At 63.9% G+C, this 54,166-nt stretch carries 59 protein-coding genes (1 of these 59 only partly in view); 33 read left to right on the top strand and 26 right to left on the bottom strand.

The window, feature by feature from the left end:
* Positions 1–687: the 5' portion of an HpcH/HpaI aldolase/citrate lyase family protein gene (locus LB519_RS05700; protein ID WP_224618976.1), read on the bottom strand. The gene continues 189 nt to the left of window position 1, outside the view; only the first 687 of its 876 coding nucleotides appear in the window; it begins with the start codon at positions 685–687; the stop codon falls past the left edge of the window.
* A gap of 339 nt (positions 688–1,026) precedes the next feature.
* Here LB519_RS05700 and LB519_RS05695 point away from each other — a divergent pair, with 339 nt between their 5' ends.
* The 4 genes from LB519_RS05695 to LB519_RS05680 are packed head-to-tail and all read left to right on the top strand — an operon-like array spanning position 1,027 to position 6,049.
* Positions 1,027–2,565, top strand: coding sequence for a DUF4173 domain-containing protein (locus LB519_RS05695; RefSeq protein WP_224618975.1), 1,539 nt, complete (start codon positions 1,027–1,029; stop codon positions 2,563–2,565).
* Positions 2,566–2,568: 3 nt separating this feature from the next.
* Positions 2,569–3,261, top strand: coding sequence for a response regulator transcription factor (locus tag LB519_RS05690; protein ID WP_024504048.1), 693 nt, complete (start codon positions 2,569–2,571; stop codon positions 3,259–3,261).
* On the top strand, positions 3,252–4,853 hold the full coding sequence (locus tag LB519_RS05685) for an ATP-binding protein (RefSeq protein WP_127365620.1): 1,602 nt from the start codon (positions 3,252–3,254) through the stop codon (positions 4,851–4,853). The genes LB519_RS05690 and LB519_RS05685 overlap by 10 nt, the downstream gene beginning before the upstream one ends.
* Before the next feature lie 29 nt (positions 4,854–4,882).
* Positions 4,883–6,049, top strand: coding sequence for an NAD(P)/FAD-dependent oxidoreductase (locus LB519_RS05680; protein WP_224618973.1), 1,167 nt, complete (start codon positions 4,883–4,885; stop codon positions 6,047–6,049).
* A gap of 76 nt (positions 6,050–6,125) precedes the next feature.
* On the opposite strand, the gene LB519_RS05675 is transcribed toward LB519_RS05680, so the two are convergent.
* On the bottom strand, positions 6,126–6,551 hold the full coding sequence (locus LB519_RS05675) for a GNAT family N-acetyltransferase (RefSeq protein WP_224618972.1): 426 nt from the start codon (positions 6,549–6,551) through the stop codon (positions 6,126–6,128).
* Positions 6,552–6,679: 128 nt separating this feature from the next.
* Between LB519_RS05675 and leuD the strand changes: the two genes are divergently transcribed.
* The 6 genes from leuD to LB519_RS05645 all read left to right on the top strand — a co-directional run bounded on the left by leuD (position 6,680) and on the right by LB519_RS05645 (position 11,022).
* On the top strand, positions 6,680–7,285 hold the full coding sequence (gene leuD, locus LB519_RS05670; protein WP_013528787.1) for a 3-isopropylmalate dehydratase small subunit: 606 nt from the start codon (positions 6,680–6,682) through the stop codon (positions 7,283–7,285).
* 69 nt (positions 7,286–7,354) lie between these two features.
* The gene (locus LB519_RS05665; RefSeq protein WP_224618970.1) at positions 7,355–8,284 is read left to right on the top strand and encodes a hypothetical protein; all 930 of its coding nucleotides are present in this window, start codon (positions 7,355–7,357) and stop codon (positions 8,282–8,284) included.
* A 220-nt stretch (positions 8,285–8,504) separates the two neighbouring features.
* The gene (locus LB519_RS05660; protein WP_224618968.1) at positions 8,505–8,888 is read left to right on the top strand and encodes a RidA family protein; all 384 of its coding nucleotides are present in this window, start codon (positions 8,505–8,507) and stop codon (positions 8,886–8,888) included.
* 13 nt (positions 8,889–8,901) lie between these two features.
* Positions 8,902–9,252 (top strand): VOC family protein, encoded by a 351-nt coding sequence (locus LB519_RS05655; RefSeq protein ID WP_224618965.1) that lies wholly within the window; start codon positions 8,902–8,904, stop codon positions 9,250–9,252.
* Between the two features lie 173 nt (positions 9,253–9,425).
* Positions 9,426–10,529: a 3-isopropylmalate dehydrogenase gene (gene leuB / locus LB519_RS05650; protein WP_013528791.1), complete on the top strand. Its 1,104-nt coding sequence runs from the start codon at positions 9,426–9,428 to the stop codon at positions 10,527–10,529.
* 4 nt (positions 10,530–10,533) lie between these two features.
* Positions 10,534–11,022, top strand: a complete 489-nt coding sequence (locus tag LB519_RS05645) for a GNAT family N-acetyltransferase (protein ID WP_224618964.1) — start codon at positions 10,534–10,536, stop codon at positions 11,020–11,022.
* Here the strand turns inward: LB519_RS05645 and LB519_RS05640 are convergent.
* Complete coding sequence (locus tag LB519_RS05640) at positions 11,012–11,722, bottom strand: DUF805 domain-containing protein (protein WP_063169563.1); 711 nt, start codon at positions 11,720–11,722, stop codon at positions 11,012–11,014. The two genes, LB519_RS05645 and LB519_RS05640, sit on opposite strands and share 11 nt — an antisense overlap.
* Positions 11,723–11,839: 117 nt before the next feature.
* A complete protein-coding gene (locus LB519_RS05635; protein ID WP_224618962.1) occupies positions 11,840–13,714 on the bottom strand; it encodes a DEAD/DEAH box helicase in 1,875 nt (624 codons plus the stop codon).
* Between the two features lie 197 nt (positions 13,715–13,911).
* On the opposite strand from LB519_RS05635, the gene LB519_RS05630 reads away from it, so the two are divergent.
* Both LB519_RS05630 and LB519_RS05625 read left to right on the top strand, forming a co-directional pair.
* Positions 13,912–14,061, top strand: a complete 150-nt coding sequence (locus LB519_RS05630) for a hypothetical protein (RefSeq protein ID WP_167355191.1) — start codon at positions 13,912–13,914, stop codon at positions 14,059–14,061.
* A 107-nt stretch (positions 14,062–14,168) separates the two neighbouring features.
* Complete coding sequence (locus LB519_RS05625) at positions 14,169–15,203, top strand: aspartate-semialdehyde dehydrogenase (RefSeq protein WP_013528795.1); 1,035 nt, start codon at positions 14,169–14,171, stop codon at positions 15,201–15,203.
* A 156-nt stretch (positions 15,204–15,359) separates the two neighbouring features.
* Here the strand turns inward: LB519_RS05625 and LB519_RS05620 are convergent, their stop codons facing one another.
* Positions 15,360–15,767, bottom strand: a complete 408-nt coding sequence (locus LB519_RS05620) for an ACT domain-containing protein (protein WP_013528796.1) — start codon at positions 15,765–15,767, stop codon at positions 15,360–15,362.
* A 188-nt stretch (positions 15,768–15,955) separates the two neighbouring features.
* Between LB519_RS05620 and LB519_RS05615 the strand changes: the two genes are divergently transcribed.
* From LB519_RS05615 to LB519_RS05605, 3 genes are all read left to right on the top strand, one after another.
* Entirely contained in the window at positions 15,956–16,861 is a 906-nt protein-coding gene (locus LB519_RS05615; protein ID WP_127367180.1) for a bestrophin family protein, read from the top strand.
* 121 nt (positions 16,862–16,982) lie between these two features.
* Positions 16,983–17,393: a DoxX family protein gene (locus LB519_RS05610; RefSeq protein ID WP_027162877.1), complete on the top strand. Its 411-nt coding sequence runs from the start codon at positions 16,983–16,985 to the stop codon at positions 17,391–17,393.
* A gap of 134 nt (positions 17,394–17,527) precedes the next feature.
* Positions 17,528–17,791, top strand: a complete 264-nt coding sequence (locus tag LB519_RS05605) for a YMGG-like glycine zipper-containing protein (protein WP_013528799.1) — start codon at positions 17,528–17,530, stop codon at positions 17,789–17,791.
* Between the two features lie 84 nt (positions 17,792–17,875).
* Here the strand turns inward: LB519_RS05605 and rpsP are convergent, their stop codons facing one another.
* The 7 genes from rpsP to LB519_RS05570 form a co-directional block, all read right to left on the bottom strand.
* Complete coding sequence (gene rpsP, locus LB519_RS05600) at positions 17,876–18,277, bottom strand: 30S ribosomal protein S16 (protein ID WP_013528800.1); 402 nt, start codon at positions 18,275–18,277, stop codon at positions 17,876–17,878.
* Positions 18,278–18,314: 37 nt separating this feature from the next.
* On the bottom strand, positions 18,315–18,641 hold the full coding sequence (locus LB519_RS05595) for a chorismate mutase (RefSeq protein WP_013528801.1): 327 nt from the start codon (positions 18,639–18,641) through the stop codon (positions 18,315–18,317).
* Positions 18,642–18,648: 7 nt separating this feature from the next.
* On the bottom strand, positions 18,649–20,259 hold the full coding sequence (ffh, locus tag LB519_RS05590) for a signal recognition particle protein (RefSeq protein ID WP_024504031.1): 1,611 nt from the start codon (positions 20,257–20,259) through the stop codon (positions 18,649–18,651).
* 290 nt (positions 20,260–20,549) lie between these two features.
* Positions 20,550–21,500 (bottom strand): CPBP family intramembrane glutamic endopeptidase, encoded by a 951-nt coding sequence (locus tag LB519_RS05585; RefSeq protein ID WP_224618961.1) that lies wholly within the window; start codon positions 21,498–21,500, stop codon positions 20,550–20,552.
* 170 nt (positions 21,501–21,670) lie between these two features.
* Positions 21,671–22,270 (bottom strand): DUF1236 domain-containing protein, encoded by a 600-nt coding sequence (locus LB519_RS05580; protein WP_027162879.1) that lies wholly within the window; start codon positions 22,268–22,270, stop codon positions 21,671–21,673.
* 63 nt (positions 22,271–22,333) lie between these two features.
* A complete protein-coding gene (locus tag LB519_RS05575; protein ID WP_024504028.1) occupies positions 22,334–23,431 on the bottom strand; it encodes a putative zinc-binding metallopeptidase in 1,098 nt (365 codons plus the stop codon).
* A gap of 91 nt (positions 23,432–23,522) precedes the next feature.
* Entirely contained in the window at positions 23,523–24,770 is a 1,248-nt protein-coding gene (locus LB519_RS05570; RefSeq protein WP_013528806.1) for a flavin monoamine oxidase family protein, read from the bottom strand.
* A 141-nt stretch (positions 24,771–24,911) separates the two neighbouring features.
* On the opposite strand from LB519_RS05570, the gene LB519_RS05565 reads away from it, so the two are divergent.
* Complete coding sequence (locus LB519_RS05565) at positions 24,912–25,709, top strand: lytic transglycosylase domain-containing protein (protein ID WP_013528807.1); 798 nt, start codon at positions 24,912–24,914, stop codon at positions 25,707–25,709.
* A 72-nt stretch (positions 25,710–25,781) separates the two neighbouring features.
* Here LB519_RS05565 and LB519_RS05560 read toward each other — a convergent pair whose 3' ends face one another.
* Both LB519_RS05560 and LB519_RS05555 read right to left on the bottom strand, forming a co-directional pair.
* On the bottom strand, positions 25,782–26,303 hold the full coding sequence (locus tag LB519_RS05560) for a hypothetical protein (protein WP_013528808.1): 522 nt from the start codon (positions 26,301–26,303) through the stop codon (positions 25,782–25,784).
* 5 nt (positions 26,304–26,308) lie between these two features.
* On the bottom strand, positions 26,309–27,532 hold the full coding sequence (locus LB519_RS05555) for an argininosuccinate synthase (protein ID WP_013528809.1): 1,224 nt from the start codon (positions 27,530–27,532) through the stop codon (positions 26,309–26,311).
* A gap of 400 nt (positions 27,533–27,932) precedes the next feature.
* Between LB519_RS05555 and LB519_RS05550 the strand changes: the two genes are divergently transcribed.
* From LB519_RS05550 to LB519_RS05535, 4 genes are all read left to right on the top strand, one after another.
* Complete coding sequence (locus tag LB519_RS05550) at positions 27,933–28,775, top strand: hypothetical protein (protein ID WP_224618960.1); 843 nt, start codon at positions 27,933–27,935, stop codon at positions 28,773–28,775.
* An 89-nt stretch (positions 28,776–28,864) separates the two neighbouring features.
* Positions 28,865–29,050 carry a hypothetical protein gene (locus LB519_RS05545; RefSeq protein WP_411909233.1) on the top strand — a complete coding sequence of 62 codons (186 nt, stop codon included), beginning with the start codon at positions 28,865–28,867 and terminating at the stop codon, positions 29,048–29,050.
* 247 nt (positions 29,051–29,297) lie between these two features.
* Positions 29,298–31,373, top strand: coding sequence for a putative bifunctional diguanylate cyclase/phosphodiesterase (locus tag LB519_RS05540; RefSeq protein ID WP_224618959.1), 2,076 nt, complete (start codon positions 29,298–29,300; stop codon positions 31,371–31,373).
* A 125-nt stretch (positions 31,374–31,498) separates the two neighbouring features.
* On the top strand, positions 31,499–32,140 hold the full coding sequence (locus LB519_RS05535; RefSeq protein ID WP_013528810.1) for a LysE family translocator: 642 nt from the start codon (positions 31,499–31,501) through the stop codon (positions 32,138–32,140).
* A 6-nt stretch (positions 32,141–32,146) separates the two neighbouring features.
* Here LB519_RS05535 and LB519_RS05530 read toward each other — a convergent pair whose 3' ends face one another.
* The 3 genes from LB519_RS05530 to rlmN are packed head-to-tail and all read right to left on the bottom strand — an operon-like array spanning position 32,147 to position 34,307.
* Positions 32,147–32,626, bottom strand: a complete 480-nt coding sequence (locus tag LB519_RS05530) for a hypothetical protein (protein WP_013528811.1) — start codon at positions 32,624–32,626, stop codon at positions 32,147–32,149.
* Entirely contained in the window at positions 32,626–33,036 is a 411-nt protein-coding gene (locus LB519_RS05525) for a hypothetical protein (protein ID WP_224618958.1), read from the bottom strand. Before LB519_RS05525 ends, LB519_RS05530 begins: the two co-directional genes overlap by 1 nt.
* Before the next feature lie 35 nt (positions 33,037–33,071).
* Entirely contained in the window at positions 33,072–34,307 is a 1,236-nt protein-coding gene (gene rlmN, locus LB519_RS05520) for a 23S rRNA (adenine(2503)-C(2))-methyltransferase RlmN (RefSeq protein ID WP_027162882.1), read from the bottom strand.
* A gap of 380 nt (positions 34,308–34,687) precedes the next feature.
* On the opposite strand from rlmN, the gene LB519_RS05515 reads away from it, so the two are divergent.
* Positions 34,688–36,037 (top strand): chloride channel protein, encoded by a 1,350-nt coding sequence (locus LB519_RS05515; protein WP_024504018.1) that lies wholly within the window; start codon positions 34,688–34,690, stop codon positions 36,035–36,037.
* A gap of 56 nt (positions 36,038–36,093) precedes the next feature.
* Here the strand turns inward: LB519_RS05515 and LB519_RS05510 are convergent, their stop codons facing one another.
* The 3 genes from LB519_RS05510 to LB519_RS05500 all read right to left on the bottom strand — a co-directional run bounded on the left by LB519_RS05510 (position 36,094) and on the right by LB519_RS05500 (position 37,650).
* Positions 36,094–36,597: an invasion associated locus B family protein gene (locus tag LB519_RS05510; RefSeq protein ID WP_013528815.1), complete on the bottom strand. Its 504-nt coding sequence runs from the start codon at positions 36,595–36,597 to the stop codon at positions 36,094–36,096.
* A 270-nt stretch (positions 36,598–36,867) separates the two neighbouring features.
* A complete protein-coding gene (locus LB519_RS05505; RefSeq protein ID WP_013528816.1) occupies positions 36,868–37,230 on the bottom strand; it encodes a YkvA family protein in 363 nt (120 codons plus the stop codon).
* 123 nt (positions 37,231–37,353) lie between these two features.
* Complete coding sequence (locus tag LB519_RS05500; RefSeq protein ID WP_013528817.1) at positions 37,354–37,650, bottom strand: 4a-hydroxytetrahydrobiopterin dehydratase; 297 nt, start codon at positions 37,648–37,650, stop codon at positions 37,354–37,356.
* Positions 37,651–37,700: 50 nt separating this feature from the next.
* Here LB519_RS05500 and LB519_RS05495 point away from each other — a divergent pair, with 50 nt between their 5' ends.
* Positions 37,701–38,219 (top strand): low molecular weight protein-tyrosine-phosphatase, encoded by a 519-nt coding sequence (locus tag LB519_RS05495; protein ID WP_013528818.1) that lies wholly within the window; start codon positions 37,701–37,703, stop codon positions 38,217–38,219.
* Here LB519_RS05495 and thpR read toward each other — a convergent pair.
* Together thpR and LB519_RS05485 are read right to left on the bottom strand one after the other, a co-directional pair.
* Positions 38,123–38,719, bottom strand: coding sequence for an RNA 2',3'-cyclic phosphodiesterase (gene thpR, locus LB519_RS05490; protein WP_013528819.1), 597 nt, complete (start codon positions 38,717–38,719; stop codon positions 38,123–38,125). The genes LB519_RS05495 and thpR overlap by 97 nt on opposite strands.
* 125 nt (positions 38,720–38,844) lie before the next feature.
* Entirely contained in the window at positions 38,845–39,489 is a 645-nt protein-coding gene (locus tag LB519_RS05485; RefSeq protein ID WP_024504016.1) for an arylesterase, read from the bottom strand.
* Between the two features lie 88 nt (positions 39,490–39,577).
* Here LB519_RS05485 and LB519_RS05480 point away from each other — a divergent pair, with 88 nt between their 5' ends.
* The 4 genes from LB519_RS05480 (at position 39,578) to LB519_RS05465 (ending at position 44,510) form a co-directional block, all read left to right on the top strand.
* A complete protein-coding gene (locus tag LB519_RS05480) occupies positions 39,578–40,273 on the top strand; it encodes an ABC transporter ATP-binding protein (RefSeq protein WP_024504015.1) in 696 nt (231 codons plus the stop codon).
* Positions 40,273–42,822, top strand: coding sequence for an ABC transporter permease (locus LB519_RS05475; protein WP_224618957.1), 2,550 nt, complete (start codon positions 40,273–40,275; stop codon positions 42,820–42,822). The genes LB519_RS05480 and LB519_RS05475 overlap by 1 nt, the downstream gene beginning before the upstream one ends.
* A 227-nt stretch (positions 42,823–43,049) precedes the next feature.
* Positions 43,050–43,829: a Bax inhibitor-1/YccA family protein gene (locus LB519_RS05470; protein WP_013528823.1), complete on the top strand. Its 780-nt coding sequence runs from the start codon at positions 43,050–43,052 to the stop codon at positions 43,827–43,829.
* A 108-nt stretch (positions 43,830–43,937) separates the two neighbouring features.
* Positions 43,938–44,510 carry a GNAT family N-acetyltransferase gene (locus LB519_RS05465; protein WP_127369191.1) on the top strand — a complete coding sequence of 191 codons (573 nt, stop codon included), beginning with the start codon at positions 43,938–43,940 and terminating at the stop codon, positions 44,508–44,510.
* Between the two features lie 132 nt (positions 44,511–44,642).
* Here LB519_RS05465 and LB519_RS05460 read toward each other — a convergent pair whose 3' ends face one another.
* Positions 44,643–45,026, bottom strand: a complete 384-nt coding sequence (locus LB519_RS05460; protein ID WP_013528825.1) for a DUF2794 domain-containing protein — start codon at positions 45,024–45,026, stop codon at positions 44,643–44,645.
* Between the two features lie 433 nt (positions 45,027–45,459).
* Positions 45,460–46,245, bottom strand: coding sequence for a DUF1223 domain-containing protein (locus LB519_RS05455; protein WP_013528826.1), 786 nt, complete (start codon positions 46,243–46,245; stop codon positions 45,460–45,462).
* A gap of 172 nt (positions 46,246–46,417) precedes the next feature.
* Between LB519_RS05455 and LB519_RS05450 the strand changes: the two genes are divergently transcribed.
* The gene (locus LB519_RS05450; protein WP_024504962.1) at positions 46,418–47,089 is read left to right on the top strand and encodes a ceramidase domain-containing protein; all 672 of its coding nucleotides are present in this window, start codon (positions 46,418–46,420) and stop codon (positions 47,087–47,089) included.
* Positions 47,090–47,168: 79 nt separating this feature from the next.
* Here the strand turns inward: LB519_RS05450 and acnA are convergent, their stop codons facing one another.
* Positions 47,169–49,859 carry an aconitate hydratase AcnA gene (gene acnA / locus LB519_RS05445; protein ID WP_224618956.1) on the bottom strand — a complete coding sequence of 897 codons (2,691 nt, stop codon included), beginning with the start codon at positions 49,857–49,859 and terminating at the stop codon, positions 47,169–47,171.
* A 280-nt stretch (positions 49,860–50,139) separates the two neighbouring features.
* Here acnA and ccmA point away from each other — a divergent pair, with 280 nt between their 5' ends.
* The 4 genes from ccmA to LB519_RS05425 all read left to right on the top strand — a co-directional run bounded on the left by ccmA (position 50,140) and on the right by LB519_RS05425 (position 52,320).
* On the top strand, positions 50,140–50,763 hold the full coding sequence (gene ccmA, locus LB519_RS05440; RefSeq protein ID WP_224618955.1) for a heme ABC exporter ATP-binding protein CcmA: 624 nt from the start codon (positions 50,140–50,142) through the stop codon (positions 50,761–50,763).
* A gap of 28 nt (positions 50,764–50,791) precedes the next feature.
* On the top strand, positions 50,792–51,457 hold the full coding sequence (ccmB, locus tag LB519_RS05435; protein WP_024504965.1) for a heme exporter protein CcmB: 666 nt from the start codon (positions 50,792–50,794) through the stop codon (positions 51,455–51,457).
* A gap of 123 nt (positions 51,458–51,580) precedes the next feature.
* Positions 51,581–51,748: a heme exporter protein CcmD gene (ccmD, locus tag LB519_RS05430; RefSeq protein ID WP_224618954.1), complete on the top strand. Its 168-nt coding sequence runs from the start codon at positions 51,581–51,583 to the stop codon at positions 51,746–51,748.
* Positions 51,745–52,320 carry a DsbE family thiol:disulfide interchange protein gene (locus LB519_RS05425; protein ID WP_063169543.1) on the top strand — a complete coding sequence of 192 codons (576 nt, stop codon included), beginning with the start codon at positions 51,745–51,747 and terminating at the stop codon, positions 52,318–52,320. The genes ccmD and LB519_RS05425 overlap by 4 nt, the downstream gene beginning before the upstream one ends.
* A gap of 158 nt (positions 52,321–52,478) precedes the next feature.
* On the opposite strand, the gene LB519_RS05420 is transcribed toward LB519_RS05425, so the two are convergent.
* Entirely contained in the window at positions 52,479–52,646 is a 168-nt protein-coding gene (locus LB519_RS05420) for a hypothetical protein (RefSeq protein ID WP_013528833.1), read from the bottom strand.
* Positions 52,647–52,905: 259 nt separating this feature from the next.
* On the opposite strand from LB519_RS05420, the gene LB519_RS05415 reads away from it, so the two are divergent.
* The gene (locus tag LB519_RS05415; RefSeq protein ID WP_013528834.1) at positions 52,906–53,826 is read left to right on the top strand and encodes an SMP-30/gluconolactonase/LRE family protein; all 921 of its coding nucleotides are present in this window, start codon (positions 52,906–52,908) and stop codon (positions 53,824–53,826) included.
* A 76-nt stretch (positions 53,827–53,902) separates the two neighbouring features.
* Positions 53,903–54,109: a tautomerase family protein gene (locus LB519_RS05410; RefSeq protein ID WP_013528835.1), complete on the top strand. Its 207-nt coding sequence runs from the start codon at positions 53,903–53,905 to the stop codon at positions 54,107–54,109.
* The last annotated feature ends 57 nt before the right edge of the window (positions 54,110–54,166 follow it).

The raw sequence follows: 54,166 nt of genomic DNA, 5'->3' as shown, positions 1-54,166 counted from the left end.
GATCTGGGCCGGGTGGATGAGGCTCTTGCCGTCGAACCCCATGGCCGCGGCTTCCGCGCATTCATGGGCGAAGGCGTCGAGGTCGCGAAAATCGTTGGAGACGCCGTCGAGCATGTCGATGCCGCCGGCGCGTGCGGCCAGCACCATCTGCATCAGCCATGGCACGAGGTAGCGCCTATCAGGCGTCGCCAGAATGCCGGTCTCCTTGACCAGATCATTCGTTCCGGCAACGAAACAATTGAGCCGCGAGGCCGGATCGCGGCCAAGTTCGGCGATGGCGCCGATGTTGAGCAGCGCCTTGGGCGTCTCGATCATCGCCCATAGTTTCACGCTGTGGGGAGCGAAATTGTCGTCAAGCACGTCGCCGGCCTCGAGCAGGTCGCGCGGCGTGTCGACCTTGGGCAGAAGGATGCCGTCGGGTTCGCAGCTTGCGGCCGCCAGCAGGTCGTCGGCGCCCCATTCGCCTGATATCGCATTGATGCGCACGATCATCTCGCAGCGTCTCTCGGAATGGCCGGCGAAAATGCCGGCCAGTTTTTCGCGGGCGGCGATCTTGTCGGCCGGAGCGACGGCGTCTTCCAGGTCGATGATGATGGCATCGCAGGCAAGCTGCGCGATCTTGGCCAAGGCCTTGTCGCTGGAGGCCGGGATGTAGAGCACGGAGCGGCGCGGACGGTAGGTTTCCATGGCTGATCTATGCCGCTTGTGGGCGGGTGAGGCAAGTCGGGGCATGAAGCTACCAATCTCCCCCACGAGGGGGGAGATCGGCAGCGTTTACCCCTGCACGAAAACTGCACGGGCCTGCGGAAAACCTCCTCGGATCCGCCCTGCCGTTTCCCCGCCCGCTTGCGAGACAAGCGGCATGCACAAGCGAGCAAAGCCCCGTTGGTCCCTGCCTCACCGACTGCGGAGCGAGGGCTGGTGGCTGGCCGATCCGCCGCGCGCGTGTCCCGTCGCAACCCTCATTCCCTTTGTCCGCAAAAGCCCGCCAACGGTTCGGCTGGAAGCCATCAGGAAAGCCAGGTCATGACAGCGTTGTTCTCCGCCGCGCCGAGCTATTGCAGCCGTTTCGGTGTCGCCATCCTGCTGGCAGCGCTCGCGGATTTTCTGTTCTATGGCCAGCCCGCCGGGATCACGGTTCTCCTGTTCGCCCTGCTGATTGCCGCGGCGGTCGTCGCTGTGCACCCGGCCGCCTTCAACGACGGCCGGGTCTGGCTCAAGCCCATCGCCTTGCTTGTCCCGCTGCTGCCGCTGGCTGAAAACGTCAGCACCCTGTCGGTCTCGATCGCGCTGGCGGCGCTGACCGTCTTCGCGCTTTCGTTGAGCGGCCGGCTGCGGCACAGCATCGCCCGCATTGCCGGGCAGATCGTGCTGTTCGGGCTGGCGGCGCCGTTCCGCTTCGTCATTGATTTCATCCGCTGGCGCAGGACGGCGCGGCGGTTCGGTGGGCGTCGCATCCGGCTGGCGGCGATCGCCGTCTGGGTGATGCCGCTGACGCTGGGCGCGGTCTTCCTGGCGCTGTTCGGTGCCGCCAATCCGGTCATCGACTATTGGCTGTCGCTGATCGATCTCGTGAGGCTGCTCGATCTTATCCAGCTGGCGCGGATTGCCTTCTGGCTGTTCGTGCTCGCCGCTGTCTGGGCTTTTCTGCGACCGCGCCTGCCGCGCCTGATTCGCCGCATCCCGCGCGCGTTGCCGGCGGTCAGCGCTCAAGCCGGCAAAACCGCCACCACCATCGAAGACATCCTGTTCGGCAAGGCCGCCATCCTGCGCGCCCTGATCGTCTTCAACATCCTGTTTGCGCTGCAGACGGCGCTCGACGCCGCCTATCTGTGGGGCGGGGCAGCGCTTCCCGATGGGCTGAGCTACGCCTCCTACGCGCATCGTGGCGCCTATCCCTTGATCGTCACGGCACTGCTTGCCGCCGGCTTCGTGCTGGCAGCGCTGCGACCCGGCAGCGAAACCTCGGCCGATCCGCTGATCCGCCGGCTGGTCTATGTCTGGGTGGCGCAGAACATCATGCTGGTCATCTCGTCGATCCTGCGGCTCGACCTCTATGTCGGCATCTATGCATTGACCTACTGGCGCGTCGCCGCCTTTGTCTGGATGGGGCTGGTGGCAGCAGGCCTTGCCCTGATCATTGCCCGCATCGCGCTTAGAAAATCCAACGAATGGCTGCTGTCCGCCAATCTTCTGACGTTATCCCTGACGCTTTATGCCGGCTGTTTCATCAATTTCGCAGCAACGATCGCCAACTACAATGTCGACCATTCCCTCGAAATGACCGGCCAGGGCATTCCCCTAGACGCCTGGTATCTTCACTCGCTCGGTCCGGGTGCGTTTCCCGCGCTCGATCGCTTCCTCGAGCACCAGGGCAAGACGACAGCCGCCGGCACTGTCCGCGAACTGGCCGGCGTGCGCGGCAGCGACGAAATCTGGTATCGAACCATCCAGCAGAACTGGCGGGCCTGGAGCTTTCGCGACTGGCGGCTGCTTCGATATCTCGACACCAAGGAGCCGTTCGTGATTCCCTCCGCTATCGAACCTTCCATGCCGGGCCGCTGATCCATGCCGCATCACATCCTCGTCGCCGACGATGACCCGCACATCCGCGAGGTGATCTGCTTTGCCTTGGAGAAGGCCGGCATGAAAACGACAGGGGTGGCCGACGGTGCCGCCGCCTTGCAGGCAATCGGCCGCCGGGCACCGGACCTCGTCGTGCTCGATATCGGCATGCCGGAAATGGACGGGCTGGAGGTCTGCCGGCGGCTGCGGCATATATCCGATGTGCCGGTGCTGTTCCTCTCTGCGCGCGACGAGGAGATCGACCGCATCCTCGGGCTCGAAATGGGCGGCGACGACTATGTGACGAAACCATTCAGCCCGCGCGAGCTGGTTGCCCGCGTCAACGTCATCCTGCGGCGCGCCCGCCCGGCGGCGCCCGAACCGGCCGACGACAGGCAGTTTTCGCATGGCAAACTGGCTCTGGCGCCGGCCAGCCATACCGCCAGCTTCGACGGCAAGCCGTTATCGTTGACAGGAATAGAGTTCTCGATCCTGAAGGGGTTCCTGGCGCGGCCGGCGCATGTGCTCGACCGCGACGCGGTGACGGCCAGCGCCTATGCCGCAAACATCCACGTCGCCGGCCGCACCGTCGACAGCCACATCCGCAACATCCGCGCCAAACTGGCAGCCGTGGGTTGCCCTAATGTCATCGAGACGGTGCATGGCGTCGGCTTCCGGCTTGGCCGATGCGGCTGACGGCCTCCAGCAAATGGATCGGCCGCAAATGGCGGCCACGGCTTGCCACGGTCGTCGTCGCCATCCTGATCATGGTGATGGCCTTGCCACTGGTCGGCCTGTTCTTCTTCCGCCTCTACGAGAACCAGCTGATCCGCCAGACCGAGGCGGAGCTGATCGCGCAAGGCGCTGCCATCGCCGCCATCTATGCGCGGGATGTACGTGACGCCGGCATCCCACCGGAAAAGCTCGGTGCGCCGATGCCGGAGCCAAGTGGGGATTCAAGCCGCAGCGTCAATCCGGACCCGCTCTACAGGCCAATCGAACCGCAGCTCGATCTTGCCTCGGATTATGTCCTGCCGACCCGGCCGGCGGCGATGCCGGCGATCGTCGATCCCGCCTTCGCGGTGATCGGCGCGCGCCTGTCCGGCATCCTCGACGCCACCCAGAAAACCACGCTGGCCGGCTTCCGGCTGCTCGACCCCCGGGGCGTCGTCATTGCCGGGCGCGGCGAGGTCGGCCAGTCGCTCAGTGCGGTCGAAGAGGTGCGCACAGCACTTGCCGGCCACTATGCCAGCGCGCTCAGGCTGCGCATTCCCGACCAGCCGACGCCACCGCTCTATTCGGTCAGCCGCGGCACCAAGGTGCGTGTCTTCGTCGCCCTGCCGGTCGCTGTCGACGGCCAGGTCGCCGGCGTCGTCTATGTGTCGCGGACGCCCAACAACATCATCAAGCATCTCTATGGCGAACGTGGCAAGGTGACGTTGGCGGCGATCGCCATTCTCGGCGGCACGCTGCTCATCGGTCTCATCTTCCTGCGCACCGTCAGCCGGCCGATCTATGCGCTGATCGACCGCACCGAGCGCATCGCCGCCGGCGACCGCACGGCCATCCGGCCGCTCGACCACCACGGCACGCGAGAGATGGCGGAGCTGTCCGCAGCCTTCCTCGACATGGCCGAGAAGCTTCAGGCGCGGTCGGACTCAATCCAGACTTTCGCCACCCATGTCTCGCATGAGCTCAAATCGCCGCTGACGGCGATCCAGGGCGCGGCCGAATTGCTGCGCGATTCCGGTGGCGCGATGGACGATGCGGAGCGGCGGCGTTTCTCCAACAATATCGTCACCGATGCGGGACGGCTCAATCTTCTGGTGCGGCGCCTGCTCGACCTGGCGCGCGCCGAAAACCTGGCGCCGAGCGGCGAAAGCACATCGCTCGGTGCGGCACTGTCGCTGCTGCCCGTCGATAGCAGGCTCACGGTTAGCATCGGGGCCGGCGGCGACATCAGATTGCGCATATCGGCCGAGAACGCGGCTATCGTGCTGGCCAATCTCATCGACAATTCGGCCAGGCATGGCGCGACGCAGGTTTCTGTCTCCGCTACGAGCGCCGGCGGCAAGGCGAGCATCCTGGTCAGCGACGACGGTGCCGGCATTTCGCCGAGCAACCGGGCGCGCATTTTCGAGCCGTTCTTCACCACGCGGCGCGAACAGGGCGGCACCGGCATGGGGCTTGGCATCGTGCTGGCCCTCCTGAAAGCGCATGATGGTATGATCGCGCTGGTTGACAGCGAGCGCGGCACGCGCTTCGAGGTCATTCTGCCGGTGGCGTGAAGGACACTATCGGCCGGATCGGAGAGAACATGCGCTACGACATCGTCATCATCGGCGGAGCCATCGTCGGCTCCTCGGTCGCCTATTACCTGCGTGAGCAAGGGTTTTCCGGCACGATCGCGCTGATCGAGCGTGATCCGCAATTCGCGCATGCGGCAACGACGCTGTCCATGGCCTCGATCCGCCAGCAATTCTCGATCCCGGAAAACATCCGCCTGTCGCAGTTCACGCTGAAACTGTTCCGGCGGCTGAAGGAAGAGTTCGGGGATGACGCCGATATCGGCTTTCGCGAGGGCGGCTACCTCATCCTTGCCGGCGAGGACGGCTTGCCGATCCTGAGGAGCAATCACCAGGCGCAGATGGCCGAGGGCGCCGACATTGTGCTGGAGGACGCGGATCAGCTGGTGCGCCGGTTCCCATGGCTGTCGACCGAGGGCATTTCAGCCGGCGCCTATGGCCGCAGCGGCGAAGGCTGGTTCGACGCGCATGCAATGCTGACGCTGTTCCGCAAGGCGCTGCGGCAGAAGAAAGTCGATTTCATCGCCGCAGATGTCACCGGCATCGCGCGCGATGGCAACCGCGTCACGGGAGTGAGCCTGGGCAATGGCGAGACGCTGGAGGCTGGCATCGTCGTCAACGCCGCCGGCCCTAACGCCGGCAAGGTGGCTGCCATGGCCGGGCTCGAGCTGCCGGTCGAGCCGCGCAAGCGCAATGTCTTCGTCTTCGAGGCGCGCGAGAAATATGCCGACATGCCGCTGCTGGTCGATCCCTCCGGCATCTATGTCCGTCCGGAAGGCTCGGTCTACCTCACCGGCGGCGCCGAACCGGAGGAAGGCGACTGCGCACCAGATCCCGGCGACTTCGAGGTAAACTGGCCACTGTTCGAAGAGGTGATCTGGCCGGTGCTGGCGACCCGTATTCCCGCCTTCGAGGCGATCAAGCCGACCCGTGCCTGGGCCGGCCACTACGACTACAACACGCTCGACCAGAACGCGGTGATCGGTCCGCATCCCGACGTCGGCAATTTCCTGTTCGCCAACGGCTTTTCCGGCCACGGCCTGCAGCAGGCGCCAGCAGTGGGCAAAGCGCTGGCCGAACTGATCGTGCATGGCGGTTATCGCACGGTGGATTGCTCGGCGTTCGGGTATGAGCGGGTGGCGGAGGGAAGGGCGTTCCGGGAATTGAATGTGATTTGAGCGGGCAAAGGGAAGGTCCTTTTTGACGCTGGCGCGAAGGATCGCTACGGTTGCGGAAGAGTATTTCGAGCGAGCCTCAGCCCTTGCGGTCGAACCAGAAGGCGTCGGCCATGCGCTTCATGCCGATACGTTCGTAGAAGCCGACGGCATCGGGCATGGAGATCAGGCTGATGGCGACCGATGCTCCAAGCTGCCGGCGCGCCTCGTCCATCAGGCCCTTGCCGATGCCGAGCCCCTGTGCCGATCGGGAAACGGCGAGTTCGGAGATGTAGCAGACCCAGGAGAAGTCGGTGATCGCCCTGATGACGCCGATCAGCGGCTTGCCCTGAATATCAAGGCGCGCGGTCAGCACCAGATTGGCGCCCGACAGCATCGCCCGCAGCCGCGCTTCATCATCGATCGGCCGTGTTTCGCCGAGGCCGGATTCGACCAGCACGCGACGGAATTCGGCGATGTCGAGCGCGGGTTCTCTGTTGTAGAGGACGTGTGCGTTTTCTGCCATGGCCGCCAGATTGCACCATCGGGCCGGCTTGTGCCACCATGCACGAACAGTTGCCTTTTATTTGCCGCCGGCTTTGTGTAAACCGGGCCTCAGCAAATTCCCCCGCAACGAAAACACGGGCAAAAGCCATGGAAAAATTCACCAAGCTCACCGGCGTCGCCGCTCCGATGCCGATCGTCAATGTCGACACCGACATGATCATCCCGAAGGATTATCTCAAGACGATCAAGCGCACCGGGCTCGGCACTGGCCTGTTCGCCGAAATGCGCTACAAGGACGACGGTTCGGAAAACCCGGATTTCGTGCTCAACAAGCCGGCCTACCGCAAGGCACAGATCCTGGTCGCCGGCGACAATTTCGGCTGCGGCTCCAGCCGAGAGCATGCGCCGTGGGCGCTGCTCGACTTCGGTATTCGCTGCGTCATCTCGACCTCGTTCGCCGACATTTTCTACAACAACTGCTTCAAGAACGGCATCCTGCCGATCACCGTCAGCCCCGAGGATCTCGAGAAGCTGATGGACGACGCCTCGCGCGGCTCCAATGCCACGGTGTCGGTCGACCTCGAAGCCAAGGAAATCCGTGGGCCGGATGGCGGCGTGGTCAAATTCGACCTCGACGACTTCAAGCGGCACTGCCTGCTCAACGGGCTCGACGACATCGGCCTGACCATGGAGAAAGCCGGCGCCATCGCTTCGTTCGAGAAGCGCAACGCCGAACAGCGCCCCTGGGCCTGAGCGGCGCGCTCCGGACGGATGAATCTGGCCTTTCGGGCCGGTTCGCGGCGACTGAGTGGAGGGACAGTCATGACACGTTCGCTTCTTGCCGGCCTTTGCGGGCTGGCCTTGTTGCTGGGGCAAATCGCCAGCGCGTCTGCGCAGACCCAGACGCCCGCCACACAGCCGGCCCCGGCGACGGAGCAGCCGTCCGCCGATCAGGGGACGAACGCCGCCGATGCTTCCGATGACGACAAGCAAGCTCCCGTCCCATTCGAAGGCGGCACGCTGACCATCACCCAGAAGGAACAGTACGGCGAGAAGGTGCTCGCCTATGACGGTCAGCAGCTGGCCAGCAATTACGATGTCTTCTTCGACAAAACAGTCGAGGTCGGCGGCGTCAAGGTGGCGCTGTTCGATGTCGGCGACGGCGGCAACCAATGCGGGCCGGCGACGGTGATCGTCTGGAAACCGGAAGGCGGCACGATCCAGAGCACCACGGTCGAGCAGGACCAGTGCGGCGCGCCGCCCTCGGCGGTGTCCGACAACGCCATCTATTTCGTGCCCTACCTGTTGCCGGGAGATCAGAAGCCGGCTTTGCAATGGTCGCCGACCGACGGGCTGACGATTTCGGGCAATCTTACCTACATGCCGGAACCCGGAACGGACTGGAAAGACATCGATCCGGAAAAGTACCAGAACATCATCGACGCCTTCCACAATGAGGCCGTCTACACGGAAGCGGAAAAGCTGCTCGGCAAGGACATGCCCGACATGGCGACCAGCCTGCTGGTCGGCGGCGGCACCGAAAAGACCGCTTCGGGCGCCTTCTACGCCAGCGGCTGCGTGCCGCATGACTGCGGCGGCAATGACGGCTTCATGGCGGTCGACCCGGCCCAGCACAAACTCTACTTCGCCCGCCGCGGCGACAATGGCCAGCCGCAGGCGTGGCCTGATGTGGCGACATGGCCCGCGGATGTGAAGGCGGCGTTGGACAAGGCGCTGGGGGCGGCAAATTAAAGCTTTAGCGTTGCGCAGCACCCCCTCGCTTTCGTCATCCTATGGTCTGCGCCGCGTCGCTACGCTCCTTGCTCCGCCATAGGATGACGACGGAAGGGATGCTTCAACCAATCTCGGAGGTTCGCGCTTCGCTTCCGGGATAACAGTTTGCCTGGCTTGGCCCACGACCCGCGCCGTTCCGCCTGCTAATGCTGGCCGAAACCCAAGCAAGGCCCCTCATATGCGCAAACTCATCTCCACCGGTTCGCCGTTCGAAAAGACCGCCGGCTATTCGCGGGCCGTGGTGCAGAGCGACTGGTGTTTCGTGTCCGGCACCACCGGCTATGACTACGCGACGATGACGATGCCGGAGACGGTGGAGGCGCAGACGCGCAATTGCCTGGCGACGATCGGCAAGGCGCTGAAGGAAGGCGGCTTCGAGATGGCTGACGTGGTGCGGGCGCATTACTACGTCACCGACCAGGCCTTCGTGGATGTAGTCTTCCCGATCCTCGGCGAGGCGTTCGGTGACATCAGGCCGGCAGCGACGATGATCGTCTGCCAACTCAACAAACCGGAAATGAAGATCGAGATCGAGGTGACGGCGCTGCGGCGCACGGCCTGAAGGGCGACCGACGATGAAAGTCCAGCGCATCGTTGCCAATATCGAGACAGCGGATGTCGCGGCGGCGAAGCGTTTCTACCAGGATGTGCTCGGCCTCGACCTGCTGATGGATCTCGGCTGGATCGCAACCTACGGCTCCGATGAAACGATGCAGGTGCAGGTCAGCTTCATGGCGCAAGGCGGTTCCGGCACGCCGGTGCCCGACCTCTCCATCGAGGTCGACGACGTGGATGCGGCGCTCGACGCCATGCAGGCGGCCGGCTTCGCCATCGAATACGGACCGGCCGACGAGCCCTGGGGCGTGCGGCGCTTCTACGTCCGCGATCCGTTCGGCCGGCTGATCAACATTCTCTCGCATCGGTAGACGGCCACAGGACGCTTCCGACGCTGGCGGGACAGAAGGATCTCGGCGCTCGTCCCCTTGCATGCAACTCGCTTGGCGTTTAGCAAGACCGCGGTCGCACAGCGACGCGCGCCTTTTGAGGCGCAAAGGACGCTGTGCAAATCGAAACACATTCTTTCCAGGACGGTTTCTCCATGGCAACGAAGCATCTTTTCCTGCTCCCCGGTGACGGCATCGGTCCTGAGGCCATGGCCGAGGTCAAGAAACTGATCGCGGTCATGAACGACAGGCTCGGCAGCGGTTTTGCCACCGATGAGGGGCTGGTCGGCGGCTGCGCCTATGACGCGCATGGCGCGGCGATCTCCGATGCCGACATGGAAAAGGCGATGGCGGCCGACGCGGTGCTGTTCGGCGCCGTCGGCGGTCCGAAATGGGATGCGGTGCCCTATGAGGTGCGCCCGGAAGCCGGCCTGCTGCGCCTGCGCAAGGACATGGAGCTATTCGCCAATCTGCGCCCGGCCATCTGCTATCCGGCGCTGGCGGCGTCCTCCTCGCTCAAGCAGGAGGTGGTCGAAGGTCTCGACATATTGATCGTGCGCGAGCTGACCGGTGGCGTCTATTTCGGCGAGCCCAAGCAGATCATCGATCTCGGCAACGGACAGAAGCGCGGCATCGACACGCAGGTCTACGACACGTTCGAGATCGAGCGCATTTCGGGCGTCGCCTTCGAACTCGCGCGCACCCGCAAGAACCACGTCACCTCGATGGAAAAGCGCAATGTGATGAAGTCGGGCGTGTTGTGGAACGAGGTCGTCACCCAGACCCACAAGGCGCGCTATTCCGACGTCAAGCTCGACCACATGCTGGCCGACGCCGGCGGCATGCAGCTGGTGCGCTGGCCAAAGCAGTTCGACGTCATCGTCACCGACAATCTGTTCGGCGATATGCTGTCCGATATCGCCGCTATGCTGACCGGCTCGATCGGCATGCTGCCGTCGGCCTCGCTCGGCGCGCCTGACGTGAAGACCAAGAAGCGCAAGGCGCTCTACGAGCCGGTGCACGGTTCGGCGCCCGACATTGCCGGCAAGGGCATTGCCAACCCGATCGCCATGATCGCCTCCTTCGCCATGTGCCTGCGCTATTCCTTCGGCATGGTCGATGAAGCCGACCGCGTCGAAGGCGCGATCGCCGCCGTGCTCGACGCGGGCCTGCGGACGAAAGACATCATGTCCGATGGCATGACCGAGGTCGGTACGGTTGAGATGGGCGACGCGATCATCGCCAAATTCCTGGGCTGATACCGTGACGGTCGGCGTCCGCTGGGCGACGATCGAGGACGCGACGACGCTCGCGACCATGTTTTGCGAGATGGCGGAACATTATCGGCAACCGCCTCTCGATGCCGACCGGGCCCTGTCTGCGGCACGAAAATGGCTTGGCGAGGAAAGCCCGGCCTATCCGCATTTCGCGCTCGCCTTCATCGAGGGCGAGGTCAGCGGCCTGGCGTCGGTGGCGATCGCGCATCCCGGTATCGATCTCGAGCGGCTGCTGTTCCTCAAGGACCTGTTCGTGCGCGACAAAGCCCGCAACGCTGGTGTCGGCCGGGCGCTGATCGGCTTTCTCGCCGATCATTGCCTGCGCGAAGGCATCGGCCGTATCGACCTGACCAGCGAGGACTGGAACGAAGGCGCGCAGCGTTTCTACGACCGGCTTGGCGCAGAACGCCACGGCCAGAAGGTCTTTCTCAGGCTTTCGGGCGAAGCGCTGAAGGCGATCATCCCTAGACCCTGACGCCCGCCGGCACCGGTCCCCACTGGTTTTCGCGGGCCTGCGTCGGGATCAGCGCGAAGACCAGGATGATCAGGCTGCCGATGGTCGGGATCAGCACCACCAGATAAAGCCAGCCCGAGAGGCCGATGTCATGGATGCGGCGAACGGTCATGCCGAGGCTGGGCAGCAGTGTCGCCAGGACGAAGGTGCCGCAAAGGCCGACGGTTACCGCCGCCGATACGCTGCTGTCGAAATTGCCCATTTCGTTGTCGGCGAAAAGACCGATACCGCCGATGACAAGCAGCGAGACCACCCAGAACAGGAAATAACCCCAATATTCCTTGCGGCGGGCACGTCCGGCGAAATTGAAATAGTTCTGCGTCACGCCACGCCAGAAATAGCCCCAGAGATCGGTGGGCTCGGCCGGCCCGGAGGAACGGCCGAAATGCTGGGCCTGTGGCGCAGAAGCGGATGGTGCGTTACCGGCTTGAGTTGGCGCGGCGCTCGTACCAGCGTCGCCGGCCGGTGCAGCCGTCTCGGCGGCGATCAAAAAGACGTCGCGCGCCTGGCCGCCGCCCGCCTGGAATTCCACGCCCGCGCCCTTCCGCATAGTGGTTTCCCGGCGCAGGTTTTCGCGGGTGAAGGTGTAGCGGTTGCCGTCGGCTCCGGTGATGAAGCCGAAGCCCTGGACTTCGTCATAGTGAAGCACTTTGCCGCGCATTTGCCACCCCCACTTGCCACGTCCCTGCCAAGGTGTGGCACATGGCCGAACCGATGGGCAAGACCGCATCGGGATGCGGCCGGCGTCATGCGGGCGGATGAGGCTCGTTGCCCGGTCTTACGAAGGCCGCTTCTTCGCCTTCTTGTGCTTGGGTGCACCAGAGGTGTCGAATTTCGGCTTGCCCGGCTTCTTCGCCCATGGCTTTGCATCATGCGGGGCGGCCGGGCGCTGATCGGCTGCTGCCGGTGCACGTTTTTCGAATTTGCGCTTCGGCGCGTTGGGGTCGAACGGCGCCTTGCCGCGATGCGGCTTCTTGTCGGGGCTTGGCGGCTGATAGCCGGCGCGCGACAGATCGGGCGTACCGTCGAGCCGCTTCACCAGGATGTTGCCTTGCAGCTTCCGGTCGGGACCGATCGCGGCCAGGAAGCGGTCTGCCCAATCCGCCGCGATCTGCACGTAGGTCTCTTCCGGCTGCATCTTGATGGCGCCGATCTCTCGCTTCGAGATGCTGCCGGTGCGGCATAGCATCGGGATGAGCCAGCGCGGCTCGGCATTCTGCCGGCGCCCGATCGACAGCGAGAACCAGACGCTGTCGCCGAAATCGTCGCGGCGGCTGGGCGCCTCGTCGCGGCGCGCGAATCCTTCGCCCGCCGGTCTTTCACGCGACGGCGTGAAGGGCGCGATCTCCATGAGGTCCTCGGGGGCCGAGCGGCTGGCGCGGCACTGGCGCACGAAGGCAGCGGCCACCTGTTCGGCGCCATGCCTGGCGAGCAGTGCGTCGATGAAGGAGCGCTCGTCCTCCTTCACCGGCTCATCGAAAGCCGGATCGGCAAGGATGCGCTCGTCGTCGCGCCGCATCACGTCGTCGGCCGAGGGCGGGCTCGCCCATGTCGCCTTGAGGCCGGCGTTCTGCAACAGCCGTTCGGTGCGCTTGCGGGCGCTGTTGGGCACGATCAGCGCGCTGACGCCCTTGCGCCCGGCGCGGCCGGTGCGGCCGCTGCGGTGCAGCAGCGTTTCCGGGTTGGTCGGCAAATCGGCGTGGATGACCAGCTCAAGATTGGGCAGGTCGATGCCGCGCGCCGCGACATCGGTGGCGATACAGACTTTTGCGCGGCCGTCCCGCATCGCTTGCAGCGCATGGCTGCGCTCATTCTGGCTGAGCTCGCCCGACAGGGCGACGACGGAGAAGTTGCGGTTGTTGAAGCGCGCGGTCAGATGATTGACGGCGGCACGCGTGTTGCAGAACACCAGCGCGTTCTTGGCTTCGTAATAGCGCAGCACATTGATGATGGCGTTCTCGCGGTCGGGCTGGGCGACGCTCAGCGCCCGATATTCGATGTCGAGATGCTGCTTCTCCTCGCCGGCGGCCGAAATGCGCACCGCATCGCGCTGATAGCCCTGGGCGAGCGTGGCGATCGAGCGCGGCACCGTGGCCGAGAACATCAGCGTCCGGCGTTCGGCCGGAGCGGCGTCGAGGATGAATTCGAGGTCTTCGCGAAAGCCGAGATCGAGCATCTCGTCGGCCTCGTCGAGCACCACCGCCTTCAGCGCCGACATGTCGAGCGAGCGTCGGGTGATGTGGTCGCGCAGCCGGCCGGGCGTGCCGACGACGATATGGGCGCCACGCTCCAGCACCCGCCGCTCCGAGCGCATGTCCATGCCGCCGACGCAGGACGCCACGGTGGCGCCGGTCAGTTCGTAGAGCCATTCCAGTTCGCGCGTCACCTGCAAGGCGAGTTCGCGCGTCGGCGCCACCGCCAGCGCCAGCGGTGCGGCGGCGTGGCCGAAGCGCTCCGCGCCCTCAAGCAGGGTCGGCGCCAGAGCGAGGCCGAAGGCAACCGTCTTGCCGGAGCCGGTCTGCGCCGAAACCAGCGCATCGGCCTCGCCGAGCTCGGGCGCCACGACCGCCTTCTGGACGGGCGTCAGCTCGGAATAGCCGCGTTTCTCCAGCGCCCTGGCAAGCGCTGGAACAAGTGCTTCGAAGTTGGACATCTCACTCTTTCGGAATTTTAGGGTCGCGCTCATCACGGAGCACATGCCGGGGCGGGCCTCGCGCCAGCCAAACAATCTTGGCCGTTCGTACTTCGCGCAGCCGCGATTGTACAGGGCGCGCGCAAAACCAGGCGCCGCTCGGCAATTGACTCTTGACGCAAACCGCGTAAAAGCCGGCACCGAACGGGACAGTTTCGATGCGCGGCCTTTTGACGGCTCTTCCTGCATTCGATGCCCCCAGCCTCAATGCACATCATTGGGCCGGGCGCGTCGGCGCGTCTCCTCGTTTCAGCAAAACCGCATTCTTGGCCGAGAAAACTGGCAAAACCACCACCAAAACGGTGTGATTCCCTTGGCCTAACCACCCTCTCCCGGGTTCGGCCCGGGGGACGGAACCCGCAGCGGCCAGCGGGTTTCTCCAAAAACCAAGCGGAGAGGGACAGGAGATTTTTCGATGAGTTTCAAGGTAGCGATCGTCGGCGCCACGGGCAATGTGGGCCGGGAAATGCTCAACATATTGGAAGAGCGCGGCTTTCCGGTAAGCGAAGTCGTGGCGCTGGCGTCGCGGCGCAGCCAGGGCACGGAAGTGTCGTTCGGCGACCGCACGCTGAAGGTGAAGACGCTCGACCAGTATGATTTTTCCGACACCGACATCTGCATCATGTCGGCCGGCGGCAGCGTCTCCAAGGAATGGTCGCCGAAGATCGGCAAGCAGGGCTGCGTCGTCATCGATAATTCGTCGGCCTTCCGCTACGACCAGGACGTGCCGCTGATCGTGCCGGAAGTGAACCCGGACGCGATCTCGCTGTTCACGCGCAAGAACATCATCGCCAATCCGAACTGCTCGACGGCGCAGCTGGTGGTGGCATTGAAGCCACTGCACGATTTCGCCACCATCAAGCGCGTCGTCGTCGCCACCTATCAATCGGTGTCGGGCGCCGGCAAGGAAGGCATGGACGAACTCTTTACCCAGACCCGCGCGGTCTTCGTCGCCGATGGCGTCGAGGTCAAGAAGTTCACCAAGCGCATCGCCTTCAATGTCATCCCGCACATCGACGTCTTCCTCGACGACGGCTCCACCAAGGAAGAGTGGAAGATGGTCGCCGAGACCAAGAAAATGCTCGACCCCAAGATCAAGCTGACGGCGACCTGCGTGCGCGTGCCGGTGTTCATCGGCCACTCGGAAGCGGTCAACATCGAGTTCGAAAAGCCGATCACCGCCGACGACGCGCGGGATATCCTGCGTGAAGCCCCAGGCTGCCAGGTGTTGGACAAGCGAGAGGACGGAGGCTACATCACGCCGCTGGAATCGGCCGGCGAGGACGCCACCTTCATCTCGCGCATCCGCGAGGATTCGACCATCGACAACGGCCTGTCGATGTGGATCGTCTCCGACAATCTGCGCAAGGGCGCCGCACTCAACGCGGTGCAGATCGCCGAGCTTTTGGTCGAGCGCGGCCTGATCCAGCCGAAGAAGAAGGCGGCCTGACGGCTGATTTAGTTTTCGCTCACGGGCCGCACCGCCGCTAGCGCGGCTGGCCCGCGGTCGCGGGCTCCGCCCTCGGCCGGGATGCTGAAGGTTTGCGGAGCATTGATGAAGGCCAATCTCCCCCACGAGGGGGAGATCGGCAGCTTCGCCGATGCGCTACACTCGGTTGTCCTCGGCCAGCCCGATCAGCAGCTTCAGTGCCTCCTCCGCCCTATCGGCGGGAACGAACAGATGGTCGTGATAAAAGGCCGAAACCGGGTTCACGCCCATGCCGGCGGCGGCCAGGCGCGTGGTGATGGCGGCGAGGAAGCCGACGGCTTCCAGCGACGAATGGATGTTCAGCGTCAGCATCCGGCAGCGGAACGAAGCGGTCAGTGCCGCGGCGTTGGCCTCCTCCTCGGTCACGATCAGCGTCACACCCTCGCGCTCGCGAAACACCATCACCGGCTCAACGCCTTCCGGCTGAGGGACGCCGGGTGCCAGCGTGACGAAGACATAGGCGCCGGCGAGCAGCTCCGGTGTCATCGACGCCAGCAGTGTCTTGAGATCGGTTTCGCCGGCCATCTGTCTTCCCTCGCCTGCAAAAAACGGGCCGCAGCCCACGTGCTCTTCAATATCCGCGACCGGCGCGTGCCGATAGTCCAGGCGCTGCAAGGACGACATGGCGATGTCGCTGGCGGCTGGGCTTGCAGAGCTGTCGCATCGCACAATAGAGAAGCTGAGGGCCAGTGCCGGTCCGTGAAAGGCCTTCGATGATCGTTCGCCCGCGCCCCACATTCCTGCAGCTGTTCTTCATCATGCGCGGTTCGGTCGTGCCACGCATTCTGCCGCAGATATTGGGCTTCGCGCTTTATTCCGCGATCATCCTGGCCGCGGCGCGCCGGTTCCAGCTTGATTTCAGCGTCTTCAACATCACGCCTTTCGGCCTGGTCGGCGTGACATTGTCGATCTATCTCTCGTTCCGCAACAACGCCGCCTACGACCGTTGGTGGGAGGCGCGCAAGCTGTGGGGCGCGCTGGTCTTCGAAATGCGCAACCTGGCACGCGCCACCACCAGCCTCATCCCGAACCAGACCGAACAGCGCGCCTTGCTGATGGAAGCGCTCGCCTTCTGTCATTTCCTGCGCGGGCAGTTGCGCAAGATCGACAGCACGAAGGATGCCCGTGCCTTCATCGACGCCGAGGCGGACAAGGCAGCAGCCTTTTCCAATCCGGCGGATGAGATGGTCAGGCGGATGGGCCGGCGTGCCAATGCGCAGCGCCTGGCGGGCGACGTCGACACGATCGGCTTTCGTATCCTCGATGAGAGGCTCGCGTCGGTCGCGGCCATCCAGGCCGGCTGCGAGCGGATCGCCGGTACGCCCTTGCCGTTCGCCTACACGCTGCTGGTGCATCGCACGGCCTATATCGTCTGCCTGCTGCTGCCGATCGGCCTGATCTCGACCACCGGTTGGGCGACGCCGCTGTTCACCGCGCTGATCGCCTATACTTTCTTCGGCCTCGACGCGCTGTCGGAAGAGCTCGAGGATCCGTTCGGCACCGAAGCCAACGACCTCGCTCTCGACAGCCTCTGCCGTGTCTGCGAAATCTCGGTGTTCGAGGCGCTGGGCGAAACGCCGCCGAAGATGATCCCGGCGGAAAAGTTCTATTTTTCGTAGGCAAAGGCGCGCGGGCTTAGCGGGATTAAAAGAATCCTCCCCGCTGTCGGATCGCCGCTCCATGCCACGTCCTTGGTTCGACCCCAGCAAGAAGGGGATAGAACCATCAGGAGGGACCATCATGAGCATTTCCGAAACCGCGCCCGTCTCGCCGGGCGCTTTGTGGACCGGCCGCGCGCTCAGCGGCGTCATCGTGCTGTTCATGATCTTCGACGGCGCCATCAAGCTGCCGCCGCTCGATATCGTCATCCAGACGATGGTGCCGCTTGGCTGGCCGGCCGATCCGAATGTCGCGCGCATGCTTGGCGTCATCGGCCTGATCTCGACCGCTCTCTATGCGCTGCCGCGCACCTCGGTGCTCGGCGCCATCCTGCTCACCGCCTATATGGGCGGCGCCATCGCCACCAATGTCCGCGTCGACAACCCGCTGTTCTCGCACATTCTGTTCGGCGTCTATCTCGGCATTATCCTGTGGGGTGGCCTGTATCTGCGCGATCCCAGGCTCCGCGCGCTGATCCCGTTCAGCCGTTAGATCCGGATCGAAGCACCGCTTTCAACTCGAAGCCTGAACCCTTTGCCGGGCAATATCTCAGGGATCGAATCGCCGAGTTGCGAGTTAGAGATTCGCCCGGCGGCGGAGGCGGCTCCTATCGGAGAGGAACGACGATGAAGAAAACGATGCTTTTGATGGCGCTGCTGGTGCCGCTCGCCGCTTGTTCGCAAACGGAAAAAGGCGCGGCCGTAGGCGGCCTCGGTGGCGCTGCCGTCGGTGCGGCGGTCGCCGGCGATCCGGTTGAAGGCGCCGTCGTCGGTGGTGCTGTCGGCGCTGTTGCCGGCGCGCTGATCGGCCGGGCGAGCGAGCGTGGCGAATGCCGCTACCGCGATAGCCGTGGCCGCGTCTATATTGACCGCTGCCCGCGCGGCTATTGACCGGGCGGCTTTTACAGACAGGGTCGAATGAAAAAACGGCGGGCACATGGCCCGCCGTTTTCCTGGATGCGATAGAGCAAATACTTATTCGGCGGTTGCGGCTTCCGCCTCGGCCGGTGCAGCCGCGGCGGCGGCAACGGCAGCAGCGGCATCTTCCTGCGCCTTCTTCAGAAGAGCAGCGCGTTCCTGCGCCTTCTTGCCCGGCTCGGCCTTCTTCGGGTTGGAACGGGCGTCGCGCTTGACAAGGCCGGCCTCGTCGAGGAAGCGCAGCACGCGGTCGGTCGGCTGGGCGCCATGCGCCAGCCAATGCTTGACGCGGTCGGCGTCGACCTTGACGCGTTCGCCGTCCTTGGGCAGCAGCGGGTTCCACGAGCCGATGGACTCGATGAACCGGCCGTCACGCGGCGAACGGGCGTCGGCAATGACGACGTGGTAGTAAGGACGCTTCTTCGAGCCCGCACGGGCCAGTCGGATCTTCAACGGCATTTCTTTTCTCCTAAAAACTAAGTTCGTTGATTGGGTTTCAGTTGGTTTTCGTCACGCCGTTGGAAGCGGCGATCTGTTCGTGGTGGCGGATCACTTCGCGGACGACGAAGTTGAGGAACTTTTCCGCGAAATCCGGGTCGAGATGGGCATCCTTCGCCAGCTGGCGAAGCCGGGCGATCTGCTGCTGCTCGCGTGCCGGGTCGGCCGGCGGCAAGCCATGAGTCGCCTTCAGCACGCCAACCGCCTTGGTGCAGCGGAAGCGCTCCGCAAGCATGTGGATGAGGGCTGCGTCGATGTTGTCGATCGACGCCCGGTAATCTGCCAGGAGGGCGCGGGCGTCGGCCATGTCCTTTTCTTCGTTCATGGCGTCCTCACTTCTTCTTGCCAAGGCCGGGCAGCCCGCCACCGCCGAGGCCGGGAAGCCCGGGAAGTTTCATGCCGCCGGGCAAACCTGGCATGCCGCTGGGCAGGCCACCGCCGCCGGGAAGGCCTTTCATGCCGCCGCCTAGGCCGGCTGCCTGCGCCTGCTTCTGCAAGGCTTCGAGCTGCTTGGGATCCATCTTCGACAGGTCCGGCATGCCGCCGCCCATCATGCCACCCATACCGCCGGGCATCATGCCGCCGAGGCCCATCTTGGAGGCGAGGCCGCCCATCATGCCGCGCATCAGGCCGCCGCCTTTGCCCTTGCCGCCCATCGCCTTCATCATGTCGGCCATGCCGCGATGCATCTTGAGCAGCTTGTTGATTTCGGCCGCGTCGGTGCCGGAACCGGCAGCGATGCGCTTCTTGCGCGAATGCTTGAGCAAATCGGGATTGGCGCGCTCTGCCTTGGTCATCGACGAGATGATGGCGAGCTGGCGGCCGAACATCTTGTCGTCGAGACCGGCGGCGGCCATCTGGTCCTTCATCTTGCCCATGCCGGGCATCATGCCCATGATGCCGCCCATGCCGCCCATCTTCGACATCTGCTGAAGCTGGCCGGCGAGATCGTTCAGGTCGAACTTGCCCGACTGCATCTTCTTGGCCATCGCCGCCGCCTGTTCGGCGTCGATGTTCTCGGCGGCCTTTTCGACGAGCGAAACAATGTCGCCCATGCCGAGGATGCGGTCAGCGATGCGCTTGGGGTGGAATTCCTCCAGCCCGTCCATCTTTTCGCCGGTGCCGATCAGCTTGATCGGCTTGCCGGTGACGGCGCGCATCGAAAGGGCAGCACCGCCACGGCCGTCGCCGTCCATGCGGGTCAGCACGAGACCGGTGATGCCGACGCGCTCGTCGAAGCTCTTGGCCAGGTTGACGGCGTCCTGGCCGGTCAGCGAATCGGCGACCAGCAGGATTTCGTGCGGGCTCGATACCTTCTTGATGTCGGCCATCTCGACCATCAGCGGCTCGTCGATATGGGTGCGGCCGGCGGTGTCGAGGATGACGACGTCGTGGCCGCCGAGCTTGGCCGCCTGCACGGCGCGGCGCGCGATGTCGACCGGCGACTGGCCGTCGATGATCGGCAGCGTGGCGACCTTGACCTGTTCGCCGAGCTGGCGAAGCTGCTCCTGCGCGGCGGGGCGCCGCGTGTCGAGCGAGGCCATCAGGACCTTCTTGTTCTGACGCTCGGAAAGACGCTTGGCGATCTTGGCCGAAGTGGTCGTCTTGCCGGAACCCTGCAGGCCGACCATCATGATGACGACCGGCGCCGGGGCATTGAGATCGATGGCGACGCCTTCAGCGCCGAGCATGTCGACCAGTTCGTCATGAACGATCTTGACGACCATCTGGCCGGGCTTGATCGACTTGACCACGGCAGCGCCGACGGCCTTCTCGCGCACCTTGTCGGTGAAGGAGCGCACCACTTCCAGCGCCACGTCGGCTTCGAGCAGCGCACGGCGCACCTCGCGCAGCGCCGCCGAGACATCAGCCTCCGACAGCGCGCCGCGGCCGGTCAGGCCGTTCAGGATCGAACCAAGACGTTCCTGTAGCGATTCAAACATTCGTTTTCCTTTTCCCTGGCACCCGGATGGTGCCCGAGAGGTAATGCGTTCGCGCCCAGTGTCCAACCAAAAGTCCAAGCAAAAGCCAAAACCAAAAAGCACCCGGGGGCGCTCAGCGCTGCCGGGTGTTGGCCTCCAGGATCGATTTACAGCACTTCACCTCAAAGAGGTTTCGGCGTCCTGGTCGGCTTGCTCGGAGGGATACTCGTCGCGGAATTCGGGGCGTGTAGACAGGAAATCTGCGCAAGAGTCAAGACAAGGGCCGGGTAGCGTCATTCCCGGAGCCGCATTCAGGCCGTGCTCGCGCGGTCCGGAAGCTCGGCGGCGACCTTGAGCGGCGAGCGCGGATGCAAAAGCAGCCCGATGGTCAGCAGGCTGCAGGCGATGCCGATGAAGGCGATGAGAACCGCATCCGACGTTGCCCAGCCCGGTCCCTCGAGCGGCCTGGCGTTGAACAGGGCGAAGGAATTGTAGCTTTCCTGATGCGAGATCAGCAGGAAGCCGGTCAGGTTGTTGCCGAGATGAGCACCCAGCGCGGCGCCGAGATTGCCTGTTGCGTAAACGACAAGCGTCAGCAGCAGCGCGAAAGCGGCGATCGACGCCAGCACACAGGCGTTGATGGCTGGCGACGAACTCGCACTCCAATGCAGCGAGGTGAACAGCAGGGCCGGCAGCAGCGCCCAGATGAACGGGCTCTTGAACCGGCTGGCCAGCCCGCGCAGCAGGTAGCCGCGAAACAGCAACTCTTCCGACGAGGTCTGCAACAGAGTGAGCGCGGCGATCGGGATCGCAAACAGCAGCCAGGACGACAGGCTGATCGGGCCGCGCGCGATCTGCGGCTGCAAGAGATAGAGCAGGATTTCGGAGATCAACGAGGTGATCAGCACCGCGATCAGCCCCTTGAGGAAGCCGGACCACGAAACACGCCGGCTGTTGCCGAGCAGCGCCGACAGCTTCTCGCCATGCACCCAGCGCATCGCGACCCACAGGCCGATCCAGAGGCCGGCGAACGAGACGAGCGCGGTGAGAATGCCGATGGGCGAGGCGAGGAAACCCTGCATGCCGGATGATGGGGCCGCCTGCCGGGCGAAGAAGGCATAGGTGCCGCCGACCAGCACGGCCACGGTGGTTGCTGCCCAAAAAAGGACGACGATCCCCGTTCCGAGCAACAGGCGCGGCAAGGTCGTCCTGGCGTTCGGCGAATGCCTGTAGCGCTCGAAGGCGGCCGGATCGATGGTCACGCGGGCTCCTTTGCCAAACTCATCGCCTATTGACTAACCGACCGCCGGAAAAATCGGAAGTTTTCCGCAAAGGACAATGCTCAGAGCAGCGTCGGCGCACAAGAGGCGACGCTGCGGTGCCGCCTGCCGGCGGCCGCTGCTGTGGCAGCGGCCGCTTATGCCAATTGTCGTCAGCGCACGACGTACATGATGCGCCGGGTCTGCGGATCGATCAGCGCCCGCTGGCCGTTCACATAGACATAGCGGTAATTGTAGTCCGGAATCTCGCGCAGCTCGACGGTGTCGGGCAGGGTCGCGCCGGTGACCACTTCGCCTTCCAGATAGATGGGATCGAGGCGGTGCGTGTCGACATAGGTGCGGACTTCAGCCGGGGGCGGCGGGAAGTCATCGACGACCGGATCGCTGGCGATGATCGCGCCGGTATAATCGGTCGAGTAGTTGCCGATGTCCTCCGGCGGCGAGACGACAGCAACGCTGGCGCGCCGTTGCGTCAGCACCACCCGGCTGCCGCCTATATCGGCCGTCACATAGTCGGAATAGACCCAGCCCTGGCCGCCGGCCTCGGCTATGGTGCACCATTTGCTGTTTTCGATGCAGCCATTGAGCGTTGCCGACTGACCGGCGGCGAGCACGCCGATGACAGGGTATTGCGGGCCGGGTCCGGCGCGAACGTTAAGGTCGGTGACGGCTGAGACGGCGGTGTCGGCAAACGCGGCGCCCGACATCACGGTCAGCATTCCGGCGACCGCCGGAAACAACAGGGATTTCATGGTTTCTCTCCGTTTTCATGGTCCCTCGCCAGCGAAAACGGGGCAGCAGCTCATGCGTTCCCGCTAAAGCGCCTGTGCCAACTCACGATTTGTTCCCTGTTCTCCAGGCAAATCGGTCAGAAGTTCGTGAACGAAGTCCAATTTCCGCGCCGTGACGTCCGAAATGACAAAGGGATAGAGGTCCGGCAGGCCCATGCAGCGGTTGATCGAATTGGAGGCTTCCGACAGCACCAGCCAGCGGGCAAGGATCTTTTCGAAAGGCTCGGGCGCGGTCGGCGGCTCCGAGGGTGCCGCCTGCAATTCGCCGCCGGTGTCGCCGCGCGGCAAGTCGTTGGCCTCCACCGTCTCCAGCCGGCCGAGCGGAAAGTTCAGTGCGTGCACCATTTCCAGCGTGTCGGTGATGTGCAGGTGGTGAGCCCAGGTCTCGGCCCAGTCCTCCCATGGATGCGAGGTCGCATAGGCCGAGATGTGGCCTTGCTGCCAGTCGGGCGGCGCACCATTGGCATAATAGGCCTTCAGCGCCTGTTCGTAATCGGCGCGGTCATCGCCGAACAGTGCGCGGAAAGCTTCGAGCCGGTGCGGATCGTCGCGGATCAGGCGGTCCCAATAATAGTGCCCAAGCTCATGACGGAAATGACCGAGCAAGGTGCGGTAGTTCTCGCCCATCTCGACGCGGCGCTTCTCGCGCTCGGCCGAATCCGCCTCGGCGACGTTGAGCGTGATCAGGCCATTGTCGTGGCCGGTCAGGATCCGCTCGCCGCCGGGGCCGCCGCCGATCGGATCGGCGAGGAAGTCGAAGGCCAGCCCGATCTCGTCGGCGGGGTTCTGCTTGGGCGCCACCGGCAGCCCGAAGGCCAGCAGCGAATAGATGGCGCGCTTCTTCGCCGCTTCGACACGGATCCAGCGGCGGCGGTTGCCGTCGACGGAGAGATCCGGGATCAACTGGTTGAGCGCACAGGCGCGGCAAAAGGCGTGTCCGGGCTCGGCCATCCAGTTGCAGGCGCATTCATCGGCGTTGGTGCACTGGAAGATGCCGTCGGCGCTCGCCAGCGCGAAACAAGCGTGCTCGGGATCGTAGAGCACGGGGTTCCCGCAGTTCAGGCACTGGGCGTTCTCGAAATAGATGCGATGGCCGCAATGGGGGCAGTCGAAGAGTTTCATGTCGGTCTCAATTCACCGGAGGTGACATAGATGTTCACGGCGGCCCGTGCCCAACGCGAACAGCCGCGCGGCGTTCCACATTTTCCTGAAGCTATTTGGCCGCAAGCTGGGCGACAACCTGTCTTGCCACCGCTTCGCCCGACAGCCGTGCGCCGCCGCAGGTCTGCATCAGCGGGCCGGCCAAGTGCTCGCCGGCGAAGAAGATCTTGTCGGCCACCGGCTGCATGAGCGCGGCGCGCGCCAGGGAACGGCCAGGGCGGGCGGCGGCGTAGGCGCCGCGCACGAAGCGCTCGCCGCCCCAATTGGTCATCATGGCGCGTCCGACATGCTTGCGCGTATCGCCACCGAAGATGCCGCACAGCCGGTCGACGACGAAGTCGATGCCGGCCGCCTCGCCGGCCGCCGACATTTCCCAGGCGAAATCGCCGCCGACGAACCCGACCATCAGGTCAAGGTCGAACGGGAAGCACAGGAAATAGATGTCGTGCCTGGCCATCCGTTCGATCAGCAGGTCGTCGAAAGGCTGCAGCCCGAGCCTTGTGCCCGATATTTCGACCGGCAATTTGGTCAGCATGCCCATCGGCAGGTCGAAGAAGGCGCCAAAATGGGTGTCGGGCAGGGCCGGCGAGAACGCGATCTCCTCGAAGGCGAGCACCGCCGGCGAAGCGGTCACGATCACCGCTTTGGCGCGGACGGTGCCGCGATCGGTGACGCAGGCGACGCCGGGCACGTCCCACAGGATCTTACGCACCGGCGTCGACAGTTCGACCGGCACGCCGGCGCCGAAACGCGCCACCAGCGCGCCAAGGCCCTCCTTGCTGAAGTAGTTCGGGTCGAGATCGGCGGCGGCCTGGAAGTCCAGGATCGAGATTTCGTCCTCGTCGGCGCCGAAATCCATCGGCCCGGCGAAGGTGGCGGCGGCGCGCGGCGCATGGCCTTTTGCCAACAGCGCCGAAAGACGATCGTCATCTCCGTCCTTCACTTCATGCCTGGCCAGCAGTTCGAACAGCTTTGCGTCGGCGGCCTTCATGTCGGCTTCTTCCGCTTCGCTCGCCTTGCGCTCGCGGTAGTAGAGATGATCGACATTCATGTCGTGATGATGCAACGTCCAGCCTGCCACTTGCGCTTCGGGAAAATAGGGATTGCGGTCGGCGGCATGCAGCCAGGCGCAGCCGATGTCGAAAGGCACGCCGAAATGCTGGTCGCTGGTCCAGGCTCGCCCGCCGATTCTGTCCATCGCTTCGAGCAGCGTGAAGGAAAGCCCCGCCGCCTGCAGGGTTTTGGCAGCGGCAAGACCCGCCGAGCCGGCGCCGATGATGACGACATCAACGTCTTGCATGCAGCCCCCTTGCCACAATAATCACTTGATCCTAGGCAAATTCCACGGCATTCGCCAGCATTGCAGCGGTGACAGTGACAAGTGCGCGTTTCGCTGGCAAGTTCGCAATTGGGACGTGATTCAGGCAACCAGGAGATCAACATGGCAATTCTTGCCAAGGGAAAGATGTTTGCAGCGGCCGTGGTGGCGGTGCTTGCGCTGGCGACGGGCGCACAGGCAGCGGCCAGCTGCGGCAAGACCGGCGCCGGCTTCGAGGCCTGGAAGCAGGACTTTGCCGCGCAGGCCAGGTCGGAAGGTGTAGGCGCCAAGGGGCTGGCCGCTCTGGCCGGGGCAAACTACGCGACAAAGACCATCTCAGTCGACCGCGGCATTCACAAGGCCTTCAGCGGCTCGGTGGACGATTTCATGCGGCGGCGCGGCGGCGCGGCGATTATCTCCAAGGGCCGGTCGCTGAAGAAGTCGAATGCGGCGCTGTTCTCCAAGATCGAAGCGAATTACGGCGTGTCGCCGGGCGTGTTGCTGGCCATCTGGGGTATGGAAACCGGCTTCGGTTCGGCCATGGGCAACCAGAACACCGTCTCTGCGATTTTGACGCTTGCCTATGATTGCCGCCGCCCGGGGTTCTTCTACCCGCATGCGATCGCCGCCCTGAAGCTGGTCGATCGCGGGGCGCTGACTGCCTCGTCGGTCGGGGCCGCGCATGGCGAGATCGGACACACGCAGTTCCTGCCAGGAAACGTCCTGAAATATGGCGTCGGCGGCGGAAACCTGCGCGACAAGGGCACGGCGCTGGCTTCCACCGCCAACTTCCTCAAGGGTCATGGCTGGCGGGCAGGTGCGAGCGCGAGTGCGAATATGGGCGCGATTGCCGGCTGGAATTCCGCGAGCGTCTATCAGCAGGCCATCGCCCGCATTGCCACGGCGATCGACGGCGATTGACGGACCATGCACCGGGCAGAAGGCCCCGGCCATTTCTGACTTGATCGAAAACCCGGCGTGAATGCCGGGTTTTTATTTGATTTCGAGCGTGTAGGAGCAGCCGGCCAGGGTCTTGCCGGGATGGGACTCGACGGTCGAGACGTTGAGCTTGACGTCCGTGGAGAAGGTCAATCCTTCCGACTCTTCGGTGCTTTGGAAAACGGCCTTTTCGCCAAGGAATTTTTGCGGCGTGGAAAACACGGCCATGACGTCGAGTTCTTTTGCAAGCTCCGGCGCGGCAACGCCGTCGAGCACGGCCATCGGCCCCGCAGCGGTAAACACGATCGATCCTGTCTCGCGGTTGAACACGCGGATTTTGGCCGGCAGTTCGTATTGGCTGAGAAACGGATTGCCGGAGGCAACCTCCTTCCAGCCAAGCGTTTCAACGGCACCCGGTGCGCTGGACAGCCACAGGGCAAAGTCGTTGTAGGTCGGAACGTCCGCCCTGCACTCGATCAGCGCGGGAAGGTCAAGAGAGGCGGGGTCGAACTCCTGGCCGGCGGCCGGCGTCGCCAGAACAACCAGCGGCGCCAGGCAGCGACCGAAACCGCGCATCCGCCCTACTTGGCGCGGTTGCGCGCTGCCAGCGTTCTCAGCCGCAGTGCATTGAGGCGGATGAAGCCGGCGGCGTCCTTCTGGTCATAGGCGCCACGGTCGTCCTCGAAAGTGACCAGCGCATCGGAGTAAAGCGTCTTCTTCGACTTGCGGCCGGTGACCATGACGTTGCCCTTGTAGAGCTTGAGCCGCACCGTGCCCTCGACGTCTTCCTGGCTCTTGTCGATCATCGCCTGCAGCATCAGCCGTTCGGGCGCGAACCAGAAGCCGTTATAGATCAGCTCGGCGTAACGCGGCATGAACTCGTCCTTGAGGTGGGCCGCACCTCGGTCGAGCGTGATCGATTCGATGGCCCGGTGGGCGGCGATCAGGATGGTGCCGCCTGGCGTTTCGTAGACGCCGCGCGACTTCATGCCGACGAAGCGGTTCTCGACCAGGTCGAGCCGGCCGATGCCATTGTCGCGGCCAAGATCGTTGAGTGTCGCCAGCATGGTTGCCGGCGACAATTTCTTGCCGTTCAGCGCGATCGGATCGCCCTTCAGGAACTCGATCTCGATCTCGGTGACCTTGTCCGGCGCGTCCATCGGCGAAACGGTGCGCTGATGAACGAATTCCGGCGGCTCCACCCACGGGTCTTCCAGCACCTTGCCCTCGGAGGACGAATGCAAGAGGTTGGCGTCGACCGAGAACGGTGCATCGCCCTTCTTGTCCTTCGGCACCGGGATCTGGTGCTGCTCGGCGAAATTCATCAGGTCGGTACGCGACTTGAACGTCCAGTCGCGCCACGGCGCGATGACCTTGATGTCGGGGTTCAGTGCGTAAGCCGAGAGCTCGAAGCGAACCTGATCGTTGCCCTTGCCGGTGGCGCCATGCGCGATCGCATCGGCGCCGGTTTCCCGGGCTATATCGACCAGATGCTTGGAGATCAGCGGCCGGGCGATCGAGGTGCCGAGCAGATAGGTGCCTTCATAGACGGTGTTGGCGCGGAACATCGGGAAGACGAAGTCGGCGACGAATTCCTCGCGCACATCGACGATACGGATGTCCTTAATGCCCATCATCTCGGCCTTGCGGCGCGCCGGTTCCAGCTCTTCACCCTGACCGAGATCGGCGGTGAAGGTGATGACCTCGGCGCCGAACTCGGTCTGCAGCCATTTCAGGATGATGGATGTGTCGAGACCGCCGGAATAGGAGAGCACGACTTTCTTGATGTCTTTGGTTTTGGACATTTGGCGGTTCCGCGACAGGAGTTCTTGGCGCGCGAGTATCACGGGGTTTCCGGCTTGTGCAAGAGATGAACGGCGCACGGCAGGGGTGACGAACGCGGATAACGAGCTTTCGCTGTTGTGGCTTGGCTGATCGCGTGGGTTCCGATTTATCTCTTTCAGTCCTCTGAGAACTTCGCCGTCAACCCGGCTCGGAACGCTGGCGTTACAGCGCCGCGCGTGCTTCAGACACGCGAAAGATGCGGCAGCACTTGATTTTAGCGGCCGAAGACAAGCTTTCGTTGCAGAAATGCTGCACCTTGGCTGCAATCGGCCAAGTCGAGCGGTCGCGTCCATTTCTTTTTACTTTTAGGACCTTCCGCGTGTTAGCTGCGTCAGTATATTCGGAATACTCGGGGGTCACATGCAACGTTTTCCTATTGTCGTCGCGTCATTGGTCGTGGCGACGTCTTCCTACGCGGCCGACATCTTGCAGCCGATCGCAGAAGAAACGGTGGTCACGCCGCATATCTCCGGCTACGGCGAACTTTACCTTGGCGGACTAAGGTTTCCCGACGGCAATGACGACACGGTCCGGGCCGGCGGTGGTGCAGGTCGCGTCAACATTCCGTTTGCCGGGCGCTGGAACCTGCAAGGCGACCTCACTTACGATCGCATCTGGCAGGACGACTTTCATTTGGATGGCACCGGCGCCGCGATCCATGGCTATTATCGCGATCCCGACAGTTTTGCGGCTGGCGTTTTCGCTGCCTACAAATCCTATGGCTCCAATTTCCTTCGCGACGTAAGTGTGTACGACTATCAGGTGGGCCCGGAAGCCCAAGTCTATCTCGGCAATTTGACCCTTTACGGCCAAGCCTATTATGGCCAGTTCACCTTCGATTCCGAACATTTCGATATCGAACGTTTCAGCCAATGGGGTGTCCGCGGCGTCGCGCGTTATTTCGTCCAGAAGAATTTTCGCCTGGATGCCGAACTCGATTTCCACAGAACAGCCGCGTTGTTCGACGAAGACATGTTTGACGCCGCAGTTCAGGCCACATACCGCTTCGACGACACGCCGTGGTCGCTGTTTGGACGCTATCAGTTCGAGCGGACCACGGTCTCCGCGTCGGGTTATTCAAGCCACGCATTCCTGATCGGCGTGCGCGCCAGCTTCGGCAGCAACTCGCTGCTTGACGAAGATCGCAACGGGGCGACGATGGACACCATGCGACCCAACGGGGTGAGAAGTTTCGGGGGCTAAGCTGGGTCCTACGTTCCGCTTCCGGCATCATCGCCTGTCTTGGTACCAACAGCCCCGGCCTCGCGCCGGGGTTTGCGCGAGATGCGCCGATGATCGATGCGCTCAAGGCCGGCGCGCTGTGCGGCACGCTGATCTGCACCACGCTGGCGGTGGTCGCGCTAATCGCCGCCTCATCGATGGCCTTCTTCGCACTGAAGATCTTTGGCGCCGGCTATCTCGCCTTCCTTGCTTGGCAGGCGATCGCAGGCACGTGCCAGACTGCCGATCCAGCGTGAGGCAGGCGGCGGGCATGATGTCTGGATAAACGAAAAAATCGTTTGTCCGAGAAGCCGGCCCGCTTTTCGGGGCCATGCTCTGGGAAACAACCTGCTACAATCATAGGATGCATTCGACTGGCGGATTTAATCAAGTTTTCATGCGGCCACGCTAAGCAAGCAGGACAGAGTTGTCCTGGTTCGCATGTCGATGCCGGAGCAGCTTTTGCTCGCACATCGCGGGCTCCTCGGGCTTGGGCGACTCTCGATGCGCGTTATATCATGCATCGCCACGGAGCATAATCTGTGGCTTGTTCTCCTGGCGGCGCTGATGTGCGTCACCGGCTGTTGGGTGACGATCGGCCTCTTCGACCGTTCGAGGAAAACCACCGGCGTGCAGATGAAGGGCTGGCTGTTCCTGACCGCGGTCGCCGCCGGCTCGTCGATCTGGTGCACCCATTTCATCGCCATGCTGGCCTACCAGCCCGGCGCGCCGATCACCTTCGATCCGGTCCTGACCATGGCGTCCCTGGTCATCGCCATCGTCGGCACCGGGCTGGGCTTCACCCTCGCATCCGGCAAGAGCCGGCGGCTGGCCCCGGAATGGGGCGGCGTCGTCGTCGGCCTGGCGATCTCGGCCATGCACTACACCGGTATGATGGCCTATCACGTTGCCGGCATCGTCGAATGGGACGGCTCCTATGTCGTGGCCTCACTGGTCATCTCGGCGGTGTTCTCCGCCCTGGCCGTCGGCCATGCCGTGCGCCGGCCATACCGCTGGTCGCATTATCTCGCCATCGGGCTGCTGGTGCTGGCGATCGTCGGCCTGCATTTCACGGCGATGGCCGCGGTGGCGGTGACGCCGCTGTCTTTCATCAGCACAGGCACCAATCCCGATATTCTGGTGGCAATGGCGGTCGCCGTCGCCGTGGTCGGCCTGATCGTCGCGGCCACCGGCTTCGCCAGTTACCTGATCGATGAGCGTGGCCGACTGGAGAGTTTCGAGCGGCTTCAGCATCTCGCTCTCAACGACGCCCTTACCGGCCTTCCCAACCGGGTCTCCTTCAACGACCGCCTCGACCATGAGATCGACCGGGCATGCGAGGGCGAGGACACGATGGCGGCGGTCATCGTCATCGATCTCGACCGCTTCAAGGAGATCAACGACCTCAGGGGACACGCGGCCGGCGACCAGGCTCTCAAGATCGTTGCCCGCAGGCTGGCGAAACTCACCGGCGAGGGCGAGTTCGTCGCACGGCTCGGCGGTGACGAGTTCGCCGCCATCAAGCGCTTCAAGGATCAGAAGGACCTGCTCGGCATGGTCTCGAGGCTGGAGAAATCCCTGTTCGAGCCGTTGCGGCTCGACGATTTCGAGATCGCCGCCGGCGCCAGCATCGGCGTCGCGGTCTATCCGCGCGACGGAGCCGATCGGGAAAGGTTGGTCAGCAACGCCGACCTTGCCATGTACCGGGCGAAGAACGACGTGACGCGAGCCGTCTGCTTCTACGAATCCGCCATGGACGAGACGGCGCGGGCGCGCCGCGCCTTGGCCACCGACCTTCGCCAGGCGATCGACCGCGGCGAGCTTTCGCTTCACTATCAGGTGCAGACCTCGGTCCCGACCGGCGCCACCTGCGGCTACGAAGCGCTGCTGCGCTGGACCCATCCCGTGCATGGCATGATCCCGCCCGCCGAATTCATCCCGATTGCCGAAGAGAACGGCTCGATCATGGCGATAGGCGAATGGGTGCTGCGGACCGCGTGCCGGCAGGCGGCCTCGTGGGGCAATGGCCACAAGATCGCGGTCAATTTGTCGCCGGTGCAGTTCGCTCATGCCGATCTCGCCAAGCTCGTCCATCAGATCCTGATCGAGACCGGGCTGTCGCCGAAACGGCTGGAGCTGGAGTTGACCGAATCGACGATCGTCGCCGACAAGGTGCGCACGCTGCATGTCCTGCGCCAGGTCAAGGCGCTTGGGGTGACGATCGCGATCGACGATTTCGGCACTGGCTATTCATCGCTCGATACGCTGCGCTCGTTTCCCTTCGACAAGATCAAGCTCGACCGCTCATTCATGGCCGATGTCGAGCGAAGCCCGCAGGCCAAGGCCATCATCCGGGCGGTGCTGACGCTGGGCCGCAGCCTCGACATTCCGGTGCTCGCCGAAGGCGTCGAGACACATGTCCAGCTCACCATCCTGCAGGTCGAAGGCTGCAATGAGGCGCAAGGCTATTTTCTCGGCCGGCCGAAGCCCATCGACCAGATCACCGGGGACACCGATGTCCGCAACGATCGACTCTTCGCGGAGGAGCCAGCGAGGATACGGCTGAGCAGGCAGGCATAGGACTGCCGCGGCCGGCGCCCAGCGAATGCCGTGCAGACGCCTGCTGGATCGAGATCGGATCGCTGCTGTGTCTGGCGTCGACATGGCGCATCCTGTATAGGCCTCCCAATTCCCCGGGGCCGCTCATGTCGTTCATTCCAGACACCACCACGCTGATCCAGTTCGCCATCGCCACGGTCATCCTGGCGATCACGCCGGGGCCGGACATGACCCTGTTCGTCTCGCGCACGCTGAGCCAGGGCCGTGCCACCGGCTTTGCCTCGATGGCCGGCGCGCTGTGCGGCACGCTGATCCACACCACGCTGGTGGTGGTCGGCGTCTCGGCGCTGATCGTCGCCTCGCCGATGGCATTCTTCGTGCTGAAGATCTTCGGCGCCGGCTATCTCGTCTTCCTGGCCTGGCAGGCAATCACCAGGGGCTCGGCCTTTTCACCGGAGAAGAAGACGGGACCCGAGATTTCGCTGTTGCGCAGCTGGGCGGCGGGCCTCGGCGTCAATCTGCTCAACCCGAAGATCATCCTGTTCTTCATGACCTTCCTGCCGCAGTTCGTCTCCGCACATGATCCGAACGCACCGGGAAAGCTGTTTTTCCTGGGCACGATGTTCATCGTGCTGTCGGTCCCGGTGACGGTGCCGATGGTGCTGGCGGCGGAAAAGTTTTCGGCGGCGATGAAGGCAAGCCCGCGCGTTACGCGGGTGGTCGACTATCTCTTCGCCGGCGTGTTCTCCGCCTTCGCCCTCAAGATCCTGACGGCGCAGGCGAAGTAGGCGCCGTCATCCTGTCCAGCCATCCTCTTTTGATCCTGGTTCGCCTTGCCACCAGCTTGCGGCCCAGCGCCCGGCGCTGAGCCAGTAAAAGATACCACCGACCATGCCGCTGCCGATCACGGCCATGATGGCGCTGGTGTCCCTGACGGCGAAGGCGGTGTCACCGCTGTGGTCGGCAAGCCCGAGGAAAACACCGGCAACCACCGCGCCCGCCAGCGCATAGAACAGCCAGTCGCGCCGGCCCAGGATTTCGGCAAGCAGGATGACGACAGAGGCCGGCATCAGGGCGAAATAGGCGACGAACAGGGCGGCGAAGGGAATTGAAAAATACAGGGAAGCCGTCGCCGTCGGATGCGCATGCTCCGGCGTGTAGCCGAGCGATGCCAGGAACAGGATGTTGAGGAAGGCGCTCGCCGCCAGCGAGGCGACGGCATAGCCGAACAGGATGACGGTGAAACGGATCAGGTAGCCGACGAGACGCGCCATCAATCCCGGCCCAGATTCCGGCCCGTGCCGGACCTGCGTCCAGCCAGAAGCCAGTAGATCCAACCGGCGGCGATGCCGGCGGTGGCGAGAAAACCCAGAAAGCCCGGATTGAAGACAAAGCTGCTGGCCGAGCGCGGCATGGATACGCCAAAGGCAATGGACGTGATCGCACCAGTGGCGGCGAAGTAGAACCATCCTCGAAGTGAGAACCGTTCGGCGACAAAGAGCGCCGGGCCGACGATCAACAGCGCGCCGATCATTACGGTCAACACGGCGAGCGGGAACGAGCCAAGCCAGTCGAAGGCGAAAATGATCGACCAGTTGCCGTCTTCGATGCCTTCCAGAAGAGCGATCAGCAGCACCGGCACCAGGATCGAGGTCAGCACGGCGGCGATATAGCCGACCGCCATGATGGCGAGGCGTCTTAGGCAGGCGAAGGGGCGGTTCACGCCTCGCCGTGCCCCGCTATCATCATCGCTTCCAGAGCCAGCCGGTCCACCTTGCGCATGCGCTCGGAGTCGGATTTGAGCTGGCCGCAGGCGGCGAGGATGTCGCGGCCGCGCGGCGTGCGGATCGGCGAGGCATAGCCGGCATTGTTGATGTAGTCGGCGAATTTCTCGATCGTCTCCCAGTCCGAGCACTGGTAATTGGTGCCCGGCCACGGGTTGAACGGGATCAGGTTGATCTTGGCCGGAATGCCCTTGAGCAGCTTGATCAGTCCCTTGGCGTCCTCGATGGAATCGTTGACGTCCTTCAGCATCACATATTCGAAGGTGATGCGCTTGGCGTTCGACAGGCCGGGATAGGCGCGGCAGGCGGCGATCAGTTCCTTCAGCGGATACTTCTTGTTGATCGGCACAAGCAAGTCGCGCAGATCGTCATTGGTGGCATGTAGCGAGATTGCCAGCATGACGCCGATTTCCTCGCCGGTGCGGAAGATTTCCGGCACGACGCCGGAGGTCGACAGCGTGATGCGCCGCTTCGACAGGGACAGGCCGTCACCATCGGAAGCGATCAGCAGCGCCTTCTTCACCGCTTCGAAATTGTAAAGCGGCTCGCCCATGCCCATCATGACGATGTTGGACACTTTGCGGCCTTCGGCCGGCACGATGGCGCCGTCGGGCGTGTCGCGGTCAGGGAAATCGCCGAGCCGGTCGCGGGCGGTGAGCAGCTGGGCGAGGATCTCCTCGGCCGTCAGATTGCGCACCAGCTTCTGCGTGCCGGTGTGGCAGAACGAGCAGGTCAGCGTGCAGCCCACCTGCGAGGAGATGCACAGCGTGCCGCGACCCTCTTCGGGAATGTAGACGGTTTCGATCTCGACAGGCCGGCCGGCGCCGCGCGGCGGAAAGCGGAACAGCCACTTTCGCGTGCCGTCGGCGGAAATCTGCTCCTCGACGATCTCGGGCCTGGCGACGGTGAAATGCTTGTCGAGCTCAGCACGCAGATCCTTGGAGATGTTGAACATGCCGGCGAAATCGGAGACGCCGCGCACATACATCCAGTGCCACAGCTGCTGGGCGCGCATTTTCGCCTGGCGCTCGGGCACAGCGCCTGATGCAACCAGAGTCTCGGCGAGTTCGATCCGCGTCAGGCCGATCAGCGACTGCTTTTCGGGCTGTGCCGAGCGGGCACGCAACGCGTCGCGGGCGCTGTCAGTGGTGAGATCGAATGAAAGGGTCATGGTCTACGCCAATATAAGCGGTTTGCGGCCGATTTCACGCATCGTGCCGGAAAGGAAGCGCGGCGCATAGCACAGGTTGAGGGCAGAGTCATGCTCAGCTAGCTTTACGATCTACGATCGCCTTGGAACGACGTCGGCACCGCCCCTCGTCATGGCGGGCATTTCTCTCCCGATAATGCCTGTCTTGCGGCGGCAGCGCGTTTGGCTGATGGCTTCCCCCACTTCGTCGAGCGTAGCTCGACGGAGTGGGGGTCGACCTTTCACCGAAGCGATGCTTCCGCCTGGCACTCAGGCGAGCGCCAACGACAGGTTTTTCCGGCGCTAGTTTAATAGACTGCCCAGCTGTGTTAGGCCGAAACATTCCCCGCTCGAGGACAGACATGGCCGGCACATCGCGAAAATATCCCATGCTGCGGCGTTCGCGCGCGATGTGGGGCTCACGGCGGGTCTGGCAGCCGCGCCTGGTGTTCTGGGCGGGCGCGCTTGGCATCGGTGTGATCAGCGTGCTGTTCGCGGTGCTGGCCGACAGGGCGCAGGAACTGTTTCAACTGATGACAGGAGATGCAGGCGGCTGGCGTTTCTATCTGCCGCTTGCCATTACGCCGTTGGGTTTCGTGCTGTGCGCCTGGCTTGCCCACACCTTCTTTCCCGGTTCGCAAGGCAGCGGCATTCCGCAGGCGATCGCCGCCCGCCATCTGCGTGACGACGAGGACCGCAGCCATATCCTGTCCCTCAAACTGGTGGCCGGCAAAATCATGCTCACCATCGTCGGCCTGTTCTGCGGCGCCTCGATCGGCCGCGAGGGTCCGACGGTGCAAGTCGGCGCGTCGCTGATGCTGCAGGCGGCACGCTGGGGCGGCATGGTGCAGGCCCGGGGTCTGATCCTGGCCGGGTCGGCCGCCGGGATTGCCGCCGCCTTCAACACGCCGCTGGCCGGCATCGTCTTCGCCATCGAGGAGATGGGCCGCACCTATGAGGCGCGAACCAACGGGCTGGTGCTGACGGCGGTGATCCTGGCCGGTCTCGCTTCGCTCGGCCTGCTCGGCAACTACACCTATTTTGGCGTCGCCAGGGACACCATCTCGTTTGCTGCCGAATGGCCGCTGGTGCTTGCCTGCGGCATCATCGGCGGCGGGTTCGGCGCGCTGTTCTCGCTGCTGGCGTTGAAGGCGACGCGGCGGATCCGGCGCTGGAACACTGGGCAGCCTTTGCGGCGCGCCCTGGTCGTGGCCGCAATCTGCGGGCTTGCGGTGGCGGTGATCGGCATCGCCTCGGGCGGGCTGACCTTCGGCACCGGTTACGTGCAGGCGCGGGGCGCCGTCGAAGGCACGCCGCTGCCGTGGTTCTTCTTCGCCGAAAAGTTCCTGGCGGGATTGCTGTCGATGATCTCGGGCATTCCGGGCGGTATCTTCGCGCCCTCGCTGGCTGTCGGCGCCGGCATCGGCAGTTCGCTCGGCCTCCTCTTTGGCGCGAGCACTGGGGTGGCGGCACTGCTCGGCATGGCCGGCTATTTCGCCGGTGTGGTGCAAGCGCCGATGACGGCCTTCGTCATCATCCTGGAGATGACCGGCAATCACGACAATGTCATCGCGCTGATGCTGGCCTCGATGCTGGGCTACGGCACGGCGCGCATGATCTCGCACGAGCCGCTCTATCACGCGCTATCGCGTGTCTTCATCGCCGAGGCGATCCGGCGCCGCCGGGCGGAGGCCGGGCCGGGGCAAGTATGAAAGAAAAAAGGCCGGGCTTCGCGGCCCGGCCTTTCTCTCAAAAAAAGTAGCTTTGCCTATTTACACTTGGCGATCGATGTCAGCGCCGCCGAAATGCCCTTCAGAGAGAAGACATAGGAGGTGGGATTGCCGCGGCCGGACTTCGCCGTCACCTTCATGTCGGTGCCGGTCTTCATGGCGGCGATCAGTACCGGCTCCTCGGCGGCATTCTCGACCCAGGCCGATTTGCCGCGCGTGAACATCGAAAACGTCTTCTTGTCGATGGTCACAGTGGCCTTGGAGCCTTCCTGGAAATTGTAGCCGGCAATGAATTGCGGCTCGTAGGACACTTGCTGGCCGGGCCGCTGGCTGACGAAGAAGAACATATCGCCATGGTCGAGCGTGGGCGGCTGCTTGTCGGTCGGCACGGTCAGGACATAGCAGACCTTGCCGCCCGATGCCTGGTAGCTGTAGGTGCCCCAGGCATTGTGCTGGCCGATCTTGGTCGCCGACTGCGCCAGTGCCGGCGCTGCCACGGCCACCAGGGCCAGACTCGAAACTATCGCAATCAATCCGCGCATCGCTTTTCCCGTATTCCAAATGGTGCGGAGGCAGGCCGGCTTGGCGTCCTGCCCGTCGCTTCATTTTGATTTAATCTGGGTTACCAAACGGTGAATTTCCGAAGAGAAAAGGACCCTCACCCCGAGGAAACCGCCACCATACCCGCGCCGCCGCCCTGCGAGCGGGTGGCGCGACATCCCTTTGGCGACTTGGAGGCCACGAAAGCGGCAAGAGTTTGACTTTTTACGCTGTCGCCGAAAGCCGGCTTCAACGGCGTTCCGCGCGCGTGTTCAGCCCTTCTCGGCCATGGCGTCCCTGGCGGCCTGCCGGTGCGCAGTGGTGATATGGGCACTGACGGCGGTGATCGCGGCGGTGAGCACGGCGATGTCGTCGGTGAAGCCAAGCCCGAAGACGAAGTCGGGGATGACATCCACCGGCAGCACGAAATAACCGAGCGCGGCCAGCAGAATGCCCTTGGCGCGCAGCGGCGTGTTCTTGTCCATGGCGCAATAATAGGCGGCCACGACCTCTTCCATGAAGGGGATCTGCCGCGCGGCCTTCTTGGCTGTGCGCCAGAATTTCTCGCGCACTTCGCTCTCGTCTGACGGCTTGCCGCCAAAGCCGAAGAAATCAAAACCGGATTGTTGCGCCATCAGTCTCTCCTTGCGGGGCTCATGCGCATCCGGCGCCTGCCCCGCGGGGGAAAATGTGGTGAAACCCGACCCCCGCTACAAGATGCCGGTGCCGATTTGGGCCTGCCGAGGCGATACCAGGCCTCAGGCGCCGGCAAAACGGTTCATTTTCGTGGCCAGATCGATATCGAGCGCAGTGACGCCGCCGGCGTCGTGGGTGTTCAGCGTTACGTCGACGGTCTTGTAGACATTCGACCACTCGGGATGATGATCCATCGCCTCGGCGGCAAGCGCGACGCGGGTCATAAAGGCGAAAGCCTCGGAGAAATTCGCGAAGGTGAATGTGCGCTTGATGGAGGCGCCGTCTTCCGCCAGCGCCCAGCCGTCGAGGCCCGTCAATGCGGCTTCAGCGGCTTGCCTGCCCAGTTTCTCTCTCGCCATGTCCCTATCCTGTGCTATTCGAAAACGACCCTCACCATAGCGACGGATCGATGAGCGCGAAGCCTATAAATTCCATTCTCTTCGTCTGCCTCGGCAACATCTGCCGGTCGCCGCTGGCGGAAGGTGTCTTCCGCGCCGTTTGGGCCGAGCGCGGGTCGGCCCGGGATATCCTGCTCGATTCGGCGGGAACCAGTGACTGGGAGGCCGGCTCTGCCCCCGATCGACGCGCGATCGCGGTCGCCATGCGGCACGGCGTCGACATTTCCGGGCAGAGGGCGCGCAAGGTCACGCCGCAGGACCTCCACCGCTTCGACCTGATCCTCGGCATGGACCGGTCGAATGTCGCCGACCTGAAGGCGCTGGCGCCGGCGGCCGTGCAGGACCGCATCCATCTGTTCCTGGAGTTCGCGCAGGGAAAGGCACGCGACGTGCCGGATCCTTATCATGACGAGGCAGAAGCCTTCGCTTCCGCCTATCGCATGATCCGCGAGGCGTCGGAGGCGCTGGCGACAAGGCTGGAGGCGCGGGCGTCCGTGCCTGACAGCGGCCAGGCTTCCTCGACGATGTAGGGTCCGCCGCCGACCGAATCGCGCGACGACATCAAAACGAAACGGCCGATGCGGAACGGCAGCGTCGAGAAATTGCCGCGCGCCGACAGATATTGGGCAACGTCCAGCGGGGTCGAATTGCGCAAGCGCGCCAGCGTCACATGCGGCATGAATTTGCGCGGGTCGGCCGGGATGCCGAGCCGCTGGCAGATGCGGTCGATCTCACCTTGAAGGGCGGCCAGATCGGGCGAGGCGGAAGCGCCCGCCCACACCGCATGCGGCTTCTTCTGGCCGAAAGCGCCGACGCCGGTCAGCGCCAGCGAGAAAGAAGGGCGGTGGACGCGGTCGAGCGCGTTGGCGATCTCGTCGGCGACATGGCCGGGAACATCGCCGATGAAGCGCAGCGTCAGATGGTAGTTTTCGACGTCGATCCAGCGGGCTCCCGGCAAGCCGCCCCGCAGCAGGGACAGCGAAAGGGCAGCGTCACGCGGAATTTCGAGGGCGGTGAAAAGACGCGGCATGAAGAGCCTCCCTTCCTCGAATCGAACTGTCACCCATAGCGAATCATCGATAGTCAAACGGAGCAAGAGGTTTGTTGGCCACAGTCCCTGTTAAAAGCTCGCCGGGCGGAAACAGTTCCAACCCGCTAGGAATCGCCCGGCACTGCCGCGATCACCTTCTCGACCGTGGGCAGGATGCGTTCGACCATCTGGTCGACGCCTCGTGCGCTCGGATGCAGGCCGTCCTCGAGCTGCATGCCGGGCTGGCCGGCGACGCCGTCGAGAAAGAACGGGTAGAGCGCGACGTCGTATTTCTTCGCCAGGTCCGGGAAAATGGCGTCGAAGGCGCTCTGGTAGTCGGGACCGAGATTGGGTGCGGCGCGCATGCCGGCCAGAAGCACGGCAATCTTGCGCTGCTTCAGCTTGCTCAGCATCTCGTCGAGGTTCTTTTTGGTGATGTCGGGCGAGACGCCACGCAGCATGTCGTTGGCGCCTAGTTCGAGGATGACCAGTTGCGTGCCGTCCGGCACCGACCAGTCAAGCCGCGCCAGGCCGCCGCTCGTCGTGTCGCCGGAGACGCCGGCATTGGCGACGGTCACATCATGGCCTTTGGCGCCAAGCGCTGCCTGCAGCCTGTCGGTAAAGCCCTGGTCGGGTCCAAGGCCATAGCCCGCCATCAGGCTGTCACCGAAGCCGACGATCTTGAACGGCTCGGCACGCGCCGACGACATGACGCCGCAAATGGCGAGGAAAACCACGAAGCCTGCGGCAATACTGCGTTTGAAAGACATGCGGCAGGCCCCATATGAGCTAGAAATTCTTCAGTCGACGGCTTCCGGCAAGCAGAGCCTTCATTCCCAGATATAGGACGATTTCATTTTGACAGAAGCCGTCATCGCGCTGAAAGATGTGTCCCTGACCCTTGGCGAGGGCGCTTCATCGGTCCATGTGCTGAAGGGGGTGAGCCTCGATGTGGCGACCGGCGAGGCGACCGGCATCGTCGGACCTTCGGGTTCCGGCAAGTCGACCTTGCTGATGGTCCTGGCAGGCCTGGAAAGGGTCGATTCGGGTACGGTCCGAATCGCCGGCGAGCTGCTCAACGGCAAAAGCGAGGACCAGATTGCTTCGTTTCGTGGCCGAAACATTGGCATCGTGTTCCAGTCCTTCCATCTCATTCCCAACATGACGGCGCTCGAAAATGTCGCGGTGCCGCTGGAACTGGCCGGCCATTCCGATCCGTTCGCGGTGGCGGCGCGCGAGCTGGCGGCGGTTGGCCTCAGCGACCGCGTCACCCACTATCCCGGCGAATTGTCGGGCGGCGAGCAGCAGCGCGTGGCGATCGCCCGCGCATTGGCGCCGTCGCCGCGCATCCTGATCGCCGACGAGCCGACCGGCAATCTCGACCAGGCGACCGGGCGGCAGGTCGCCGACCTCTTGTTTGCGAAGGCGGCCGAGCGCGGCATGACGCTGGTGCTGGTCACGCATGATCCGGCGCTCGCGGCACGCTGTTCGCGCCAGGTTTCGATGCGCTCGGGCCGGATCGAGGCACCGGCGCCTGTCAAGGTGACGGCCTGATGCCGCTGTCCCGGACGTTGAGGCTCGCTGTCCGCTTCTCGCTGCGCGAGATGCGCGGCGGCCTGTCCGGTTTCCTGATCTTCCTCGCCTGCATCGCGCTCGGCGTCGCGGCCATCGGCGGCGTCAACTCGGTGGCGCGTTCGATCACCGCCGGTGTCGCCAATCAGGGCCAGACGCTGCTTGGCGGCGATCTTCGCTTCCAGATCAACCAGCGTGACGCCAGTCAGGCGGAGCGCAGCTTCCTTGACGGGCTCGGCACGGTTTCGCGGACCGCCAGCATGCGTTCGATGGCGCGTCTGGCCGACGGATCCGACCAGGCGCTGGTCGAGGCCAAGGCGGTCGACCATGTCTATCCGCTCTATGGCACGCTGGAGACCGAGCCGGCGCTGTCGAAACAGGAACTGTTCGGCGAAGAGTTCGGCGTCTTCGGTGCGGCAGCGCCCGATCTTCTGTTCGAGCGGTTGCACGTCAAGCTTGGCGACCGGCTGAAGCTCGGCACCGCCACTTTCGAACTGCGCGCCAAGCTGGTCGCCGAACCGGACGCCGTGTCCGACGGTTTCGGCTTCGCGCCGAGGCTGATGATCTCGACCGAAGGGTTGGCGGCCACTGGACTGATCCAGCCGGGCAGCCTGGTCGAGAATGCCTACAAAATCCGGCTGCCGGCGGACGCCGACGAGACGAGGCTCAAGGCCATCCAGGATCAGGCCGCCACGGATTTTCCGGAAGCCGGCTGGTCGATCCGCACGCGCAGCAACGCGGCGCCCGCGCTGTCGTCCAACATCGAACGCTTCTCACAGTTCCTGACCCTGGTCGGGCTGACGGCGCTGGTGGTCGGCGGCGTCGGCGTCGCCAATGCGGTGCGCGCCTATCTCGACGGCAAGCGCGGCGTCATCGCCACCTTCAAGAGCCTGGGCGCTTCGGGCGGCTTCGTCTTTGCCGTCTATCTCGTGCAGATCCTGATCATAGCCGGATTGGGTATCGTGCTGGGCCTTGTGCTCGGCGCACTAATGCCCTTCGCGGCGAGCGCGGCCTTGCAATCCGTCATTCCGGTGCCGGCCGAAGGCGGCTTCTATCCCGGCGCGCTCGGCATGGCGGCGCTGTTCGGCCTGCTGGTGACGTTGGCTTTCGCGCTGCTGCCGCTCGGCCGCGCCCGCGACGTGCCGGCAACCGCGCTGTTTCGCGAAATGGGGCTGGAAGGCCGCGGCTTGCCGCGCCCCGCCTATGTCGCGGCGGCCATAGGCATCGCGCTGCTGCTTGCGGCGCTGGCCATTCTGTTCTCGGGCGACCAGCGCATCGCCTCGATCTTTGTCGGCGCTACCGTCTTCGCCTTCCTGGTGCTGCGCGTGGTCGGCGCACTGGTGCAATGGGCCGCCAGGAAAAGCCCGCGCGTGCGCTTCGTGGCGCTCAGGCTCGCCATCGGCAACATCCATCGGCCAGGCGCCCTGACGCCATCGGTGGTGCTGTCCCTGGGGCTCGGGCTGACGCTATTGGTGACGCTGGCGCTGATCGACGGCAATCTCAGGCGACAGATCTCGGGCAGCCTGCCGGAACGGGCGCCGAACTTCTTCTTCGTCGACATCCAGAGCGCCGATGTCGCGTCCTTCTCGGCGCTGATCGGCAAGGAGGCGCCGCAGGGCGTGCTGGCCAAGGTGCCGATGCTGCGCGGCCGGGTGATGGCGCTGAACGGTGTCGACGTCGACAAGGTGAAGGTGCCGGCGGAAGGCGCCTGGGTGCTGAGGGGGGATCGCGGCCTGACCTATGACACCAGGCAGCCGGAGAACGCGACGCTGACCGAGGGCAGTTGGTGGCCCGAAAATTACAGCGGCGAACCGTTGGTTTCGTTTTCGGCGCAAGAAGGCAAGGAGATCGGGCTGAAGCTCGGCGACACCATCACCGTCAATGTGCTGGGCCGCAATGTCACGGCCAGGATCGCCAGTTTCCGCCAAGTCGAATGGGAGACGATGGGTATCAATTTCGTCATGGTCTTCTCGCCCAACACATTCGCGGGCGCCCCGCATGGCTGGATGGCGACGCTGACCGAAAAGAGTGCATCGACGGCCGACGACGCCCGCATCCTCAACGCCGTCACCCGCGCCTTCCCGGCGGTGACGACGGTCCGGGTCAAGGACGCGCTCGACGTCGTCAACCGGCTGGTCGGGCAGCTCGGCACGGCGATCCGGGCGGCCGCTGGCGTGGCGCTGATCGCTTCGGTGCTGGTGCTGGCCGGCGCGCTTGCAGCCGGCAACCGGGCGCGCATCCATGATGCGGTGGTGTTGAAGACGCTGGGCGCGACACGCACGACGCTGATATCGGCCTTCTCGCTCGAATATATGCTGATCGGGCTGGCCACCGCCATTTTCGCGCTGGCGGCGGGCAGCGCAGCCGCCTGGTTCGTCGTCGCGCGCATCATGACTCTGCCGTCGCATTTCATGCCGGAGGTGGCGGTGGCAACCATTCTGTTTTCGCTGGTGATCACGGTCGGCATTGGTCTCGCCGGCACCTGGCGGGTGCTCGGCCACAAGGCAGCACCGGTGCTGCGCAACCTGTGACGACAGGCCCGGAACGGACATCCTGGATTAAATCTTGGTAAGAAAGCCGTCCGAAAAGCCGAGGAAACGGCGCTTCGCCCTCTCACGAACCGTTACATCCGGTTACGGTCTTGTTCTTGACGCGAATAACCATCATATTTCGCCACAGGCATGCTGGAGCCCTGCCAGCGGCGCCTGGGTCCGGAAGGACCTGACACCGGACGGGGCAGAAGCAATAGAGGACTACAATGGCTGATCCCATTCGCAACTACCAGACGCGCGCCGTGCCCGGCGTCGGCGTCGGTGCCGACATCGATCAGGGCCTGCGCGCCTACATGATCAAGGTTTACAATCTGATGGGGCTTGGCCTCCTCATCACCGGTCTTGCCGCTGTCGGCACGATCATGCTGGCCACCACCACCGATCCGGCTTCGGCTGTCGCGACGCTGCCGAGCGGCGAGATGCTGACGTCCTTCGGCTACGCGATCTTCGGCTCGCCGCTGCGCTGGGTGGTGATGCTGGCGCCGCTGGCCGCCGTGCTGTTCCTGTCGTTCCGCGTCCAGTCGATGAGCGTTTCGGCGGCGCAGACGACGTTCTGGGTCTATGCCGGTCTCGTCGGCCTGTCGCTGTCTTCGATCTTCCTGGTCTACACCACGGCCAGCATTTCACAGACCTTCTTCGCCACGGCCGCCGCCTTCGGTGCGCTGTCGCTGTTCGGCTACACCACCAAGCGCGACCTGACGGCGATGGGCTCGTTCCTGATCATGGGCGTGTTCGGCATCATCATCGCGTCGGTGATCAACATCTTCCTGCAGTCGTCGGCGCTGTCGTTTGCCGTGTCGGCGATCGGCGTGCTGGTCTTCGCGGGCCTCACCGCCTATGACACGCAGAAGATCAAGGAGATGTATTTCGAGGGCGACAGTTCGGACGTTGCCGGCCGCAAGGCGATCATGGGCGCGCTGACGCTCTATCTCGACTTCATCAACCTGTTCATGTTCCTGTTGCAGTTCATGGGCGACCGTCGCTAGTTCAGCATGCTGGACCATCGAGTTCCAAAAGGGCGGCCCAACGGCCGCCCTTTTCTTTTGTGCCGGGCTTTGCTGTTATCGCGAGCAGAGAAATGGCACGCATAAATTATGAGCACTATTACGATTCGACCGGCGACAGCGGCCGACCTCGACAGCATCACGGGCATCTACGCCGACGCGGTCGCCCAAGGCACGGCGAGCTATGAGTTGGAGCCGCCGAGCCGCGCGGAGATGGGTGTTCGATTCGACAGCCTGATGGCCGGCGGCTTTCCCTACCTGGTGGCGGAGAAGGACGGCGCGGTTCTCGGCTACGCCTATGCCGGTGCCTTCCGGCCACGCCCGGCCTATCGCTTCATTGTCGAGGATTCGGTCTATGTCGCGCCCGAGGCCAAGGGCCAGGGCGTCGGGCTCAAGCTGATGCAAAGCCTGATCGAGGCGGTGACGACGGCGGGCTTTCGCCAGATCATCGCGGTGATCGGCGATGGCCGTCCCGACAGCGCCTCGGTGCGGCTGCACGAAAAGCTCGGCTTTCGCCATTCGGGCCGCCTTGAAGGTTCCGGCTACAAGCACGGCCGCTGGCTGGACACGGTGTTCATGCAACTGTCCCTGAATGGCGGTGCCTCGACGCCGCCCGATCCGAGTTCGCTGCCAGAGCGGAAGTTTCGCCTTAGAGCGGACTGAAGAAGGAACTGAAGAATTGCGGAATTGAAGAACTGAAGAATAAAAAGAAGCGGCGGCAACAGATGACGCCGAGGCCTTTTCTTCAACTCATCAATTCTCCATTTCTTCAATTCCCCTGCTCTAATTCCCTGCTCAGGCTTCGACCAGCTTCAACTTGCTGTCGAACACACCGAGCACGCGGCCGAGTTCCTGGCCGCGTTTCAAGATGCGGCCGCCGGCGGCGATGACGGCAAAGGCGCCCTGCTTGCGGGCCAGTTTCGGATCCTTGACGATCTGGAACAGCGGCACTTCGCTGGTGCGGCGGAAGACGGAAAAGACAGCGCGGTCGGCGAGATGATCGATGGCGTAGTCGCGCCATTCATTGGCGGCGACCATGCGTCCGTAGAGCCTGAGGATCTGGTCCAGCTCGCGTCGATCGAACCGCACCGGCTGATCGAGACGTTCGCGTCGCGCCTCGTGCAGCGGGATTATTGCGGATGCGTCCCCATCCCCCGTCCCGCCACTGTCATCGGTCATGCCTCGATCCTTCAAAATGAATCTTTGCCAACCAAAGTTGGCGTGTTCGCGACTGAATTGCAAGGCCCGGCGAACCGAGCCCCGCGCCGCGCCGTTTCCGTCACGTCCAGTCACTTTTATGAAACGCCGTGTTGGAATTGGTGATGTTCCGCCACATTTCTGCCTTTTTTTATCCGCGCTCATGCCCCAATGTCCGACGAATTTACCGGCGTTGCCTGAGACGGTTCGGTCCGGCACCGGCTCGTAAACCCCAAGCCCCCCGCCCACGGGTCTGCGTCGGATCGAACCAACCTCGGCTCTTCCTCGGAAGAACCGGGAGCGACGATCCCAAAACCTAAATGACCGGCGTCAGAAGCAAGCTGACGTCGGTTTTTTATTGGCTGGTGATAGGTGAGCCTTCGCGCTACCGCGGCAGGGGTTTGAGCGCTCTATCTCAAGGCTTGTGGATGAATGCGGCGCCGAGAATGGGACCGGGCATGCCGTCCTTGCCGACCGACTGCAGCAGCACGGCGCAGCCGCCCTTTTTGGCAATCTCGCTCATCGGCAGTTCGTAGCGCTGTGCCTTGCCATGCCACATGCCGGCGGTCTGGATGCCGGTGACGGCGTTCCAGTAGGTCATCTTGCGGCCGGTATTTTCGCCCTCGCCGACTTTGACCGTCTGCGGCGGGTCGAAATAGACGATGACGACATGGGCGTCGCTGGGGCCGTTGCCGGCATCGCCGGCGTCGATCATCACGCGATCGCTGGTGCGGCTGACCTTGACGGCGACGCGCATGCCTTCGCCGCTCTTGGCCATGCGGGCGAGCGCACCATCGACCTCGCCGCGGTTGGCGCCGTTGACATGGACGCGGCCATTGATGACGGCCTGCGGCGTATAGACGGAGCGGCTGCCGAAGGCGCGCATATAGTCGTATTGCCGCTCGGTGTTCTCCTTGCGGCCGAGCGTGTCCTGCCAGCCGAGATAGTCCCAGTAGTCGACGTGATAGGCGAGCGCGACGATGTCTTCCTTGGCGGCAAGTTCGGAGAACAGAGTATCGGCCGGCGGGCAGGAACTGCAGCCCTGGCTGGTGAACAGCTCGACCACGCCCAATGGCTTTTCGATCTGGACCCGGTCGGTCTGGGCGCGATCGGATTCGCCGGCATGCCCGGCGCCGGCAGACGCCGAGAAGGCCAGCGCAAGAGCTGCCAGCCACAATGATTTTCGCGAGGCCATGGCCATTCCGATTCCCGCCGGTGATGCCGGCTTTATCTTGATTGCTGAAATATGTGGCAGAACCGGAAGCCAACGGGAAGTCACGTTGCGGTGAAATTTTGCCGTTGCAGCCGACCGCAACCGCGCAATAGGAAGGATCTGCGCTTCAGGATAGAAACCGATTCGGGCGGCAATCGCGATGTGGCAAACGTTTTTGGCGCCGGTCGACCTCTATTGCGAGCGGACCGGCCCGGAATTCTGGTCCGAACCGGTCAACGCCCTGACCAACTTCGCCTTCATCGCCGCCGGCCTGTGGGGCGTGCGCGAGGTGCGAAGGCTGGGCACCGGCGCCTTCGCCGAGGTGCTGGCCTGGTGGGTGGTGGCGATCGGCATCGGCTCGACGATCTTCCATACTTTTGCCACCAAGGGCACGGTCTGGGCCGACGTGCTGCCGATCGCCGGCTTCACGCTGGCCTACACGCTGTTCAATCTGCGTCGCTTCCTCGGCATGCGATGGGGCAAAGCCATCGCCATCTTCATCGCCTTCTATGTGATTGCCGGGGCGATAACCGTTGCCGTGCCGGACTGGTTGCGCCAGGCGTCGAACGGCACGACGGGCTATCTGCCGCCGTTCCTGGCGCTCGCCTTCTTCGGCGCGCTGGTGGCCGCCAGCGGCAATCGCGCCGGCTGGTACAATCTGGCCGGGTCGGCGATCTTCGTGGTGTCCGTCGTCTGCCGGATGATCGACCCGCTGGTCTGCGGCGGCTTCCCGCTCGGCACGCACTTCCTCTGGCACATCCTCAACGGGCTGATGCTGGGTGTGTTGTTGGCCGCCGCGGCGCGGTTCGGGGCGCCGAAAGTAAGGGAATAGGGGAATAGGGGAATAGGGGAATAGGGGAATAGGGGAATAGGTATTCCCTTCCCTACTCCCTTACTCCCCTACTCCCTTACTAAGCTGCCAGATCGCGCAGCACGTATTGCAGGATGCCGCCGTTCTTGAAGTAGTCGAGCTCATCCAGCGTATCGATGCGGCAGATGATCGGCACGTTCTTCACCGTGCCGTCGCCATAGGTGATTTTGGCGATCATCGTCTGGCGGGGCTTGATGGTGCTCAGTCCGTCGATCTCGACCAGCTCGTCTCCCTTGAGGTTGAGCGATGCCCATGAGGTGCCTTCCTCGAAGACGAAGGGGATAACGCCCATGCCGACCAGGTTCGAGCGATGGATGCGCTCGAAGGACTGGGCGATGACCGCGCGGACACCGAGCAGATTGGTTCCCTTGGCCGCCCAGTCGCGCGACGAGCCGTTGCCGTATTCGATGCCGGCGAAGACGACCAGCGGCACGCCTTCCCTTTTGTACTCCATCGCCGCGTCGTAGATCGATTCCTCTTCCTTCGACGGGTAGTGGATGGTGTAGCCGCCCTCGCGGCCGTTCTCGCCCAGCATGTGGTTGCGGATGCGGATGTTGGCGAAGGTGCCGCGCATCATCACCTCGTGATTGCCGCGCCGTGTGCCGTACTGGTTGAAGTCGGCGACGCCGACGCCGTGGTCGGTGAGGTATTTGCCGGCCGGTGAGGCCGCCTTGATCGAACCCGCCGGCGAGATGTGATCGGTGGTGATCTTGTCGCCGAACAGGCCGAGCACGCGGGCGCCCTTGATGTCGCCGATCTTGCCGAAACCTGATGTCATGCCGGCGAAATAGGGCGGGTTCTGCACATAGGTCGAGTTGTCGTCCCAGGCATAGGTCTGGCCTTCCGGCGCCTTGACGTTCTGCCAGTACTCGTCGCCCTTGAAGACGTCGGCATATTTGCGGGCGAACAGCTCGCGGGTGACGTTCTTCTCGATGAACTCCTGGATTTCGGCCGAGCTCGGCCAGATGTCCTTGAGGTAGACCGGCTCGCCGTTCTTGTCCTCGCCGAGCGGCTCTGTCGTGAGGTCCTTGGTGACAGTTCCGGCCAGCGCATGCGCGACGACCAGCGGCGGCGAGGCCAGATAGTTGGCCTGCACGTCAGGCGAGACACGGCCTTCGAAGTTGCGATTGCCGGACAGGACCGCGGCGGCGATCAGGCCCTTGTCGTTGATGGTTTTGGAGATCGGCGCCGGCAGCGGGCCGGAATTGCCGATACAGGTGGTGCAGCCGAAGCCGACCAGGTTGAAGCCGATCTGGTCGAGCTCCTTCTGCAGGCCGGATTTCTCCAGATATTCGGCGACCACCTGGCTGCCGGGAGCCAGCGAGGTCTTCACCCACGGCTTCTGCTTCAAACCGAGCCGGTTGGCATTGCGGGCCAAAAGACCGGCGCCGATCAGCACGCTCGGGTTCGAGGTGTTGGTGCAGGAGGTGATGGCGGCAATGACGACATCGCCGTGACCGAGATCATGGTCGGTGCCTTCGACGGCATAGCGCTTGGAGATTTCGGCCGCCTTCTTGTATTCGGTCTCCATCGCCTTGGCGAAGCCTTCCGGAATGCCTTCCAGGGCGACGCGGCCTTCAGGCCGCTTGGGGCCGGCCATCGACGGCACGACGGAACCAAGTTCGAGCTCGAGCAGATCAGTGAAGACAGGGTCGGCCGAGCCGGTTTCACGCCACAGGCCCTGGGCCTTGGCGTAGGCCTCGACCAGCGCGATGCGGTCCTCGCTGCGGCCGGACATTGTGAGATAGCGGATGGTTTCCGAGTCGACCGGGAAGAAACCGCAGGTGGCGCCATATTCGGGGGCCATGTTGCCGATGGTGGCGCGGTCGGCCAGCGTCATGTTGGAGAGGCCCGGGCCGAAGAACTCGACGAACTTGCCGACGACCCCCTTCTTGCGCAGCATCTGGGTGACGGTGAGCACGAGGTCGGTGGCGGTGACGCCCTCTTTCAGCTTGCCGGTGAGGCGGAAGCCGATGACTTCCGGCAGCAGCATGGAGACCGGCTGGCCGAGCATGGCCGCCTCGGCCTCGATGCCACCGACGCCCCAGCCGAGCACGCCCAGGCCGTTGATCATGGTGGTGTGCGAATCGGTGCCGACGCAGGTGTCGGGATAGGCTGTGGTTTCGCCGTCCTCGGTGTTGGTCCACACCACCTGGCCGAGATATTCGAGGTTGACCTGATGGCAGATGCCGGTGCCAGGCGGCACGACGCGGAAGTTGCGGAACGCCTGCTGGCCCCATTTCAGGAATTTGTAGCGCTCCTCGTTGCGCTCATATTCCAGCTCGACATTGCGGGCGAAGGCCATCGGCGTGCCGAATTCGTCGACGATGACGGAATGGTCGATGACGAGGTCGACCGGCACCAGCGGATTGATCTTCTGCGGATCGCCGCCGAGCGAAGCCATGGCGTCGCGCATTGCGGCAAGGTCGACCACGGCCGGAACGCCGGTGAAATCCTGCATCAGCACGCGGGCCGGGCGATAGGCGATCTCGACGCCGGCGGTGCCCTTATCGGTCAGCCAGCCGGCCACCGCCTGGATCGATTCCTTGGTGACGGAGCGGCCGTCTTCGTTGCGCAGCAGGTTTTCCAGCAGCACCTTCATCGAATAGGGCAGCTGCGAGATGCCGGTAAGGCCGTTCTTTTCGGCCTCGATGAGATCGAAATAGGCATATTCAGCGCCGCCTGCGGTCAGCGTGCGGCGGCAATTGAAACTGTCGAGGGATTTTGACACGTGCGATCCTTGTCTGTTCAGCCTGAAAGGGAACGGACGCCGATGGCATGCAATCACGCGCAAAGGTGCGGGTACGGCCATTTCCGCTGTCCGTTCCCAAGCAACCCGAGCCGTTCAAGGCGGCGCGTGCGCTGGTTCGGCGCTAATTCTGTTCCCGTGCCGACCGCTGGCACGGATGCACCGCATATAGAGAATTTTCTGGAATAGTTCTAGACAGTTGGAAAGCAATTTTGTGCGATGCGGCAGCGGCCGCGACACATGGTTTCAGGGCAGGCGAGGAATGCGGCTGATCGCCGAAAATCTGGGCGGCGAGCGAGGCGGCGACGCGGTGTTTTCCGGCATCGGCTTTGCCTTGGAGGAGTGTCAGGCGCTTATCGTCACCGGGCCGAACGGATCGGGCAAGTCGACCTTGCTGCGGATCATCGCCGGGCTGCTGCCGGCGGCGGAAGGCAGCGTGAGGATTGAGGGCGTCATGAAGGTTGAAGACGGGGGCGAAGCGTTCCCGTCTGTTGCCTCGGCCTGCCACTATCTCGGCCACCAGAACGCAATGAAGCCGGCGCTCAGCGTGGCGGAGAATTTGCGCTTTTGGCGAGACTTCAATGGCGACGGACAGCTCGGCGTCGAAGAGGCGCTGGAAACGGTCGGGCTCGGCGGCATCGGCCACCTGCCGTTCGGCTATCTATCGACCGGGCAGCGGCGCCGCGCGGCGATCGCCAGGCTTTTGGTCAGCCACCGGCCATTGTGGCTGCTGGACGAGCCGACGGCGGGGCTGGACAAGGCGGCGGTGGCGCGGTTTGCGGGGTTGATGGCGAGGCATTGCGCGGATGGCGGGATGATTGTCGCGGCGACGCATCTGCCGCTCGGGATCGAGGGGATGGAGTTGAGGATGGGGGAAGCCGGTTGATGGTGTCTGGGCGAAAGCATCTCAAACCATGCTAGCGCTCTTCCTGCGCGACATCCGCCTCAACATCCGTGCCGGCGGCGGAGCGCTGACCGGGGTCATCTTCTTCCTCGCCGTCATCGTCACCATCCCGTTCGGGGTCGGGCCGGACCTGAAGCTGCTGGCCCGCATCGGACCGGCCATCCTGTGGATCGGCGCGCTGTTGTCCTGCCTGCTCGGGCTCGACCGGTTGTTCCAGGCCGATCGCGAGGACGGTTCGCTCGATCTCCTGGTGCTCGGCAACGATCGCCACATGCTGGCCTTGACGGTGCTGGTGAAATGCCTGGCGCATTGGGCGGGCAGCGTGCTGCCGCTGGTCATTGCGGCTCCCCTGCTCGGCCTGTTCATGAACATGGAGCCGCTCGGCATCGGCGCCACGGCGCTGACGCTGCTGGTCGGCACGCCGGCCATCACGTTCATCGGCGCCGCCGGTGCGGCGGTGGCGGTGGCGCTGCCGCGTGGCGGGCTGCTGATCTCGGTGCTGGTGCTGCCACTGACCATCCCGGTGCTGATCTTCGGCGTTTCGGCAAGCTATGGGGCGACCGCCAATCCCGACCCGTTTCTGCAGCCCTTCCTCATTCTTGCCGCGCTGACCCTGTTTCTTGGCGTGCTGGGTCCGGTCTCGGCGGCGCTGGCGCTGCGCCATGGCACGGATTGACGCAGCGTATGACTGCGGCTCGGCGACCGATTGCGAAGCCGACGGAGCGAGGCTAAGGAAAAGCATGTCTAGACTGGGCGACATGATCGGCTTGGAAGGCCCCACCACAGCGGGGCCTGCCGCATGAGTGCGCATGCACTCTACGTGACCACCGCCTATGGCATCACTGCCGTGGTGCTCGCCGGATTGATCGGCTGGATCCTGCTCGACCAGCGGGCGCGCAAGCGTGAGCTTGCCGAACTGGAGGCGTCCGGCGTGAGGCGTCGCTCCGACAAGGTCGCCAAGCCATGAGCACCGAAACGGAAACGCCGCCGCCCAGTCGTCGCCTGTTCGTGCTTCTGCCGCTGCTGATCTTCCTCGGCCTGGCCGGACTGTTCCTGTCGCAGCTGCTGTCGGGGCGCGATGCTTCGGAAGTGCCGTCGGCCCTGATCGGCCTGCCTGCGCCGCAAACCAGCCTGCCGGCGCTGGAGGGCTCAAACCTGCCGGGGCTCGATTCGAAAACCTTCGCCGGCAAGGTCACATTGGTCAACGTCTTCGCGTCGTGGTGCGCGCCATGCCGCGAAGAGCACCCGGTGCTTCTGGCGTTGTCGCAGGATAAGCGTTTCACCATGGCAGCGCTGAACTACAAGGACCGGCCCGAAAACGCACGCCGGTTCCTCGGCGATCTCGGCAATCCGTTCCAGGCGATAGGGGTCGACGAAGCGGGCCGCGCGGCGATCGACTGGGGCGTCTACGGCGTGCCGGAAACCTTCGTCATCGGCAAGGACGGCAAGATCGCCTACAAACATGTCGGCCCGCTGACGCCCGAGACGGTGCAGGCGTTGCTGTTGCCGCAGATCGACAAGGCACTGGCGGCGCATTGATATTCAGGTGATGCCGGCCTGCAAACAGCGGCTTCCTGCGCTTCCGGTGCTCGCGTACCAAAAGTACGCTCCGCTCCGGTTCTCGGAAACCACAGTTTTCGACTCGGCCTGACCTGAATCTCAACGCACCTTGGCGGCGCGTCTTATCGGGCTTGAGATCAGCCGTAGATCTGCTTGTGGATCTGGTAGAGCATTTCCGAGCGGTCGGCGCGCATGTCGGCCAGATCGCGGCTGGAAAAGCTGTCGATTTCGGCGACAAGGCGGTTGTAGTGCTTGCGCTTGGCAATGCTGTTGCGAGCGCGGGTCATGAGACTGTCGAGGATCATAGCAAGGTTCCTTTTTGGCGCCGCATTTCGGCGGCGGTTTCTTCCTCCCTTGATCGATACGAAGCATGACATAGTAATGGTGCATTGCAAAAAGAAGATGTTGCAATGCACCATTGCGCTGGACGCATAGCCGGTTAATGCGGCGCTAACGCCATGCGCAGAGCCGGCAAGCGATCTTTTGTGGGACACTGTGCGTACCCACATTGCCTTCTGTCCCTCCGGCTGGCTTGATCCCTGTCATTGATGCCGGGAGGAAAGCATGGCGGCCGCAGACTATTACGAAATTCTCGATCCGCGCTTCGCGCGCCTGTTCAACGGCAACGCGCAGGTCGAGAAGCTGTTCACCGGATGCCAATGGGCGGAGGGGCCGGCCTGGTTCGCCGCCGGCCGCTATGTCGTCTGGTCCGACATCCCCAACAATCGCATGCTGCGTTATGACGAGACCGACGGCAATGTCAGCGTCTTCCGGCAGCCGTCCGGCAACTCGAACGGCAACACCGTCGACCGGCAGGGCCGGCTGATCACCTGCGAGCATTCGGGCCGCCGCGTCAGCCGCACCGAGTTCGACGGCTCGGTCACCACGATCGCGGCCAAATGGAAAGGCAAGCGGCTGAATTCGCCCAACGACGCGGTGGTGAAATCCGACGGTTCCATCTGGTTCACCGATCCAAGCTACGGCATCGATACGGATTATGAGGGCGACAGGGCTGAGAGCGAAATCGGCGCCTGCCACGTCTACCGGGTCGATCCCGGCACCGGCGAGGTCGAAGCCGTCATCACCGACATGGTCAGGCCCAACGGCCTCGCCTTCTCGCTGGACGAGAGCAAGCTTTATGTCGTCGATACCGGCCGCACGCATGGCGCGCAGAATCCGGCGCATATGCGGGTGTTCAATGTCGGCAAGGGCGGCAAGAAAGTCTCCGGCGAAAAAGTCTTCGCCGACTGCACCGCCGGCCTGTTCGACGGCTTCAGGCTCGACGAGGACGGCCGCATCTGGACCAGTGCCGCCGATGGCATCCATTGCTACGATCCGGACGGCACGCTGATCGGCAAGGTCAAGGTGCCGGAAGTCACCGCCAATTGCGTGTTCGGCGGCAACAAGCTGAATTGCCTCTACATCGCCGGCACCACGTCGCTCTACATGGTGCGGCTGATGGTCAACGGCGCCAAGACATACTGAGAGTTGAACACTGGCGACCGTTCGACGGTTTCATCGAAGCGGGTCGTGAGCACGAACATCCCCGGGAGGACAAGAAATGCCATTCGTCAACATCCGCATCGTCAAGGAAGTGATCGCCGCCGATCCGGCGGGCAAGAAGGCGGATATCGCCAAGAAGGTCACCGCGGCCATCATGGACGCCACCGGGCTGAGCAACGACGATGTCTGGGTAGTTTTTGAAGAGGTCAACGCCCGCGATTGGTACGTGGGGAAGACCGATGTGGAGACGCTGCGAAAGGGGTAGTGCGCGATCTTTCCTTCTCCCCTTGTGGGAGGTGGATCGGCGCGCAGCGCCGAGACG

Source organism: Mesorhizobium sp. AD1-1 (genome assembly GCF_020164655.1).
In the GTDB taxonomy this organism is placed as follows: domain Bacteria; phylum Pseudomonadota; class Alphaproteobacteria; order Rhizobiales; family Rhizobiaceae; genus Mesorhizobium; species Mesorhizobium ciceri.
The sequence above is the reverse complement of the archived record's forward strand: the minus strand, read 5'-3'. Positions and strand labels throughout refer to the sequence as shown.

Excerpts from the sequence above, each read along its gene's own strand:
- LB519_RS05695 (WP_224618975.1), top strand. The coding sequence starts at position 1,027 with ATGACAGCGTTGTTCTCCGCCGCGCCGAGCTATTGCAGCCGTTTCGGT.
- LB519_RS05690 (WP_024504048.1), top strand. The coding sequence starts at position 2,569 with ATGCCGCATCACATCCTCGTCGCCGACGATGACCCGCACATCCGCGAG.
- LB519_RS05685 (WP_127365620.1), top strand. The coding sequence starts at position 3,252 with ATGCGGCTGACGGCCTCCAGCAAATGGATCGGCCGCAAATGGCGGCCA.
- LB519_RS05680 (WP_224618973.1), top strand. The coding sequence starts at position 4,883 with ATGCGCTACGACATCGTCATCATCGGCGGAGCCATCGTCGGCTCCTCG.
- LB519_RS05675 (WP_224618972.1), bottom strand. The coding sequence starts at position 6,551 with ATGGCAGAAAACGCACACGTCCTCTACAACAGAGAACCCGCGCTCGAC.
- leuD (WP_013528787.1), top strand. The coding sequence starts at position 6,680 with ATGGAAAAATTCACCAAGCTCACCGGCGTCGCCGCTCCGATGCCGATC.
- LB519_RS05665 (WP_224618970.1), top strand. The coding sequence starts at position 7,355 with ATGACACGTTCGCTTCTTGCCGGCCTTTGCGGGCTGGCCTTGTTGCTG.
- LB519_RS05660 (WP_224618968.1), top strand. The coding sequence starts at position 8,505 with ATGCGCAAACTCATCTCCACCGGTTCGCCGTTCGAAAAGACCGCCGGC.
- LB519_RS05655 (WP_224618965.1), top strand. The coding sequence starts at position 8,902 with ATGAAAGTCCAGCGCATCGTTGCCAATATCGAGACAGCGGATGTCGCG.
- leuB (WP_013528791.1), top strand. The coding sequence starts at position 9,426 with ATGGCAACGAAGCATCTTTTCCTGCTCCCCGGTGACGGCATCGGTCCT.
- LB519_RS05640 (WP_063169563.1), bottom strand. The coding sequence starts at position 11,722 with ATGCGCGGCAAAGTGCTTCACTATGACGAAGTCCAGGGCTTCGGCTTC.
- LB519_RS05635 (WP_224618962.1), bottom strand. The coding sequence starts at position 13,714 with ATGTCCAACTTCGAAGCACTTGTTCCAGCGCTTGCCAGGGCGCTGGAG.
- LB519_RS05630 (WP_167355191.1), top strand. The coding sequence starts at position 13,912 with ATGCGCGGCCTTTTGACGGCTCTTCCTGCATTCGATGCCCCCAGCCTC.
- LB519_RS05625 (WP_013528795.1), top strand. The coding sequence starts at position 14,169 with ATGAGTTTCAAGGTAGCGATCGTCGGCGCCACGGGCAATGTGGGCCGG.
- LB519_RS05620 (WP_013528796.1), bottom strand. The coding sequence starts at position 15,767 with ATGGCCGGCGAAACCGATCTCAAGACACTGCTGGCGTCGATGACACCG.
- LB519_RS05615 (WP_127367180.1), top strand. The coding sequence starts at position 15,956 with ATGATCGTTCGCCCGCGCCCCACATTCCTGCAGCTGTTCTTCATCATG.
- LB519_RS05610 (WP_027162877.1), top strand. The coding sequence starts at position 16,983 with ATGAGCATTTCCGAAACCGCGCCCGTCTCGCCGGGCGCTTTGTGGACC.
- LB519_RS05605 (WP_013528799.1), top strand. The coding sequence starts at position 17,528 with ATGAAGAAAACGATGCTTTTGATGGCGCTGCTGGTGCCGCTCGCCGCT.
- rpsP (WP_013528800.1), bottom strand. The coding sequence starts at position 18,277 with ATGCCGTTGAAGATCCGACTGGCCCGTGCGGGCTCGAAGAAGCGTCCT.
- LB519_RS05595 (WP_013528801.1), bottom strand. The coding sequence starts at position 18,641 with ATGAACGAAGAAAAGGACATGGCCGACGCCCGCGCCCTCCTGGCAGAT.
- ffh (WP_024504031.1), bottom strand. The coding sequence starts at position 20,259 with ATGTTTGAATCGCTACAGGAACGTCTTGGTTCGATCCTGAACGGCCTG.
- LB519_RS05580 (WP_027162879.1), bottom strand. The coding sequence starts at position 22,270 with ATGAAATCCCTGTTGTTTCCGGCGGTCGCCGGAATGCTGACCGTGATG.
- LB519_RS05575 (WP_024504028.1), bottom strand. The coding sequence starts at position 23,431 with ATGAAACTCTTCGACTGCCCCCATTGCGGCCATCGCATCTATTTCGAG.
- LB519_RS05570 (WP_013528806.1), bottom strand. The coding sequence starts at position 24,770 with ATGCAAGACGTTGATGTCGTCATCATCGGCGCCGGCTCGGCGGGTCTT.
- LB519_RS05565 (WP_013528807.1), top strand. The coding sequence starts at position 24,912 with ATGGCAATTCTTGCCAAGGGAAAGATGTTTGCAGCGGCCGTGGTGGCG.
- LB519_RS05560 (WP_013528808.1), bottom strand. The coding sequence starts at position 26,303 with ATGCGCGGTTTCGGTCGCTGCCTGGCGCCGCTGGTTGTTCTGGCGACG.
- LB519_RS05555 (WP_013528809.1), bottom strand. The coding sequence starts at position 27,532 with ATGTCCAAAACCAAAGACATCAAGAAAGTCGTGCTCTCCTATTCCGGC.
- LB519_RS05550 (WP_224618960.1), top strand. The coding sequence starts at position 27,933 with ATGCAACGTTTTCCTATTGTCGTCGCGTCATTGGTCGTGGCGACGTCT.
- LB519_RS05545 (WP_411909233.1), top strand. The coding sequence starts at position 28,865 with ATGATCGATGCGCTCAAGGCCGGCGCGCTGTGCGGCACGCTGATCTGC.
- LB519_RS05540 (WP_224618959.1), top strand. The coding sequence starts at position 29,298 with ATGCGCGTTATATCATGCATCGCCACGGAGCATAATCTGTGGCTTGTT.
- LB519_RS05535 (WP_013528810.1), top strand. The coding sequence starts at position 31,499 with ATGTCGTTCATTCCAGACACCACCACGCTGATCCAGTTCGCCATCGCC.
- LB519_RS05530 (WP_013528811.1), bottom strand. The coding sequence starts at position 32,626 with ATGGCGCGTCTCGTCGGCTACCTGATCCGTTTCACCGTCATCCTGTTC.
- LB519_RS05525 (WP_224618958.1), bottom strand. The coding sequence starts at position 33,036 with ATGGCGGTCGGCTATATCGCCGCCGTGCTGACCTCGATCCTGGTGCCG.
- rlmN (WP_027162882.1), bottom strand. The coding sequence starts at position 34,307 with ATGACCCTTTCATTCGATCTCACCACTGACAGCGCCCGCGACGCGTTG.
- LB519_RS05515 (WP_024504018.1), top strand. The coding sequence starts at position 34,688 with ATGGCCGGCACATCGCGAAAATATCCCATGCTGCGGCGTTCGCGCGCG.
- LB519_RS05510 (WP_013528815.1), bottom strand. The coding sequence starts at position 36,597 with ATGCGCGGATTGATTGCGATAGTTTCGAGTCTGGCCCTGGTGGCCGTG.
- LB519_RS05505 (WP_013528816.1), bottom strand. The coding sequence starts at position 37,230 with ATGGCGCAACAATCCGGTTTTGATTTCTTCGGCTTTGGCGGCAAGCCG.
- LB519_RS05500 (WP_013528817.1), bottom strand. The coding sequence starts at position 37,650 with ATGGCGAGAGAGAAACTGGGCAGGCAAGCCGCTGAAGCCGCATTGACG.
- LB519_RS05495 (WP_013528818.1), top strand. The coding sequence starts at position 37,701 with ATGAGCGCGAAGCCTATAAATTCCATTCTCTTCGTCTGCCTCGGCAAC.
- thpR (WP_013528819.1), bottom strand. The coding sequence starts at position 38,719 with ATGCCGCGTCTTTTCACCGCCCTCGAAATTCCGCGTGACGCTGCCCTT.
- LB519_RS05485 (WP_024504016.1), bottom strand. The coding sequence starts at position 39,489 with ATGTCTTTCAAACGCAGTATTGCCGCAGGCTTCGTGGTTTTCCTCGCC.
- LB519_RS05475 (WP_224618957.1), top strand. The coding sequence starts at position 40,273 with ATGCCGCTGTCCCGGACGTTGAGGCTCGCTGTCCGCTTCTCGCTGCGC.
- LB519_RS05470 (WP_013528823.1), top strand. The coding sequence starts at position 43,050 with ATGGCTGATCCCATTCGCAACTACCAGACGCGCGCCGTGCCCGGCGTC.
- LB519_RS05465 (WP_127369191.1), top strand. The coding sequence starts at position 43,938 with ATGAGCACTATTACGATTCGACCGGCGACAGCGGCCGACCTCGACAGC.
- LB519_RS05460 (WP_013528825.1), bottom strand. The coding sequence starts at position 45,026 with ATGACCGATGACAGTGGCGGGACGGGGGATGGGGACGCATCCGCAATA.
- LB519_RS05455 (WP_013528826.1), bottom strand. The coding sequence starts at position 46,245 with ATGGCCATGGCCTCGCGAAAATCATTGTGGCTGGCAGCTCTTGCGCTG.
- LB519_RS05450 (WP_024504962.1), top strand. The coding sequence starts at position 46,418 with ATGTGGCAAACGTTTTTGGCGCCGGTCGACCTCTATTGCGAGCGGACC.
- ccmA (WP_224618955.1), top strand. The coding sequence starts at position 50,140 with ATGCGGCTGATCGCCGAAAATCTGGGCGGCGAGCGAGGCGGCGACGCG.
- ccmB (WP_024504965.1), top strand. The coding sequence starts at position 50,792 with ATGCTAGCGCTCTTCCTGCGCGACATCCGCCTCAACATCCGTGCCGGC.
- ccmD (WP_224618954.1), top strand. The coding sequence starts at position 51,581 with ATGAGTGCGCATGCACTCTACGTGACCACCGCCTATGGCATCACTGCC.
- LB519_RS05425 (WP_063169543.1), top strand. The coding sequence starts at position 51,745 with ATGAGCACCGAAACGGAAACGCCGCCGCCCAGTCGTCGCCTGTTCGTG.
- LB519_RS05420 (WP_013528833.1), bottom strand. The coding sequence starts at position 52,646 with ATGATCCTCGACAGTCTCATGACCCGCGCTCGCAACAGCATTGCCAAG.
- LB519_RS05415 (WP_013528834.1), top strand. The coding sequence starts at position 52,906 with ATGGCGGCCGCAGACTATTACGAAATTCTCGATCCGCGCTTCGCGCGC.
- LB519_RS05410 (WP_013528835.1), top strand. The coding sequence starts at position 53,903 with ATGCCATTCGTCAACATCCGCATCGTCAAGGAAGTGATCGCCGCCGAT.